The following is a 57,671-nucleotide window of genomic DNA, read 5'->3' on the forward strand; positions in this document are numbered from 1 at the left end:
TGCAACCTACTGTAGCATGCCTCTGCTCTTTTTAAAAAGTCGAGCGAAATGCGGATGTAAAATTTTACATTAAGGCACTTTTTGAGGAAACTCCTCAATCCAAGGCAGCTTTTATGCAACGCTAGTGCTGTACGGTCCGCAAACCTCTAAAAGTTCCCTTGTTACCTGGAATAGCGACAATACGGTCCGCAAACCTCTAAAGTACCCTCATCGAACCTGACGTTGTGGGGCGGAGTCGCGCTTATCATCCATGCGGAGAGCGACGTTCGTCCGCTCCGCTCGCCGACTCGGACAAACGTCCAAACTTGTCCTTATGGCTTGGAATAACTTGCTGTATATTCCCTCAGGAGGTGCGGCCGTGCTTCAAATAAACGGTATCGTCGGCGGAAAATCGCCAATATCGCTAGGTGCCGGAAAGAGCATCGATGTGCAGACGATCGTGATCGATGTGCCTAAAGGCAAAAAGCTGGTGCTGAAAAGCTTAAATTTCCTGTTGTCCAACGACGCGTTTGTCTTCAAAATCGAAGCTTTGCCCTCGACCGGAACGTTTACCGTGAGGGGCGGGGCGGGCGACTTGACGCCTAATAAGGTGCTGTTCAACAACACGACCGGCGACGGAGTCCGGATCTTCCTCAATATTTCCGTCCGCAATAGCGCGCGGAATGCGCGGACGCTGGACCGCACCTCCAGCTGGCTGCTCAAGCTGGCCCGCGTCTAGCGTATCCGCAGCAAGCTTGATCCTGCGTTTTAACGGTATCCCCTTCCGTCAGGACCACCTCTTTAAAATGGATGGCCGCCCGTCTTCCGGAACTGCCGAGACTCGAATTATCGCGTTTCCTGATTAGAGGGGATATCGTTAAAACGGGGCACTGCGGCTACGACGGCGATATCGCCTTGAGCGTGACTGCGGTAAGAACTAGCGGGAGAAAAGGCGCTGCAAAAGAGATTAGCCTTAACTTTAACTTCATTCTTAGGATGTAACGAACGAAGCTTACATCAAAAATGAAAAAAAGGAAAGCCGAGACGCCTCCAATCATGAAAAATAGCATAGATGGAAACACAAAGCCCAAACAAAGCCCAAACAAGACATGAAGCAAACCGGATACTAATACCGCGGTCGAGCCTTTGAATTTAAACCTAACTGCCGCTATCTCAAGTAGCGAAGAAACCAGAATGCCATAGATAAAGATGACGGGCGTCGCGAACATCGCAATCATGATGAAGAAAAGAATATAATCCCCAACTCCATTCCAAATGGATCTTTCAAAAATGATATTAGGCAAGGACAGCCAAAGGGAAATGGCCCACGAAGCATAATAAGCGGCGATTAGCTTGCGAAAAAACATCTGCCCTACGTTTGACCGAATCAAGATATCCCTCCTCCATGCATCCCTACTATCATTTCTTCGATTGTATCGAGAAGTTTATACGGGGAGCAGTACTAAGTTTCTTAGGACCTACTGGGACGATTACAGCGGCGAAATATTAGGAAATAAAAACGTCCGTAATTTTGTTTCGTCAAACAACAAAAACGCCAAGCCCGCGGGGGCTTGGCGTTCATTGCGTCTCTCTTGTTTGCTGTTACTTTTGCAGCAAATTGTACACCGACTGCGCGGCTTCGGCGCGGGTCGTTACGCCTTGCGGCGCGAACTGTCCTGCGCCCCGGCCGGACAGCAGGCCGAGCGACGAGGCTTCGGCCACGTACGGCGCCGCCCAGGCCGCGATGCGGTCCGCGTCGGCGAAGCTTGCGCCTGCGCCGGCCGCTGCCGCGGTGCCGTGCAGATAGCGGTACGCCTTCACGATCATCGTCGCCATCTCCTGGCGGGTGATCGCGCCGCTCGGGTCGAACGTGCCGTCGCCGCGGCCCGTCACGATGCCGGCTTCCGCCGCCAGCGCGATCGGCTTCGCGTACCAGGCGCCTGCCGACACGTCGGCGAAGGATTGCGTACCTTCGTCCGTCAGCTTCAGCGCGCCTGCCAGCAGCTGCGTGAACTCGGCGCGCGTGATCGTGCGGCTTGGCTCGAACGTCGTCTCGCTCGTACCGCCGACGATCTGCTTGGCCGCCAGCTCCTTGATTACGTCGATCGCCCAGTGCGAAGCCGGAACGTCGGCGAAGTTCTTGGCGACTTCAAGCACCGCATACTTGCTGAAGTGTTGAATCTGCGCGACATAAGCGCCGTCCACGAACTTGCTGTCGACATACTGGCGCTGGCCGTTGCCCGTCAGGTAGAAGATGCCGCCGAGCTTCGGATTCGTGACGCCATCCGCCTTCAGCGTCAGCGCGATCGGCGCGTCGAACGTCGTCACGGCCGTGCTGGCATCGCCAACGACGACGGTTAGCGTGAACTCGATAACGTCGCCTGCCAGCTTTACTGCAGTCGCGTCGGTTGAGACGCCGACCGCTTGCGCAGCCTCAGCAGCGTCGACTGCCTTAAACGATACTTGCACCTGCGCATCGCCGAGGCGATCCGCCGGGATCGCAGCCGCCAGCTGCTTCACTACGGCTGCCGGCAGGTTCAACGACAAGCCGTCAGCTTTAAGCGCCAGGCTCTTGCCTTCCGCCTTGCCGAGCAAGCTTGCCGGCAGCTGCGCCGTCTTCGTGCCGGCAGGCAGCGTCACGGATGCACCCGCGTCGCCCATCGTCAGCATCTTATCCGTTACTTTCAACTTGCCTTCGGCATCCGGTTGATTCGTCTCTGTAACCGGCGTCGTCACCGGCGGAATATACGGCGGCACATAGATCGGCGCGATCGTCAGGCTCGCCGCCACCGTTGCCGTGCGTTCTTCCGCATCCGTCGCCGTGATCGTCAGCGGGAATGTGCCGCTGCTCGTCGGCGTACCCGAGATGCGCAGTGTCGCTGGATCGAACGTCAATCCCGTCGGCAATCCGCTTACGCTCCAGACGTACGGCTCCGTGCCGCCCGTAGCCGTCAGCGACAGCACCTGATCGTACGCGCTGCCTTCATTGCCCGATACGATCGCGCTGCCCGCAGCCGGCGATACGATTTTCAAATCTTCCGGCTCGGGATCGCCCGGATCTCCCGGATCGCCTGGATCTGTCGGATCGACCGGATCCGACGGCGAGACGGTCAGAGATGCCGTCATTTCCCGGGAAACATTGGCGGAATCCGTCACGCGAATGACGACTTCGTACGGGCTGTCGACATCCGTGCCCGCAGCCGGAACGCCGCTAATCTTCTGCGCTCCAGCATCCAGCGCCAGCCCTTCCGGCAATCCCGTCACCGTCCAGGTGTAAGGCTCCGTGCCGCCATAAGCCGCCAGCTGCACGCTGTATGCCGCGCCAACCTTGGCGGACGGGATCGCATCCCCGCTTGCCGGCTGTCCGATGCCAAGCGCCTGGCCGACCGTGAGCGTATTCGTTACCGATACCGTCTCACCGTTCGCATCCTTCACCGATATCGTGACCGTATACGGACTTGCGGCTACTGCCCACTCCGCAACAGAACCGGTTATTTTCCCGGTGGCAGCGTCGAAGCGCAATCCCTCCGGCAGTCCGGATACCGACCACGAATAAGGAGCAGACCCGCCCGCAGCTTCAAGCGCTAGCGCCAAGTCGTAAGCGACGTCGGGCCGTGCGGCCGGAAGCGTCGCGCCCTCAACCGGCTTCGCGATCGCCAGCGGGTCAACGGGCGCGCTGCCCGGACCGAAGACGTTAAGCTCGTTAATCGTCCATCTCCAAAAGCCGTCGTAGCCCGTCTGCGTCACTCTAATATAACGCGCGTCTTGCGCAGTCCAGCTCACCCTGAGCAGTTGGGCGCTGCCGGTCCCCGTCGCGGCTGTCGTCCAGTGCTCGCCGTCGGCGGACAGCTCCACGCGGTATCCTCTCGCATAGTCGAACGCCGCGTTCGCGCCCGCATCCAGCCAGATGCCGGTCGTGCGGTTCGTTTTCCCCATATCGAGCAAGTACCACTCCCCGCCGACCTGCCCGGCCTCGGTGGACCATTGCCGCCCGGTATCGCCGTCGAAGGAAAATTCAGGCGCGGCGCCGAAGGCCGTCGACGAAGCGGTCGCATGCCAGCCCGCGCGCTCCAGCTGCACATCCTCCGGCCCTGAAGCCGGGACGCTTGCCGGATCCTTGAATGCCTCTCCGGTCGCGGTCAGCCGATCCGCGAGATCGTACAGCGACGTGTAAGCGCAGCCTTGATCGTGCGCGCAGTTGTCTCCGAACCAGGCGTAGCGCTCGACAAAAGGCAGCGATTCCAGCATCGGCAGCAGCTGCGCGACGAACGACGACGCGAGCGCCTGGGTCGGCGTACGATAAGTCGTACCGAACGGAATGGCGCCGATCTCCGTGATCCAGACCGGTTTGTTGTACTTGTCGTGAATGGCCGTAAGCGTGCTTTTCAGCTTGGCGACCGCTTCCGGATCGGTAAAGTCCGGATAAAAATGCAGCGCGATAAAGTCGACGGGATAGCCGGCCGCGGACGTCTGCGTCATGAAGTCGTCCAGCCAGCCCTTGCCTGCCGCGTAAGAATTGTCGTACGTATACGCGACGGCCGGGCTGCCGAGCCGCAGTCCCGTTTCCATCAACCGCGGCCACAGCTTAATCGCGTCGGCTACGCTTGTGTTGGACTGCTCCGCCAGCTCGGGTTCGTTGTACCCCAGCACGCTGTCGTACCTTCCCGCCGCCTTCCCTTCCTTCAGCTTCGCGATCGTATCGTCCGTTACCGCGCCAGGTCCCCACAGCATCGGAACGTAGTCCATGCCGGTCAGGCTGCCCGTGTAGTCGATCGCCCAATTGTAGGTCCAGCCCGCGCCGACATCCGCCAGCTTGGCAGGATCGGTCGATAAATACTTGATCGCAGCGACGCCTTTCTTGCCGGCGATCGGCTGCGGCAGCGGATCGCCCCCGATCACCGTGACGACGGAGTCCGCCGAATAGCCGCCATCGCTTGTCGTCGCTGTAATCGTGGCGCGCCCCGTCCGAAGAGCCGTGACTCTGCCCGCGTTATCCACCACGGCGATGGCCTGATCGCTGGAATGCCAGCTTACCGTCCGATCGCTAGCGTCCGCCGGACTGACGGTTGCCTTCAGTACGACGGACTGCCGTTCCTTCAGATCGAACGCTGCCGGCTCCACTGCGACGCCGGCCGCAGGCGTCTCCGCCCCGCTAACGTAAACGTTAATCTCGTTAATCGACCACCAGTTCGAGGACGCCGTCCCCGTCTGAACGACGCGAATGTATCGGGCTGCGTGCCGTTCGACAGTCGCATCGATCGTCTCCGATCCGGTCCCGGAAGCGATGTCGGTCCAAGCCGAGCCGTCGTCCGACGTCTGGATACGGTAGCCGCGTCCATAATCGCCGCCCGACTCGATCTTCACGCGATCGAAGGCGCGGGCCGCCCCCATATCGATTTGAAACCACTGGTCCCCCGACGGCAGTTGCGCTTCCCGGTTCGCCCAGCGCGTGCCGGCGCTGCCGTCGATCGCGTTCGCCGCAGCCGAGTCCCCGCCGGCATCCTTGTATGCCGATGCGATCCAGCCTGCGCGATCCAGCGCCGTCCAGACGACGCTGCCGTCTCCGCCCGCATACTCGGCGACGGTCTGGCGGACGCCGCCCTGCGTAGCCGCCGTGCCCGTCCGGTTGACGACATGGCTGATCTCGCCGTTGCCCGCCAGCAGCACGGATGTCGCATGATGGATTTTAACGCCAGGCACGTCCGGCACCTCGATCGCGCTGTCCAGCTTCACGACGGCATCCCTGAAATAGGAGTAAACGCCGAGGCCCCACGCTTCGTGGTCTTGGACGCCGTCCGCCACCTTATAGGAAGCGTAGCCGTTCACCTTTCCGCCGCCGCTCATCCACGACGCCTGATCGGGCACTTCGTACGGAATTTCCGATTGGTAAAAATAGAGCCGTCCGCGTTCGCCGTTCCAGAGCGTCTGATAGGCATTGTGGTGCTCGTTGAACAAGCCGTAGACGGTGACGTCCTCGCCGTTCACGACGAGTCCGTTCATCGAATCGTTCGTCCGCCAGCCGCCGGCGCTCGCGCCGTGATCCGCGCGCCAGATCCAGAAGTGATCGCCGATGACATCGTCGCTGTTGATGACCAGATTCGCGTCCGTCTTGCCCACGTGCGCGCCGCCGACACGGAAGAACAGGTCGTGCAGCGAGATCGGATTCGCAACGTGGTCCCGGCTCGCGCCATCGGGTCCGACCTGGAGCAGCTCCGGAGAACCGGCGGCGCCCGCGTCGAACAGCAGGCTGGAGACGACGATGCCGTCTTCGTCCGCCACGGTCATCGCGGCTTTGCCGTCGGCCGGAATCAGGGTGGCGAAGCCGAGCCCCATGACGATCGTATTCGGATGGCTGACGCGAATCGTATCGGACAGATGGTAGATGCCAGGCGTAAACAGCACGTTCATGCCTTCGCTTAGCGCGGCGTTGATGCTGTCCGCGTCGGAGCCGTCCGGGCTCGCGATATAAAAGCGGTCGATCGAAACCGAGGCGCCCGGCGTCGAACCGTTTTGCCAGCTCACCCCTTGGCTGTCCTTGGATACCGAGGGGATAAACACCTGGTAAGCCCCTTTATCGTCGATATAAAGGTACGGCTTTTCCCGCATGACCGGCGTCTTGTCGACGACCGTATACGGATCCGCCGGGAAGGTGCCGGCAGGCGGCTTCTCGTCTCCGACGAACACCATGTTCCAGACGCCGTTGGACCAGCTGCCGTACGCGTTGTTGCGCGAAAACCACTGCTGCTGCGATGCCGGCACGATCATGCCGTCGATCTTGGAGTCCGCCAGAAAGCCGCCGCTCGCGAGTCCCGCATTCCACCACGGGTCGAAGTCGAACAGCTCGAGCTGGCCTCTGACATGCACGCGCCGCATCGGGGCGGCTTGCGCGACCGCCCATTGCGCGGACGAGCCGGCAGGCGGCGTGATGCTGAAGTTCTCGGCGGAACGCCAAAAGTTGACCAAGGCGTTGCCGTCGTTCCAGTCGGCGTTCGCGTTCACGGCGCCGCGGATATCAACGTCGTCGGGATTCTGCCCAAGGCCGGACACCTGCGTATAGAAGCCGACCTTGACGTTGACGCCTTCATACACGCCCGGCTTGAAAAGCATGGCATGACGCCCGCTGCCGAATTCGCTCCGCTCCTGCTCGGCGAAGATCGCGTCGGCCGTCGCGTTGATCGCGGCCCCGCCCATGGACGGATCGAAGATATGCACGTACGGCCCGAACGGACTGTCTCCCGGAATGCCGGACACCGCGCCGGACAAGCCCGATTCGGCGCCTCCGACGAGGGCGGATATTTTGTAAAAGTAGGTGTGGCCCGGCTCGACGTTCTTATCCGAATAAGTCGTTCCGGCTGCATCGCCGGTTCCGATCCGCTCGAACGCAGCGCCAGGGCCATCCGCGCGGTAGACACGGTAGGCGCCGGCACCGGCGGCCTCGGACCAACTCAGCTCGCAGGACTGCGCCGTACATTGGACAGCGAGACCGGACTCGCCGGGATAGGACTTCTCGCTATCGTACAGCCGCACCTCCGCGACCGTCCACGGCGAAGCGTTGCTGCCTGTCTGCCAGACGTTGACCAGCCTGGCCGTTGTCCGCGGCACCTTGATCACGGTCACGCCGGACTGGCCCGTCACCGTCGCCAGCGCCGCCGACCAGTTCGCATCCGACTGAATCGTGTATTCCCTGCCGTAGTTCGGGGAATCGCCGGTGTCGATCGCGATCGAGTCGAACGCGGTCTGCTGCTGTATGTCGATCTGGAGGACAAGCCCCCAGGGGGATTGGTTTTTGGCGCTCGTCCAGGTCGTCGACGGATCGCCGTCGAACACGGCCGCCGAGATGGCGTTCAGATCGGGCGCGCCGTCGTCAAGCGTGGTCGTTATCTTCCAGCCTGCGGGATCGAGCGCAACCGAAGGCAACCCTGCCGACGGGGTTGCGGCTGCGGCTTGATTGCCCGGCGCGGCGAGCGCTAGCGACAGCGTCAGGATTAGCGCCAGGAGGGCGCTTAAGAAAGCGCCGCCCCGTTTTCTCAAATACAATCTTCTATTCATCTGGACTCTCCCTTTTTCCGTCGTTCGTTTTAGCTATAAGCATTAAATTCGTGAACCGACCAATAATTCGCCGGCGCGGTGCCGGTCTGCACAACCTTGATATACCGGGCGGTTACCGGGGCAAAGTCGATCGTAATGACCGGTCCTGTCCCCGTGCCGCTGGCGATGGCGCTGCCCCAGCTCGTGCCGTTGCTCGAGACGAACACCTGGTAGCCGCGCGCATAGTCGCTGCTGCCGTTTGCGTCCAAGACGATCCGGCTGAAGGTGCGCGAGCCCGTCATGTCGACGACAAAGTATTGGCCCGACGCTTGCGCCTGCCCCGTCGTCCAGCGCGTCGCCGGATTGTTGTCGAACATGTTGGACGTCGCTTCGATGCCTGCCGGACTCGCTGTCGCCGTCCAGCCGAATCGGAAGAGCGGCGTCTTGGGCAGCGCCTTGTAGGTCGTGCCGATCGCGGTCAGATTGTTGCTCGCGTCGTAAAGCGTCGTGTAGGCGCAGCCGGCGTCGTTGGAGCAATTGTCGTCGAACCAGGCGTACCGCTCCACGAACGGCAGGCCTTCCAGCATCGCGACCGCCTCGGTCATGAACTTCTGGGCGCCCGCCGTCGTTGGCGCTGCCGACAGCTGGCCGGCGTCGATCGCGCCGAGCTCGGTGATCCAGATCGGCTTGTGATACAGGTTGTAGAGGTTCGTGAGCGAAATGCGCAGGTTCTCGGCCGCGTTCGGATGCATGAAGTCCGGATAGTAATGCACCGCGATAAAGTCGACATGGTAGCCGTTCGCCGCGGTCTGGCTCATGAAATTCTCAAGCCAGGTCTGCCCGTACGCGTACGTCTCGGCGGACATGGCGACCGCGGGACTGCCGAGGCGAAGGCCCGTGCTCATCAATGTCGGCCAGAGCGCCACGGCGGACTCGACCGACATGTTCGCCTGCTCGTACAGGTCGGGCTCGTTGAAGGCGAGCAGCGCCTTGAACTTGCCTGCGGCTTTGCCCTGGGCGATCGTGGTCAGCGTGGACGACGTGACCGCGCCCGGACCCCAGATCTGCGGCACGTACTCGATCGAGGTCCCGTTGGTGCCGGGGAAGTCGATCGACCAATTGTACGTCCAGCCGACGCCGATGTTGGTCAGCTTCGCGAAGTCGGCCTGCGACTGGCCGCTGGCCAGGTACTTTGACGAGCCGACGCCCTTCTTGACGGTTGCGGTAGCGGGGACCGGCGTTGTGATGGCCGCGGCCGTCGGGCTGAACGCGGACACGTTGCCGGCCGCATCCTTTGCGCGGATCGCATAGCTATAAGAGGTCGATGCGGTCAGCGCTGTGTTGCTGTACGAGGTCCCCGTCGTGCTTGCGATCTTGGTGCCGTAGCGATAGACGTCGTAGCCGGTGACGCCGACGTTGTCCGAGGCGGCGGGCCAGCTAAGATTGATCTGCGCGCCCGAAGCCGCCGTAGCGGTCAGGCTTGCCGGCGCCGTCGGCGCCTGCGTATCCGCGGCGAGCGCGCCCGAAGGCCATGCGTTCCAAGCCAGCAATGCGACGAGCAGCGCCCATAATGAAGCCGAAAGGCCATGTTTAGATCCAATTCTCACGAGTCTTCCTCCTCTGTGATCGTTCTGTGCCTGCAAGCCTAACTGTATGCGCTTCCATGCAGCGAGACAATCGCCCCATTTTTTGGCTGAACCTGCTGATTTTTTAGGTAGTGTCGCTCCTGCATCGCCCTTTAGTCACATCTCGATCACTGCAACCGCAACATTTGCTCCTACACCGCTCACGCGGCACACTCTGCTCACTGCAACCGCAAAACTTGCTCCTACACAGCACCCTCAGCACATCTCGCCCGTTGCAACCGCAATATTTGCTCCTACACAGCTCCCACGGCACCTTTCACCCGCTGTAACCGCAACATTTGCTCCTACACCGCTCACGCGGCACACTCTGCTCACTGCAACCGCAAAACTTGCTCCTGCACCTCTCCCACGGCACTTCCCACTCACTGCAACCGCAAAACTTGCTCCTACACCGCCCTCGCGACACATCCCACCCGCTGCAACCGCAAAATCCTCTGTTCTTTCGCAGCCAGACGAAACTCCAAAGTCTATTAAATCCCTCCTCCCCAAAAAAATCAGACGACCGGCCAAAAAAATGGGACGCTTACCGGCCGGCGTGCAACCCCTTACACTGTGAAGCACGGGGCAACACGGTCCCGACGACGCTATAAGCCATGGGGGCTTCCCCGACCGGCACGCTGCCGGCGGGCGAAGAAAATAAAGGAGGATCCTTTCACATGCTCAAGTCTCAAAAGAAATCGCTCGCGGTACTGTCCGGTACGCTGCTGACCGCCGCGATGCTGTCCGCTTGCGGAAGCAACAACAATAACGGCGCCGCCTCGGCGAGCCCATCTGCATCCGCAGCCGAGCCATCCGCAACTGCATCCGCGTCCGCTTCAGCGCCGGCATCGTCCGCTGCGGCCAGTCCGTCGGCAAGCGCGGAGAGCGATCGCTACGAAAAGCCGGTGACGCTCAAGCTGCTCATCGACAACCAGACTTCCACCGAAGGCATCAAGGCGATCACCGACGAGATCGAGAAGCGCTACAACATCAAGACCGAGTTCGACCTGCGCCCCGGCGGCGGAGAAGGCGACAACCTCGTCAAGACGAAGCTCGCGACGGGCGACATGGACGATCTCAACTTTTACAACGCGGGCTCGCTCTTCAAGTCCCTCCAGCCGGAAAAGTACTTCCTCGATCTCACGGACGAGCCGTTTATGGACAATGTGGTCGACTCCTTCAAGCCGACGGTCAGCGTGAACGGCCGCGTCTACGCCGGTCCGAGCGGTTCCTCCCAAGCAGGCGCCTGGCTGTATAACAAGAAGGTGTACGCCGAGCTGGGACTGTCCGTACCTAAAACCTGGGACGAGCTTAAGGCGAACAACGAGAAGATCAAAGCCGCGGGCAAAACGGCCGTCATCGGCTCCTACAAAGACAGCTGGACGTCGCAGCTCATCCTGCTGGCCGACCAGTTCAACGTGCAGGCGACCGCGCCGACGTTTGCGGACGACTTCACGGCGGGCACAGCCAAGTTCGCCACGACGCCGGCCGCGCTGCGCAGCTTCGAGAAGCTGGCCGAGATGAAGCCATACCTCAACAAAGACTACCTTTCCACCACCTACGACCAGGCGCTCAAAATGCTCGTCGACGGCACGGGCGTCCAGTATCCGATGCTGACGTTCGCGCTCTCAAACATTTTCGCCACGTATCCAGACAAGATCGACGAGATCGGCGTCTTCGCCCAGCCCGGCGACAGCGCGGACAGCAACGGCCTGACCGTATGGATGCCGGCCGCCATCTCGATCTACAAGGACGGCAAAAACGTGGAAGCCGCCAAAAAGTGGCTCGCATTCTTCGACACGCCTGAGGCAATGGCACTTATGGCTGCCAAGGCGAAGCCGGAAGGCCCTTATGTCATCAAAGGCGCCGCGCTGCCCGAGGACGCGTACGGCGGCGTCAAGGATATGCTGCCTTACTTCGACAGCAACAACAACGCGCCTGCGCTTGAATTCCTGTCGCCGCTCAAGGGCCCGAACCTGCCGCAAATCACGGTCGAAGCCGGCTCCGGCATGAAGTCGCCCGAAGACAGCGCGAAGGCGTACGACAAAGACGTCGAAAAGCAAGCCAAACAGCTCGGACTGGCAGGCTGGTAAATAAAGCGGAAGCAGCCCTTAAGCAGCCCAAAGCAGCTTCTTAAACAAACAGCCCGTAAGCATTCAGCCTTTAGCAAGCACCCCATCGATCGGCCCTGCGATATCGCCGCAGGGCCGATTTATGAATCCGATAGGAGCGAGAGAGAATGACCAAAGCATCCAGGCGATTTTATTCCTACGCATTCCTGCTGCCCGCCGGCATCGTCTACTTCATCTTTTTCCTGCTGCCGACGCTCATGTCTTTTTTCTTCAGCATGACGCGCTGGGACCTGGTCGATTGGGAATTCATCGGCTTCGACAACTACGCGACCTTCTTTTCCGAATCGTCGCTGAATATCGGCTTCCGCAACACGCTCATCTACGCCGTCGTCACCTGCGCGCTAAAGGTCGTCTTCGGCCTGCTGCTCGGCGTGGCGCTGACTTCTTCGCTGCGGGTCAAGAGCTATCTGCGGTCGGTCGTCTTCTTCCCCACCCTGCTCTCGACGATCGCGGTCGGCATCGCCTTCAGCAGCATGATGCATCCGACGCAGGGGCTGATCAACCGCAGCCTGTCGGCTGTGGGCATCGCGGGTCCCGATTGGCTGGGCGACACCGGCATTGCTTTGCTGTCCGTCGCGCTGGTGGACGTGTGGAAAGGCGTCGGCATGGCGACGGTCATTTTTATCGCCGGCATCATGTCGATTCCCGAGGAGTACTACGAGGCGCTGCAGATCGACGGGGGCACTTCCTTTTCCAAATTCCGCTATATCACGATTCCGCTGACCGCGCCCGCCATGAACTCCGTCATCATCCTCGCCTTTATCGGCGGACTGCGCTCGTTCGACCTCGTCTGGGCGATGACCAAGGGCGGTCCCGGCTTCAGCACCGACCTGATCGCCTCCATCATCTACAAGCAATACCAGGGCGGCTTCTACGGCCTCGCGACCGCGGGCAACGTCATCCTGTTCATCGGCGTCTCGCTGCTGGCGTTTCCGCTGTTCCGATTCCTGAATAAGAGAGAGGTGGACCTATGAGCCGCTCCGCCCGCCGCATCGCGCTCGAAGCGCTGGCCGTCCTGCTGTCCGTCGTCGTTTTCTGGGTCCCCTTCTACTTCGTCATCATCAACTCTTTTAAAAATCGCACCGAATCCTCGTTGCTCGATATCCGCTGGCCTGGCGCGTTCGAGATTTACAACAACTACAAGACCGTGCTCACCGCCCAAGACGGCATGGTAACGCGGGCTTTCCTGAACAGCGCCGTAATCACGCTGCTGTCGATCGCCGTGCTCGTCGTCGTCTGCGCCATGGCCGGCTACGTCATGCAGCGCAGGACGGACCGGTGGTCGGGCACGATCAGTTTCCTGGTGCTGGCCGGACTCATGATTCCGCCCGCCATCGTGCCGACGATCTGGGTGCTCGACGCCATCCATCTGTTCAAAACGATGAGCGGCATCGTGCTGATCGAGGTTGCGCTCGGCATCTCGTTCGCGACGATCCTGTACAAGGGCTTCATGGCCACCATCCCGCGCGAGATCGACGAAGCCGCGATCGTGGACGGCTGCGGCAGCCTGCGGCTGTTTTTCCGCATGATCTTCCCGCTCCTCGCGCCGGTCACCTCCACCGTGGTCGTCCTCTCCGCCGTCGGTATCTACAACGATTTCGTGAACCCGCTCTACTTCTTCCCCGGCGCGCGCAACGCGACGATCCAACTCACGCTCTACAACTTCACGAGCCTGTACAACACATCATGGAACCTGCTCTTCGCCGACATCATCCTGATCTCCATCCCGCCGCTCGTCCTGTTTATTTTCTTCAACAAGAAGATTGTAGCGGGCATGACGGCAGGGGCGGTTAAGGGTTGAAAAAGTAACCTGGTTGGAGGCGAGCAAGCGAGGATGGCTGGGAGGGTTCGGCTCGGACCCAGGGTCCGCTATTTATCCGTAATCGCCCGTTTTTTCGACTTCACGGACTCAGCATCCGCTATTCGGCGCTTACGGTAACCTTTGGGCTCGGTTTTTCAAGAATAACAGCCTCTCGGTCCGGAACATCCGCCTTATGTATGCAAAACCAAAAATAGCGGCAGCTGAGTCCGCTCACGCACAGCGTAAGAAAATAAAAACAGCGACAGACAAGAACGCGAAAGTGAGCGTCCTAGACTGTCGCTGTTTCTAATGAACTAACGTTCACCGTTAGATTAATTGTTTCGAGCAATATTACGAATTATTAGTTCAGGTGATTTTGACGTCGAGTACCAATTAAAATGAGTATGACCAGCATACGATGTTGCCAAAAGCTCGCAGGAATGGGTCAGCAATTCAAGTCCTAACCTTGAAGCATTTAGGAGGGTAAGGTCTTGACCCACATCTATTCTTAATTGCTTTTCATATTTCCAACTTTCCCATGTATCCCAAAACACATCAATTTCTCTATTTTCAACAGCTAGCTCATATTTCCTGATCGGCTTATGGCGATTAAGGGCTGATTTTACTTCCTTACTAAGTTTTCGGTTTAATGGTGTGACAGCACCATTAAAAATAAAAAGATCAGCATTTTCGGGACTTCCGCGTCGAAAATAAAGCACATCATTAGTGTCATGACAATGTTTAATGAGAGCTGATAGCAAAAACATCTCTGAGGAATCTTTTGCGTCAATAAGCAGAAAATGCCCCATCTCCTCTGTCACAACCACCCCGATCTCTTGTTGGTGCAGATGCACGACGTTAAAATCGTATGATCCTTCTTTAAGATGATATCGATTTAAATTCAAATGATTACGCCTCCGTTATATGGTCTCTAGGATACCAAAATCGGAGTAACATTGAAGTATCCTGCCAGTTAGTTGACCAACCTTCAGGATCTCATCGGCAGGCTGTGTATTTGAACTAATGTTCCTTGTTAGCGCAATCTTCTTAATATGTTTTTACCGTCAAAATCAAAAACAACCGGTTTACCTCTAACATTTGGAACCCACCCTAAATCAAGCGCCTGAGTAATAAAATACTCAACATCTCGGGGTCTGATAATTTTCAAGTTCAGATGCTCTGTATTTGGGAAGTTTACCCACGCACTGTCGATATCTGATTTAATGTAAACCTCAAGACGATTCCCACGGCTAACTTCATGTTCAACGATTAAGATAATGTAACCGCTATCTGGAGAAACGGTCCAAATATAACTATCGTCTCTAACTGTTATTCTTCTTGAGCTCTTTTTGTTTATTGTCATTTACTTTGTCCTTATTCATAGTATCATCTCGGCAAGATGTGACTCCGTGAGCATGATAGAATGAAAGGTATTGTCTTTAAATGTTATACCTTCCACCTTCGCTCCTGAGAAATCCGCACCCTCTAAGGAGTTACCTACAAAGACCGCTTTGTTCAGAATACAATCAGTAAAAATACATGTCTTCAGATTTGAATTAGTAAACTTCGTGTTTTCAAATTTGGAATCTGAAAAGTCAACGGAGAATAAGCACTCCTCAAAAGTTAAACCTGATAAGTCAAACCCCTTAAAAGCACCTTGCTCGACACAAATTCTGTTGAAAACGCGCTGCCCTTCTTTGAGCATATTGATAAACTCCGTTTCAGTAACATAGCTGTCCATTTTTTCCTCCGAACTCCGTTTTTGTTAAGTAAACTTCTATAAAAGCTCCACTCTATCCTGCCCATAACTTCAATTCTCGCCCGTATATCCTCGAGAACCGCCTGAAGTGCGGGTATGTTTCCATGGATGTCGGATAATACCGCGATTCTCTCCAATGACCGGTCCCCCCTTCTCTAAGCATGGTTTAACGCGAATTTTTACCTGCCAACTAAAATCAATCTCTCTGCACGATATAATTGATACTGCTCAAAAACGGATGAGTCGGCAAACAGATCCAAATAATATTGTCCGCCAAACTCGATTATTATGTCTCTTGTTACAAAGCGACTGATATTTGAGATTGGTGCATTCATTAAATGTTCTTTCAAAATAGATATAAAATCTGTTTCTTTGCGTTCATTAACACCAACCAGGATATCGGTTCTATCCCGTAATCTCCAAGAACATTCCACGTTTACGCTTCCATCTACAAGCTTTACATTTACTAATTCGAGTCCAATAGCAGTTATATCTATTACTTTTTTTCCAAGAAATCCGTAAAATCAATGCTAGTCATTCTGTCCGAAAAGTTCATCTGACTCACCTCATCATAACATTGATTTTACCAAAGTTTAGGTATTGGCGAATCAAACTAAGTGACCTGAAATGTGTCTACTGGGTTAGCTCGCTCTGATCAGCAGAGAATCCAACTGTACAATCTACACAACAAAAGGCGACCGTCTCTCAGTCGCCTTCCTCTAAACATTTAACGCTCGCTCCGCAACTGCTTATCCAGCGCCACCTGCAAATCAGCCATGTACATGGCCGGCGTGTAGTTCGCGCTGGACACCAGCAGCTGCGCATTGTTCCAGGCGGTCGCCTGCGTCTCCGCGTTAAAAAACGCCTCGAACCACAACGTGCCGTTTTTGACGCCGTCGATCTTGCTCTGCGCCAGTTGAGTCAGCGGCGGCAGCGTCTGCGGCAGACGATCCGTCTTGAATCCGGTGATGATGCCCATCTCGCTCATCGCCTTGTTGCCGTAATCCGAGAACACCGACTTCATCCACTGCTTCATCTCGTTGTCGTAGCCCGCTGCGGAGAAGGAAGTCGTGAGCCCCGCGTTGAGCAGCCAATCCCCTTCGCCGCCCGCTCCACCAGGCACGAGCGGGATATTGAACAAGCCGATCCGGTCTTCGCCGATGCGGTTCTGCTTCGGGTCGTTGAAGTCCCGCAGACTCCAGCTCCCCGTATAGTAGATTGCGGCACGGCCCTGCAGGAATGTCGCAGTCGCTTCGTCCAGATCGGTTGTGTTCACGTGGTCGCCGAAGTAACCCTGCAGCGCCATGCGCTGGACGACGTCGGCTGCCTCGACAAATCCCGGATCGGTCAGTCTTAGCTCACCCCGACTTACACGCGCCATTGCGTCGAAACCGTATTTGCGCACGACGTACCCGTTGATCAACCGCGTGAGCGTCCACTTCTGGGAGCCTGCCACGGCAAAGGGCTGCACGCCCGCCTGCTGGAGCGTCTCCGCCGCTTGAAGAAGCTCGTCCCAGGTTTGGGGCACCTGAATGCCGTTTTCTTCGAACAGCGACTTATTATACCAGAAGCCCTCAATGTTAATCTCGAGCGGCAGCGCGTACAGCCCCTTTCCGCCCGTCATCGACTTCAGCAGCTTGACGGCGGTCGGATTCAGCTCGTCGCCAAGCCCCAGCTCTCCGAACGCCTGCTCGATATCGAGCACGAATCCATGCTCGGAGAGCTGCTGCAGCGGCTTGCCCGATTCGTAGGTGAACAGCTCCGGGAGGTCGTTGCTTGCCGCCAGCAGCTGGACCCGCTGGAGCAAGTCGGATGTGTTGACGTTCTCGAATTCGTACCGGACCGAAGGGTGCTCCCGCTCGTAGTCCCGGGCCAGCTCGCTGACGATGCGAGGTTGCTGCGACTCCAGGTTGGAGGAGACGTAGCGGATGACGCGGGTCGGATCGGTCACGACCGGACGGTCCGAGGCGTAAGACGATACGCCGACGCATGCGGGCAGCAGGAGCAGCACGAGTAAAAACAGCGGCAGCTTCAAGCGTGGCCAGGGTCTACGCGAACGCCCCAGAAGCGGCGGCTTCCACAGAAGCCGACGTCGAACCGATCGGCTCACCGTAGGTGGCTTCAGCAGCAGCCGGTTCCCGCTCGATCCCCGCCGAGGTCGCTCACGTTTCCCTTTCAGGCGTCCGTCACCTTGTTCAGCCATGCTCCGCCTCCTTCCGCGCCGGCGCGCCAGGATCGTCCCGGTATTGGCCGGGCGTCATGCCGACGTGCTTTTTGAACAGCTCCGTGAAGTGCCTGTAGTTGTAATAACCGACCGCCTCGCTCGCCTCGTTGACCTTCCTGCCCTCGCGCAGGAGCAGCTTCGCCTCCTCAAGCCGCAGCCGCGTGACGTGCTTGATATAGGAAGCGCCTGTCTTTTCCTTGAACAACAGGCTGAAATACGTGGTGTTCATGCCCACGTGATCCGCGACCTCCTGCAGCGTCAGATCGCGGCGGAAATGCCGCTTGATAAAGTCGAGCGCCTTGGCCACCGCGCTGTGCTGGGACGCCGACCGCTCCTCGGCGGTTTTGGCGAAGGCCATCTCCAGCTGCTCGCGAAGCCAGCGAAACATCTCGTCCCGCGTCTGCATGCCGGCCAGCTCCCGGTGAGACACCGCTGCTACCGTCATCACGCCTCGCTGCGCGCCTGGCACCGTTTCCCGCCCCGAACGGCGGCCGACGTACGCCAGCTTCAGGATCTCCTGCTCCGCAAGCTCCGGGTCGAGTCGCTCCTGCTCCATCCACCTGCTAAAGGCGTCCAGGTCCCGGAGCAGCCCTTCCTTGTCCCCCGTCCGGATATCGAACAATATCGCCTCTTCGCGATCCGTCAGCCCTTCGGGGAAGACGCCGCTCTCCGCGACGTCCGCGTAGCGGGTCAAGCCCCGCTCCTCCATAAAGCGGGCGAACCGCAGCGCGCGCAGCGCCTCGGTCCGGCTGCGGACGGCGTCGGCGACGCCGCTATAAGTCCCTCCTGCTCCGACCGCGTCCGGCAGCTCCGACATGCGGCAGCGCACGTCATCCCAGCCTGCTTGGTCCGGGCATGCGAAATGAAAAACGGCCGCAAGACGCTCGTCCCCATCGGCCACGACAACCGTTCGGCTCGCGCCGAGCGGCGCAAGCGCCTCTTCCCGCGCCGCCTTCGGCACCTCGCCCGCGATCACGGTGACGGCGGCTACCCTGTCCGCCTCGTCCTCGCCGATGCAGGCGCGCCAACGCGGGAGCGCCTCCCCACCCCGCCGGAGCAGCGCAAGCGTCGCCTGCTCGAGCAGCGCCTCCCGGCTCGCGTCGGCGGCACGCCGCAGCGCGGCCAGCTCCTCCCGCCCGCCGATCCGCTCGCGTGTCCGCCTCAGCGCCTCGTCCACTTTTTCCAGCGTAATCGGCTTCTCCAGGTAATCGACCACCCCGAGCTTCATCGCGGTCCGCACGTACTCGTATTCGTTAAACCCGCTGAACACGATGCAGACCGTCTCCGGCGCTTCCTCCATCACAAGCTCGATCAGACGCAGACCGTCGAGGCCAGGCATCCGAATGTCCGTCATCACGATGTCGGGCCGCAGCTCGCGGATGAGCGCCCAAGCCGACTTGCCGTCCTCGGCCGTGCCGACGAGCGACATGCCGTACTCGGACCATTCGATCATCGAGCGCAAGCCCTCCAGGACGATGTATTCATCGTCGCAGATCACGACGCGCAGCATGCCTCATCCCTCCTTGATGTCCAGCGGGCGAAACCGGATCTCGATCGACGTGCCTTCGTCCGGCGCAGTTCTCACCGTCAGAACGCTGTCGGGGCCGTAAAAAAGCGCGAGCCTCTCCCGGACGTTGCCGAGACCGTAGCCGCCGTGCGTCTGTTCCTGCGACGCCATCCCGACGCCGTCGTCCTCCACCGTGAAGATCGCCATGCCGTCCTGCAGCTTGCCCGTCAGGCGCACCTCGCCTTCCCCGATCTTGGGCTCGAGGCCGTGGTAAATGGCATTTTCCACGAGCGGCTGCAGCAGAAGCTTCAGAATCTCCAGGCTCATGAGCGCCGGCTCGACCTCCGTCACGTAGCGAAACCGCCCTTTGTACCGCAGATTCTGAATCGTCATGTAGTGCTCGATGTGCCTCAGCTCCTTGAAGACGGGGATCGTCTCTTTGCCCTTGTTGAGGCTCAGCTTGAAGCTCTCGGACAGCGCGACGGCCATGCTGGCGATCTCCTTGTTCTTGGCGATGACGGCCATCCAGTAGATCGAATCGAGCGTGTTGTATAAAAAGTGCGGCTTGATCTGCGCCTGGAGCGAGCGAAGCTCGGCCTCCCGCTCCTTGAGCTTCGAGTGGACGAGCCGTTCGCTGAGCTGCACGTTTTCGGAGGAAATTCGCCGGAACGTCTCGCCGATCGCGCCGACCTCGTCCTCGTCGAAGGCCGTCCTTTGCGCCTGCTCTCCGTTTCCCTTCGACCAGTCGATCATCATCTTCTTCAGCTGCAGCAAGGGCCGGGTAATGCTGCCCGAGACGAACAGCGACAGCAGCAGCGCGATCAGGCCGATAAAAGCCGCGAACCAGGCGGTTGCCAGGCCGATCCGAGTGGAATCCTGCAGCAGCCGGCTCGCCTTGACGACGTGCAGGAACGTCCAGCCGGTCGTGTCGTTGCGGTAGCCGATCGTCAGGTAGCCCATCCGATGAAGCGCGCGGAACGCCTCCTCTTCCCCGTTCGCGTCCCCGAACCGCTGCACGAGCGCCGGATCCTGCGCATAAACGACGCTGACGGGGCTTCCCGCCGGATCTAGCACGAGAAAGCCGCTGTCCTGATTGTCATTCATCGCCTGGGCGAACATCGACTTTTTCAGATTAATGACGAGCAGCCCGATCGTCTCGTAGTCGGACGGGTCACGCAGTACTTTTACGCTGGAAAAAGAGCCGCTGCTTGGAGAGGCCTGGAGAACGTTGTTGGCGAAAAAGAGCTCCCGGCCCTTCGCCGCCAGCGCCTCGCGATACCAAGCGCTGCCCGAGATGCCGAGCCTGCCCTGCGGACTCGCATAGATGCCTGCATTGGCATCGGTGCTGCCGTAGCAGACGGCGTGGAAGCCGCGGTCGAACAGGCAGATCGAATCGATGTGACGCGTGTCGATCAGGTTCGAGACGACTACGTTTTGCAGCCGGTTCGCGGCGCGCACGTCGAGAATCCGCCCGCCGTCCTCGCCGACGGCCTTAAGGTCCGCGCGCACCTGGTCGTTAGCCAGGATGAGGCGGTGCATATTCACGACGTTGCGCAGCAGCAGATCCGCCACCTCGCTGGCCGTCTTGAGGTTGTGCTCGTTATTGTCCATATGATTGCGAACGATCGTGTTTTTGGAAATGTTGTAGGAAATATAGCCGAGCAAAATGAGGGGCGGCACCGACAGCATGACCATCGCCAGCAGGATCCGCAGACGGAGCTTGCGCGGCCTCAAGCGTCGCAGTGCATGCCGCATATGGGCTAACATCCAATCGACCGCCTTTTACGTATCATCGTCGAATGCGGACGGGCCGCCGAGTCTTCTTCAATTGTAAACGAATTCATAGAAAATCGGACATCCGAATTTTTTAGGGGCGGACGTCCGATTTTTTCTGGTGAGATGGCGGCGAAGCGCGGGGGCAACGCCGGGGAATAGAGGACATGCGGGCCGGGGTGGCGGGGAGTTACACGGTTCTTCCGGGCAATTCGGTGTTGTGGGCCGGATTGGCGAGGGAGTTAGCCGGGTTTTCCGGGTAACTCAGCGACTTGAGCCCGTTTGGCGAGGAGTTAGCCGGTTTTTCCGGGCAACTCGGCGACTTGAGCCCGGTTGGCGGGGAGTTAGCCGGTTTTTCCGGGCAACTCGGCGACTTGAGCCCGTTTGGCGGGGAGTTAGCCGGGTTTTCCGGGTAACTCAGCGACTTGAGCCCGTTTGGCGAGGAGTTAGCCGGTTTTTCCGGGCAACTCGGCGACTTGAGCCCGTTTGGCGAGGAGTTAGCCGGTTTTTCCGGGTAACTCGGCGACTTGAGCCCGTTTGGCGGGGAGTTAGCCGGTTTTTCCGGGTAACTCGGCGACTTGAGCCCGGTTCGTGGAGAGTTTCCCGTCTTTTTCGGCTAACTCGGTCACGTGGGCAGGCTTGGCGAGGGAGTTAGCCGGGTTTTCCGGCTATCTCGGCCAACACAACTCCTCCGGCCCGCGCCCTGTCCACTCACACTTCGGCTTCGACGTCGAACGCTTCCCTCGTCGCTTGCAGCCCTTTAGCTGCCGCTTCGTCGGCGGTCAGCCCGCCGAAGTCGGCGACGAACAGCTCCAGAGACAAGTAGCCGTCGTACCCGATCCGATGCAAAATTTTTGCTGCATCCCGCAGCGGAGCGATTCCCTCGCCCGGAAACACGCGGTCCCCGTCGCCTATCGCGTCCCAGCCGGGGGCAGCCGGATAGTCGTTGGCGTGGCAAATGCCGATCTCGGCGCCCGTCAGCGCGTCCAGCTCGGCGATCGCGCTGCCGCCCGTGTACATATGGAACGGGTCGAGCAGCAGCTTGCCGTCCGACACGCCGCTCCGGCGTAGGATGTCGCGGGCTTCGGCCAGCCTCGACAGCTTCGGCGCCCGTCCCCAGAACTCCAGGTACGGCTCGATGCCGACGCTCCGCCCCAGCTCGACGAGGCGTGCGAACCTCGCGGCCAGCTCATCCGCGGATACGCGCCCGACTTCGCCGAAAGGAGGGGCGGCCACCGCGCCGCAGCCCAGCTCTGCCAGCAGCCGCATCTCCAGCTCCGCCTGCGCAAAGGCCGCTTCCCGTTCGTCTTCGTCCTCGTCTGCCCATCTAAAAAAGGCGATCGCGTTGGGAAATGCGAGTCCGCTCTCTTCCAGGCAAGACCTCAGCGCGGCGATCGTCCCGCCGCCTGCCAGGTAAGATTTGATCTGAGGCACCCACAGCTCGATACCCTCATAACCCGCCCGCGCCGCAACGGCAATTTGCTCCGGCACTTCAAGCTCATACGGGAAAAGCGTCGATGCATTCAACGCCGCTTTAAATGGAAACATGATTGGACTTCCTCCCTTTTATCCCCTGGCCTCGTCGGAGATCCGGATCGTCCTTCGCTCCTCGCTGCTGCGCAGGGCAAGCTCGATCAGCCGGATCGCGTCGCAGGCTTGCTCGGCCTTGACCGCGAGATCGGCACCTGTAGTCAGATGCTCGTAAATATTCCGATAGTAATCCTGGTAGGCGCCAGGCAGCGTCTCGACAAGGCCTTCGACGCGGAGGCTTCCGACATGCGCGTTCAGCCTGCCCCAATGAGCCGAAGGTTCCCTGCCCCAGTCGGAAGCGCCGGGACTAGCGCCGCCGATAAGCGCCGCTTCCTGCGGGTCCGTTCCGTACTTCACGTACGAGCCTGCCGTCCCGTACATCGCGTATCGCGGCCTCGGCTCGCGTGCGTACCGCGAGGAACCAAGCAGCACGCGCAGACCGTCGGGATAAGACAACTCGACTTCGAAAGAATCCGGCGCCGCGGCGCCCTCCCGCAATGCGCGGACCTCTCCCCGGATGGCTTCCGGCATGCCGAACAGGCAAAGCGCCTGGTCCAGCAGATGCACGCCCAAGTCGTAGAACACGCCGGTGCCCGGACCGCCTCCCTCCCGCCAATTGCCGGGGACGAAGACCGGATCGTAGCCGTCCCAGCGCAGCTCGCAAGCGATCGGACGGCCAAGCAGCCCTTGTCCGAGCAGCGACCGGATCGTGAGGAAGTCGCCGTCCCATCTGCGATTGTGAAAAACGCTCAGCATCCGATCCTGCGCCTTCGCCAGCGCGATAAGCGCGTCGGCCTCGGACGCCGTTGGCGTGATCGGTTTTTCGACGACATGCTTGCCCGCCGACAACGCTTCGCGCGCAAAGCGGACATGGTCCGTGCTGGGCGTCGCGATGACGATCAGGTCGATCGTCGGGTCGTCGTAAAGGTCGGCGGCTTCCTTCGCGACGCGGATCCAGGGGTACCGCTCTCTGGATCGCTCCCCAGTGCGCTCCACGACCGCGCGAAGCGCAAGCCCCGGCACGGAAGCGACGACCGGCGCATGAAAGGTGCGGCCCGCATAGCCGTAGCCGATCAGGCCGACGCCGATCTCGCTGCGCTCGGCCTCTCCTCGTTCGACGCGCCCCTCGCTCCCTTCGCCCCGCCCGCTATCCCCATTTGCCCTGCTCATTTTCGTACCGCGCCCATCCGCTGCAGATTGCGATAGCTCGTCTCGATGCATTCAAAAACAGGTCTCCGGCAATGATCCTGCTCGACGACAAGCCATTCGGTACCCGCTTCTTCGGCCGCCTTCAAAATATCGCCGAAGTCGAGGATACCCTCGCCCACCTCCGCGAAGAACCGCTCCTCTCCCGGCTCCATGTCCTTGACGTGAAGCAGCGGACAGCGCCCGCGAAGGCCGCGCAAATACGCAGCCGGATCGACGCCGCCCTTTTGGGCCCAATAGACGTCCAGCTCCATCTTAACCAGCTCCGGATCGGTCTCTCGCAGAAGCAGGTCCAGCGCCGTCTCTTCGCCGAACCGGACGAACTCCCAGTCGTGGTTGTGATACAAAAATTGCAGCCCGCGCGCGCGGCAGGCTTCGCCGATCCGGTTGAAGAGCGCGGCGCTCTCTAGCACCTCCTCGCGCGTGTCGAATCGATGCGACAGCACGGCATACTTGGCGTCGAACAGCTTGAGGAAATCCGCAAGCGCGTCCAGTCCGTCCGTCAGCTGCTCCAGCCCGGCATGGGCGCTGATCACCTGCAGGCCAATCCGGTCGAATCGCGCCTTCATGTCGGCGATCGCGATCCCTGCGGGGGGCGGGCCGATCTCGACTGCGGCATAGCCGATCCGCGCGACGCGCTCGAAGGCGCCGAGGTAATCGCGATCGAGCTCGTCCCGAATCGTAAACGGTTGCAAAGCAACGGGGAATGCCATATGATTCACGTCCTTATCGATGAAATTGGATCATTGCAAAGTCAAACAGCAGCATAGAGATAACGTTTCCTATCGATCCAGCGCGCCGTACTTCAGTCCCAACGGCAGCGGCTCCGGCTGCTCGCACTTCGCCTCGACGGCAACGTGGCGTTCCTCGCGCGACGAATCGAAAATGCCGAGCGTAACGTCCAGCGCATGCCGCGCCAACCGGCCGCTCGCCCGGTGCGGCCTGCCCGACCGGATCGCATAGGCCATGTCTGCAAGCCCGACGCCCCGGCTGTTGTCCGCGAAGCCGTGGGAGAACGGCAGCTCGCTCGTCTGTCCGTTCGACTGCAGCAGTCGGATCGGACCATCGAAGTTGTTCGGGTCAGGGACGTACAAAATGCCCTCGGTGCCGTAGATCTCCAGCCGCGGCGAATAGCCGAAGCTTTCCTTGCCAGCTTGCAGGGTAGCAATCGCGCCGCTCTCGAAGTCGAGCGTGGCCGAGGCGTGCATCGGCGCTTCGATGGGCACCGTCTCGCCGAAGCGCGGCGAGTGCGGATTCGCGACGGTCAAGCTGCGATTCACTTGTCCGACGGACCCGCTCACCTTGCGCACAGGGCCCAGCAGGTGGATCATCGCCGTGATATAATACGGAGCCATGTCGAACAGCGGATCCCAGCCGAGCTTCAGGAGATTCGGGAGGTTCGGGTGCATGCCGTCGAAAACGTTGCCCATCAGGATCTGGCCGCTCGCCGCATAAGGCGTGCCGATCCAGCCTTCGTCGATCAGCTTGCGGCAGGTTTGAAGGCCCGCGCCGAGGAACGTATCCGGCGCGCTGCCGACGCGAAGCCCCTTCGCTACCGCCGTGCTGAGCACCAGATCCGCGTCTTCCCGGTTCAAGGCGAACGGCTTTTCCGCGTACACGTGCTTGCCGGCTTCGAGAATCTGCAAGTTGACGGCCGTATGCGCATGAGGCGCGGTCAGATTGACGACAATCTCGATAGAGGGATCCGCGAGCAGCTCCTCGACCGAACATGCCTTGGGAACGCCGAATTCGTCCGCCCTGCGCCGGGCCAGCTCCGGCACCAGGTCCGCGACGGCCGCTACCTCTAAGACGCCGAACATCTTGGTACAATTGTTTAAATAGATCGCGCTGATCGCGCCGCAGCCGATGAAGCCGATTTTGGTTTTTTCCATATCTCATCACCTTCCAAATCCATTAGTAACACCGGCTGGAATCGAAGTCAACGGCAGAACGGCGCGAATGTCCAAGATACAAAATTAGTCTATTTTTTATCGAAATCGCGTCCATTTCAAGCGCTTTCACAGCGGGCTATAATGGGTCCTGTCAGCTGCGGGACGCCGCACCGCGACACCGATTAAGCGCTTACACATAAAGGGAGGATCCGATTGTCCATGCAGAAAAAACGCGTCATTCCCCTAATCGCCGCCGCGATGCTCGCTACGCTCGCAGCCGGCTGTTCCAACTCCAACAACGGCGGCAATGCGGCCAGTCCTGCAACCTCCGGTTCAGCCTCATCCCCGTCATCCGCATCGGCTTCGACACCTGCCGGCGCCGCATCGGACAATGCCGGCAAGACGCTCACCATCATGATGAGCTCCGGCGACTACGGTCCCGATACGCTGAAGACGACGATGCAGGCAGCCGCCGACCAGCTCGGCGTGAAGATCAAGTATGACATTTTCCCCGACGACCAGATGCTGAACATCGTCAACACGAAGCTCGCTACGGGCAACGCCGGCGATATAATCATCCATAACTTTGGGATGACGGACGTATCGGCGAAGGATCTCGCGCCTCTCCAGGGCGACTGGGTCGACAAGATCACCGACACGACCAAGCCGCTCACCGTCAACGACAAGGGCGAGGTGCTAAAGGCGCCGCTCGGCGGCGAGTCCAACATGGGCCTCCTTTACAACAAGAAGGTGCTCCAGGACGCAGGCGTAACGCTCCCGATCAAAAACTACGACGACTTTATCGCCGCCGCGGAGAAAATCAAGGCCAAGGGCGTCACGCCCGTCTATATCTCCAATAAGGAAGTATGGACCGCCCAGATTCTGCTGCTGACGACGATGACCGCGCCGCTCGTGAACGACGAGTCGTTCGTCGACAAGAAGATCGCGAACGAGGCCAAGCCGTCCGACAATCCTAAGCTCGCCAAGCTGTTCGACAACGTTCTCTCGCTTAAGGAGAAGAAGCTGATCAACGACGACTACATGTCCGCCACCGACGCGATGGCCCAGGAGGCGCTCGTGAACGGCAAAGCCGCCTTCTACGCGCAGATGAGCTCCACCTACGCAGCGCTATCCCAGAACTATCCGGACAAGGTCGGCGATATCGGCATGACCTATACGCCGCTGTGGGACGACGAAAAAGACGGCTACGTGCTGTACGGTCAATCGTCCACTTATATGTCGGTCAGCGCGGCCAGCGAAAACCTGGATCTGGCCAAGCAATTCGTGAGCGCCGTGCTCTCGCAGCCGGTGCTGACCAAGTACTACGAGCTGTCTCCGGGCTCCGCGCCCTACAAGGACCTCGGCTACGATCTTAAAATGAGCCCGTTCAACGAAGAGATGAACGGGTATGCCGAGAGCCTGCCGCGTCTGGCGGATTTCACCGCGCAGCGCTTCGGCGGCGCGCCGAAGCTCGATCCGTTCTATGGCCGCTTCAACGAGCAGATTCAAGGTCTGTTCGCAGGCAAGCCGGTCAAGGATACGCTCGACGCCTGGTACAAGGCTTATGCCGACGACGCCAAGGCGCGCAGGCTGGCCGGATTCTGAGGAAGCCCGTCTGACGATGCCTGTCTGACGATGCCGAGCCTTCGGCGCCGATCGGCCGCTCGAACGGCCGGACCCGGCAGAGTCGCGTCCGGCTGTCCGGAGCAGGCCGCGGGCAGCCGCCTTCGCGTTCGCGCGCCAGGCGGGCTGCGGCCGGCGTTCTCGCCCCACGCTCACAATCCACGAACGAAGAAGGTAATTGCCATGAGATCCCGCAGCATGTCCCGCTACTATTCCGCCTGGTTCGTCATGCCGGCCTTTATTCTTTTCCTCGTCTTTTTTATTTTGCCGAACATCGCCAGCTTCGTCCTCGGCTTCACGGACTGGTCGCTTTTTTATTTCGACGACATCCGGTTCAACGGGCTCGACAACTTCACGCGACTGTTCACGGAGGCCAACTTCCTCACGGCCGTCAAAAACACGTTTTACTTCGCCATCCTCACCGTCATCGTCAAAAACGTGCTGGGCTTCCTGCTGGCGCTGCTCGTGCACAAGCCCTCGCGCTACAATAATTATTTGCGCTCCGTCATCTTCCTGCCGATCACGATCAGTTCGATCGTCGTCGCCATTGTGTTCGTCGCCATCTATAACCCGTCGAACGGCATTCTGAACGAAGGACTGCGGGCCGTCGGCCTCGGCGGCTTGGCCAATGACTGGCTGTTCGATCCGAAAATCGCCATGACCTCGATCTCCGCGATGGAGGTATGGCAGTGGACCGGGTTCAACATGTGTATCTTCATCGCCGGCCTGCAGTCGATCTCCAAGGAATACTACGAGGCCGCGAGCATCGACGGCGCCTCGAAGCTGAAGCAGACGCTTCACATTACGCTGCCGCTGCTCATGCAATCGATCAACATCACCGTTATTTTCAGCATCATCTCGGGTCTCAAGGTGTTCGCTCAAGTCTACGGCACGACGAACGGCGGCCCGGCGGACGCGACGCAGGTGCTCGGCACATTCCTGTACAAGAGCTTCGGCCAGGGCTATCTGGGCTATTCCTCCGCCGTCGGTCTCGTGACGACCGCGATCATCATGATTCTCACGCTGGGCATTCTCGCGTTTCTCCGCAAAAGGGAAGTGGAATATTGATGGACGTCTACTGGAAAAAAGCATCGAGAAAAACGTTCTATTACCTGGTGACGTTCCTGTTCAGCCTGGTGTACATCGTGCCGATGTGGATGGTCGTCGTTAACTCGCTCAAGGATGCCAAGGAGGCGAATCTGTTCGGCGTCTCGCTGCCTGCCTCCCTGAAGTTCGATAACTACAGGACCGTCTTCGAGAGCGCGAACGTCGGACGCGCCTTCGCGAACGGAATGATTCTGTCGGTAGGCTCGGTCGTCCTCATTCTGGTGTTAGCCTCGCTGGCCTCCTTTGCCATCGCCCGCTCGCGCCGCCGTTCGTTGCAAATCTACTACTATATATTTATCGTGGGGCTCATCGTCCCCGTAGCGTTCATCCCGACGTACCTCGTGCTCGACAAGCTTTATTTGCTGAACACGTATACCGGTCTCGTGCTCGTATCCGCCACCTTCGGCCTGCCGATGTCCATCTTCCTGTACGCCGGATTTATCCGCACCATTCCGTCCGAGCTCGACGAGGCGGGCATCATCGACGGCTGCCGTCCGCTCGCGCTTTTTTTCAGGATTATTTTCCCGCTGCTTAAGCCCGTCACGATGACGTTATTGATCTTTAACTTCGTCGGCTCGTGGAACGATATCCAGATCCCGCTGTTTTTCGCAAACGGCGACAAGTGGGGGCTTCCGCTGACGGTTTACAACTTTTACGGCTCCTACCTGCAATCCTGGAATCTGATCTTCGCCGATATCCTTATGACGGTGTTTCCGCTCCTCCTCCTTTACATTCTGGCGCAGCGGCATATAATTTCAGGTATGACGGCCGGCGCGGTCAAAGGCTAGGAAGGCTTTCGAGGCACGCGCCAGGCTCGCATCTTGGACAGGAGGCGGCAGCTTGCGGTTTTTCAGACATCTATCGTTCGCCAAACGCCTCTTCATCATCTTCGCATCCTTAAGCTGCTTCGTCATTTTCGTCTCTACCGTCGCTTATTATTACTATGCCTCCAAAGAGAACAACCGCAGCTCTATGCGCTACTTCAGCAAGACGGTCGAGAATACGGCCCGGCAGCTGGACGAGCTGGTCTCCGGCATGGACGTCGTTTCTTCTCAGGTCATCGCGAACAAAAGCATTCAACAGGCTTTTTTCGATATCGGTCCGGACCCGGACGGGACGAGCAATTATTTCGAGCAAAATCTCGCAGGGCGCAGCCTCGTTCAAGGCGCGCTCTGGACCTACAATTCTCCGCGGGAAACCGTGGAGAATATTAACGTTTTCGCGGCGCCGTCGACCTTCGTGGGGCTGATGAGCCTGCCGCCCGTGTCGTTGATTCGCCGGGAAGCGGCTTCTTCGTACTGGGACGTAGGCGACGCCAAGTTCAAGCTGCTGCCGCCGCACCGCGATCCCTGGGGCGTACTGATCGGGAACGAGCCGGTCGTCTCTCTCATCCGGCCGCTCACGCTGACGTACTTCAATTTTGAAAACGTCGCCACGATCGAGGTGCAGCAGAGCTACGAGAAAATACGGGAAATCTGCGACTGGGACCGGGACAAAAGCGGCATGCGGCTGTTCGTCGTGGACGATAACAATAACATCGTCTATCCCTATGCCGATCCGTATACCGATTCGGACCGCGCGCTGACGGCCGAGGTGAGGACCGCGCTGTCGGCGTCCGACGAAGGGGCGCTGAGCAAGATTCGGGTCGCGGAATACGACGAGCCGCTAATCGCCGCCTCGCACCGGCTTGCGAATGCGAAGTGGCGCGTGCTCCTCATTCAGCCGGAATCCGCCTATCTGTCGTCCGTCAACCGGATGCTGTTCATCCTGATCGCGACCGGCATCGCGTTCACTGCGATTATCTCCGTCATCGTGTACTTTATCACCCGGTTCGTCACCCGTCCGCTCGTGCGTCTGCGCCGGTCGGTCCAGCACGTCTCCTTGGAGAATAAACTGACCAAGAGCGCCTCGACCAAGATCGACGAGATCGAGCAGCTTGAAGCGTCCTTCTACGAGATTATCGAGGAGATCAAGCAATCGGCGAATCTGCTGGTCAAATCCAAGGAGAGCCAGCTTCGACTGAAAATCTCGGAGCTCCAATCGAAGATCAATCCGCATTTCCTCTACAACTCGCTCATGGCCATCAGTTCGGCGGGGCAGGAAGCCCGCAGCCTCAAAGTCCAGACGATGTGCTACCAGCTCGGCGAGCTGTTCCGTTACAGCAGCGGCGACGGCGAAGAGACGACGGCGGCGGACGAGCTTCAGATCGTCTCCACGTATCTGGCGTTCATGAAGATGCGCTACGAAGAGCTGCTGTCCTACGAGATCGAGGAGTCCGGAGCGACGGACCGCGTGCGCATCCCCAGGCTGCTGATCCAGCCGCTCATCGAGAATTCGTTCACGCACGGCTTTCTCGGCATCGTCCCGCCCTTCAAGCTTCGCGTTCTAAGCGTCGCCGACGATCGCGAGTGGCGCGCCGAGATTCAGGACAACGGCAGCGGACTCAGCCCCGAGGCCATCGCCAGAATCCGCGGCAAAATGCGCGAGGTGGACGATATTCTCGAATCGAACGAAGGCTACGATCGCCTGCGCACGGACGATATGGCGCTGATTAACCTTTACATTCGTCTGAAAACGACTTATGGCAAAAATGCTGAGCTCCATGTCGGCAACGATCCCACGCTCGGAGGCGCGCTGATGCGAATCCGCGTTATCCTTTAACGTCGAGGTGAAGACATGACGATCCGAACATTTATCGCGGAGGACGAGCCGCTCACGCTGAGAAGCATCAGACAGTCGATCGAGCAAACGAACGAAGCCTACTGCGTCGTCGGACAAGCGACCGACGGCCAGTCTGCGCTCAAGCTGATCCGCGAAATGGCGCCCGACGTCGTCTTCACGGATATTCGCATGCCGCTCGTCGACGGCCTGGGTCTCATCCGCCAGTTGAAGGCGGAAGGCTGCCGTTCCGTCTTCGTGCTGCTGAGCGGCTACAAAGAGTTCGAATACGCCAAAGAGGCGATCACCCTCGGCGTCGAAGAATATCTGATCAAGCCGGTCAATCCCGCGCAGCTGGAGAGCGTGTTGGCGCAGGTCCAGTCGAAGCTCGACAGCGCGCGCCGGGTACGGCAGCTTGACTATCTCGAACACAGGCGCGACGAGCCGCCACCTGCCGGACTGTTCGATCCGAGCCGTTCGTACTGGATGGTTGGCTTATGCGTAGGCGCATACCGGCGCAATCCGCTCGAGCCGGTCATCGGCGCGGACCGGCTGGCGGACCTCGACAAATGGGTCGCCTCGCTGTCAGGGACTCGCCCCTACTGGCTCTTGAACGGCAAGTGTCCGAATGAAAAAATCGTGGTTTGGGAAGCGGATTCCTCCTTCCCGATTGCAGAGCTCGCCGAAGGCCTGGCTGCCAAAATCGTCCGTTTCGCAGAGCGGGACGTGCCGGCTACGCTTTTCTACGGAACGGCGCCAGAGAAGGCAAGCGCGCTGCCGGTGCGTATCGCGGCGTTGGAGCGGGAAATACGCGAGCGGCTCGTATTCGGGGAGTCCGTCGTCGCCGGCATCGACTGGAATGCCGGGCCCGCGGCGCAGGAAGTGCTGCCGGAAGCATTCACGGAGGATCTGCGTCTGCTCAAAACGCTCGCCGCCAAGGACAAGGAGCAGGAGGTCCGGCTGCTGTTCAAGACGATGCTCCGCACCTGCCGCGAGCGGCGTCTGACGCAGCCGCTGCTCCTGAGGCTGCTGCGCCAGGTGTGCCAGATCCTGATCCAGCGTTCGGGGCTGGAGATCGAGCCGCGGGACGCAGCGGAAGATCTGATCGCGTCCTCGGCTGGCTACGAGGAATTGGGAAGGCAGCTCGAGGCCTTCAGCAGCGAGGTCGCGCATCCCTCGTCGGAGGTTAGCGGCCTCGACAAAGGCAGCGAGCGGATTTTGGACGACATCCAAGCGTACATGGACGCGAATTTTCATACGGAGCTCTCGATCCAGGGCATCGCCGCGAGCTTTGGCTTCAACTACTCGTACCTGTGCTCCCTGTTCAAGAAGTACAAGCATCGCACGCCTAACGAATATATCATTGAAAAGCGGATCGAGAAGGCGAAGCAGCTGCTGCGTACGACGGATCTGTCGATCAAGTCCGTCGCTTCCTTCGTCGGCTATGAAGACCAGTACTACTTCAGCCGTATCTTCAAGACGGTCGCGGGCGTTACGCCCTCGGGCTACCGGAAGGCGGCAGAGACATAATGGCGTGGTGGCGCGAGACTGCGGAGAGGGGGACGGACGACGATGGATGAACGCCGGCTCGACGAGCTGCTGCGCGGCTACGACGAGGTCGAACGCATTCAAAGAAGCACGGGGCGCCACTTCAGCGAGCTGGACGGCTCGGAGCTGCGCATGGAGACGGACGGCGTCCCGCGGATGGTCTCCGCTCCCTTTTTCGCAGGCGGCTCGGTGTCGATCTACAAGCATCACCGGTTCGCGGAGATGGCGCCGCACAAGCATGAATTCCTCGAGCTGAATTACATGTACGCGGGCAGCTGCCGCCAGCATGTCGCGGGACGCCCGCTCACGCTGCGCGCGGGAGAACTCTGCCTGCTCGGCCGGGACGCGACGCATCGGATCGACGAGCTGGGCGACGAAGATATTCTGATCAACATTTTGATTCAAAAAGAGGCGCTGTCCGCATTCTACGGTCAGCGTCTGCGCGGCGGCGGTCTCGTCGAACGGTTCATCGGGCGCGAGCTGTCGGACAACCGGACGCATGAACGCTTCATCGTGTTTCGCACGGCGGAGCGCGACCGTCTGCGGGCGCTCGTCCTGAACATGCTGCGCGAGTACTACGGCCGCGACGAATACGCGCTGGACATGCTGCATCACTACGTGCCGCTGCTGTTCCTCGAGCTGATGCGCGTACGCGGCGAAGACATGCAGTACGACCCCGAGCAGACGCCGGGTGACGGGGAGATTGCGGGAGCGCTCTCTTACCTGAGCGAGCATTACCGCGACTGCACGCTTGGCGAGCTCGCGGCGCGGTACGGCTACTCGCCCGATTACCTGGGACGCCTGCTGAAGCGCCATACCGGCTGCACGTTCGGCGAGCTTGCCCAGACCTATCGCCTCAACCGGGCCGCCGAGCTCCTGCGGACGACAGCGCTCGACGCCGCAGAGATCGCGCGGCAGTGCGGCTACGAGAGCCACGGCTTTTTTTACCGCAAGTTCAAATCGCGCTTCGGCATGACGCCGAGCGCGTATAGACGGGCCCAGACGTAAAAAGCGCCGATGCCCAGCGGGATCGGCGCTTTTTCTCGTTTTTTCGCATGCACGGCTTGGACTAGCAAAACCTCTCTTCGCCGCATTTTAACGATATCCCCCTCGATCAGGAAGGACCGTCAGTGTCTGCTTTTGACAAGGCGCCTGACCGAAGGGGATACTGTTAGAACGTAAAGATGGCTGCTTTGGACGCGGTCCTGACCGAGGGGGATACTGTTAAAACGTAAATAGGCTGCGTTGAACGCGGCCCTGATCAAAGGGGATACGAAACTTGACTCGCGCGGAACGTCTGGCAACGGCCCATCCGATAACCGTTCGGAATGGTCGGCTTGTCGTCCGTCTGTCGTCCGCCCGTCGTCCGCCCGCGTCGTTCCTCCGCCGTAAAGCCTGCAAATATACATCTTTTTGCACCCATGTCGATCCTTTCGAGAAGAAAAGATGCAAAAACGCAGGCATTTTCCTCCGTCAGCCCGCTTTCCGGCTTGCGCAATGAATTTGCCTGCACATTTGCAGGTATTTCATCACGTGCCGCTACCCGGCAGAAAATACATGTACAAATGCAGGCTTTTTGACACGCCAAGCATTCGAAAAGCGCCGGCCCTACAGCCCGAACTTGCGGATCAGATAGGTCGGCGTGCAGCTCCACGCGTGGCAATAGCTGTTAATAAGGTGGCTGCCGTACGGCGAGAAGCTCTTGTCCTGCGGATCGTACAGCTCCCAGAACGTGTCCGCGCCCTCCTCGAGCATGCCGCCCCAGTACCGCTTGAGCATCGCGACCGCCTCGTCCCGGCAGCCCGTCAGGAGCAGCGCCTCGACGACATGGTGGTACATGTACGGCGTGGTCGGTCCGATGTCCGGCGACTCGGCGAGCAGCCGCAGCATGAGCGCCCGGTTGTCCTCGGTCGGCAGCACCTCTGCCAGCGCCAGCCAGGCCTGCGACGCCCAGGATACCTGCCGGTCCGCGCCGCTGACGAAGAATCCAAGCTCCGCGTCCCACAGCCGCGCGAGCGTCGCGGCTTCGACCTCGGCGAGCCGCGCCGTCAGCCCAGCCGCCGAATCGCAGCCCAACCGCTCGGCCATGGCGATCGCGCGCCTCAGCGTGTAGATCAGCACGCCTTGCGCGGGCGCCTGCTTGTTGAGCGACTGGTGCCAGTCAATGAACGCCCACCAGGTCTCCTCGTCCCGCAGCACGCCGGTCTCGTCCAGCCGCTCAAGCCCAAGCTCCACCTGCCGGCGAGCAAGCGGCCATAGCTCGCGCAGCGTCTCTTCGTCTCCCGTAGCCTCCACGTAATCGTACAGGGTCGCGGCGAAAAACAGCGAGTAGTCGTACAAGTACGTATCGTCCGCGATCAAGTCCGGCTCAATGAACAGGTTCGCCGTTACCCGCCCCAGTTCGTCAGGCACGGCCGCGAACAGGTAAAGACAGCGTTTGACCAGATCGTCGCTCCGGAAAGTCTCGTAGTTCGCCAGCGCCTGCAGCCTCAGATCGCCAAGCCAAAGCCTGCGGTCCCGCTTGGGGCCGTCCTCGAACACATCCTGCATGCAGTCCTGCAGCGTCTTGACGCTCACGCGGTCGATCTCCCGGATCACGGAATCGGGATGCGCCAGCTCGATCGCCGCGGACGTATCGGCCGACGTGACGGTACGAACCGCGATGTCGCTGAATGAGACGCGGTACTTTTGAGAGGTGTCGAGCACCTCCAGCTTCAGATAACGGAAGCTGTATCTCCGCGGCAGCGAGAGCCGCGCCGGCAGCACGTCGACGAGCAGGATTTCTTCCTGCAGCCAGGAGCTGCTGATCCAGCCGTTGTAAGAGGAGAACGGCTCAGCCATCTCCACCGGCATCTCGCCGAACGTCAGCCTCAGCTTCAGCGGCGCGTCCGGCGGACTGCCGACCGGGCGGACGTCGAGCGAGACGTAGCCGACCCGATGGTCGCCGAAGTCCAGCACAACCTCGTCTCCCTTTTTAAACGCCCGCTTCGCCAGCGATTCGAGAGACGCCGCCTCGAGCGCCCGCCAGCCATGCATGGCTTCGGCGTCCGCGACGACCTCGACGATACGCGCCGCACCGACCGTCTCTTCGAGCAAAACCGGCTTCAGCGCCTCCGCCTTGCGGACGAACGCTTCGTTGCGCACGATCGCGGCCTGCGCGGCTTGCATTTTAATCGTATCCGCCATCCTCAAGCACCTCTCCCTTGTAACATCTGTCTCCTACTCTAGCAGTCCCGTACGCCCCAGCCATAGAACCGAATCCCGCATAAAATGATCCGATTCCGTCGCGTTATGCCGGTCTCCGCGATCAGGCGATCCCGCAATCCGGCGAACCCGCGGCCCATCAGTCTGCCAGTCTGCGGGTCCATCGATCCACTATCCCTTCGCGCTCCCTCGCAATCCGTTACCTACCGGCCTTCCGCCGCGCGATCGGCTTCCAGCTGCCGCTGCAGCTCGCCCAGATAATCCTTAGGCGAATAACCCGCGCTTGTAACGAGCAACTGTGCGTTGTCCCATGCTAGCAGCTGCGCCTTGGTGCTGAAGCGGGCCTCGAACCACAGCGCTCCCTTTTTCACCTCGCCGATCTTGCTCTGGACCATTCTCGTGAGCGGCGGCGCATCCTCGGGCACGTCCTTTACGTTAAATCCCGTCACCATGCCGAGCTCGGACATGGCGCGGTCCCCGTAACGCTCGAACACGAACTTCATCCAATCGCCCACCTCGGGCGTATACGAAGATTTGGAAAAGGAAGTGGTCAGGCCGGCGTTCACCGGATATTCGTCGAGCGAGCCCAGGCCGTCCTGCACGAGCGGGATGCTGAAAAAACCGACGTTGTCCGCTCCGATCTTGTTCTGCGTCCGGTCGTTAAAGGCGCGCAGCTGCCAGCTGCCCATGTAGAACATAGCTGCCTTGCCCTGCAGGAACAGGTTGACCGACGTGCCCATGTCGATCGTGTTCACGCGGGAGCCGAAGTATCCCTGGAGCCCCATCCGCTGCACGACATCGGCCGCCTCGACGAAGCCGGGATCGGCGAGCGACAGCTCTCCCTTATCCACTTCTTCCATCGCGTCGACGCCGAGCTTGCGGATCGCGTAGGCGTTGATCAGGCGCGTGATCGGCCACTTCTCCTTGCCGGCCACGGCGAACGGCTGGATGCCCTCGCGCTTGAACGTCTCTGCCGCCGCCAGCATCTCGTTCCAGGTCCTTGGCTCAGGCAAGCCGTATTTTGCGAAAAGGGTCTTGTTGTACCAGAAGCCTTCGATGTTCATCTCGAGCGGCAGCGCATACAAGCCTTTTCCTTCCGCGTACGCCTTGAGCAGTTCGACGGCCGCGGGATTCAGGCTGTCCGCCATGCCGAGCTCCGCGAACGTCCGCTCCAGATCGAGCGTGGCGTTGCTGTCGATGAGATCGAGCAGCGGCTTGCCAGATTGATAGCTGAACAGCACGGGCAGATCGTTGCTCGCCGCGAGCAGCTGCACGCGCTGGTTCAGGTCGCTCTCCGACACGTTCTCGAACTTGTACCGGACCGACGGATGCTCGCTTTGATATTCCCGGGCGAGCTCGCTGATGATTCTGGAGCTGCCTTCGTTTTCTTTGTTGGAGGACAGATACAAAATCGTCGTCGTATCGTCCGCCGGAACGAGGGCCGGCGCCGGGGCGCCGTCGCAGGACGCCAGCATGAGCGCGGAGAGCGCCGGCAGGGCGAGGCGGAGAGCCGGCAGCCGGAATAAACGGCCGCGTTCCGGCTGCCGCAAGCCGCTCATCGCCCTCTCCCGGTCGACCGGTACTGTCCGGGCGTCATGCCGGTCTGCTTTTTGAACACTTCGGCAAAGTGACGCGCATGATAGTACCCCACCCGCTCGCTGATTTCCTGGGTCGGGATGCCTTCCTCTAGCAGCGTCTTCGCCTTTTCCATGCGCAGCTTGGTCAAATATTTGATATAGGAGAGGCCCATCTGCTCCTTGAAAAGCAGGCTGAAATACGCGGCGTTCATCTCGACATGCGCCGCGACTTCCTGCTGGGTCAGATCCCTGCCATAGTGAAGCTCCATGTAGGCAAGCGCCTTCTCCACCGCGGAATGCTTGGTCCGCTGCCGCACGCCGCGTATCCAGTCCGCGATCCGCTCGATCTCCGCCCGCAGCCAGGCGGCCTGCGCCGACCTTGTCTCGAGATTTCTCAGCGCGAGCTGAGGCGGCTCGCCGGCGCGATCGAGCTCGGAAGCGTCGCCTCCCGTTTCTTTGGCCGCTTCGACGGCATGCAGCAGCAGCTTGAGCAGCTCGAGCTCCGCGACTTCCGGGTCGACCTTTCCCTGCTTGAACGACGCCAGATAGCCGTCCAGCTTCAGCAGCAGGCCTTCCTTATCCCCGAGCCGCAGGTCGAAGAGAATGCCCTCCTCCAGATCGGACAGCTCGGGCGCGGGAGCGTGGCCGTCGCCCAGATCCTCGTACCGGGTCCAGCCGGTTCCCTCGAGATATTTGCCGTAGCGGAGCGCCCGTAGCGCCTCGCGATAGCTGGCGGCAGCATCGCCGGGCTCGGCGTGCGTCGCCCCGGAGCCGACGGCGGACCCTCCCCAAGCCTGCAGAGCGCTGGTCCAATCGCTGACGATCTCGCCCAGATGGAAAATAGCGTGCAAATATTCGGCGCCGTATCGAACCGGCACCACGCGGCAGCCCGGCCCCTCCGGCAGCTCGAACGCCGAATCCGCGCTGGCGACGACCGTGACGCCCCGCACGACCTCCGCTTCCGGGCCAAACTGCACCTTCCACGCGTCTTCGGCATCTCGTCCGTAGAGAAGCAGATCGAGCGTCGCCTTTTCCAGCAGCCCCTCCTGCCATCTCCGCTTCAGGCTCGACATCTCGCTTCGCTCGCCGATGCGCGCAACCGCCTTTTCGATGCCTTCCCGAATCTTCGAGATCGTGATCGGCTTCTCCAGATAGTCCACCACGCCGAGCTTGATCGCGCGCTTGACGTAGTCGAACTCGTTGTAGCCGCTGAACACGATGCACATCGTATCCGGCGCTTCCTCCTGGATGTGTTCGATCAGTTGAAGCCCGTCCATGCCCGGCATGCGGATGTCGGTCATGACGATATCGGGCCGCAGCGTCCTGAACATCTCCAGCGCGGACAGCCCGTCCTTGGCCGTCCCCGCCAGCTCGACGCCGTGCTCGCGCCAGTCGATCAGACGTTCCAGCCCCTTCAGCACGATAAATTCGTCATCGAACACGACCGCCTTCAGCATGACTACTCCTCCTTGTATAACTTGTGCGGAAAGCGCAGCTCGATCGACGTGCCTTCGCCCGGCCGGCTGCGGATCGAAAACGAGCTTGTCGGTCCGTAATAGATTTCCAGGCGTTCCCGCACGTTGCGCATGCCGTACCCTTCCTCCGTCTTCCGGATATCCGCCATGCCGACCCCGTCGTCGGTCACCGTGAACGACAGGAACTCCCCGTCCTTAACCCCCGTCAACCGCACCGTCCCCTCGCCGACCTTGGGCTCGAGTCCGTGATAGATGGCGTTCTCGACGAGCGGCTGGAGCATGAGCTTCATAATCTCGTAGCTCATGATGTCCGGATCGACCTTTTCCTCGTATTTGAACCGGTTGTCGTAGCGGAGGTTCTGGATGATCATGTAGTGCTCGATATGCTTGAGCTCCTTGTAGACCGGGATCGTCTCCTTGCCTTTATTAAGGCTCAGCTTGAAGCTCTCGGACAGCGACAGCGCCATCTGGGCGATATCGTGCTTCTCCTCGAGCATCGACATCCAGTAGATCGAATCGAGCGTATTGTATAAAAAATGCGGCTTGATCTGCGCTTGCAGCGAACGCAGCTCGGCTTCCCGCTCCTTGAGCTGCGCCTGCAGTAGCCGCTCGCTCAGCACCTGATAGTCCGCCGTTACCCGCTGGAACGTCTGCCCGATGACGCCGACCTCGTCCGCGAGAAACGCCTCGCCCGCCTCTGGCGCAGAATGGCCCTTGGCCCAGTCGCCGATCATTTTTTTCAGCTGCAGCAGCGGCTTGGTGATCGTACCCGACACAAAATAAGATACCGCGAGCGCGATGCCGGCCATCAGCGCGGCCAGCAGTCCCGTCGTCAGCGTGATGCGCTGGGATTGCTGAAGCAGCGTCTTGGCCTCGACGAAGTGGACGAACATCCAGCCGCTCGTCGCGTTCCGGTACTGGCTGTACAGGTAGCCGGCCTTGCGCATGTTCGCGAACATCGCATCCAGGCTGCCGCCGATGCCGACGCCGGACGTGAGCGCCGGACGCAGGTCGTAGACGACGACCGGATTCGTCTCCCGCGTATCGAGTACAAGAAACCCGCTCTCGTCGCTCTCGTTGACCGTCTGCTCGAAAATCGACTTGCGGATGTTAATGACGAGCAAGCCGATCTTGTCCCCGCTCAGCCGGTTCGGATCGCGCAGCAGCTTGACGCTGGAAAACGCATTGCCGTAAGGCGATTCCTCGAGCACGTTGTAGCCGAAAAACACTTCCTTGCCCTTGGCCTGCTCGGCCTGCGCGTACCAGTCCGTGCGCTCGATCAGTCCGCGCGTCTCCTCGGAGCCGTACTTCCCGGCCTGCTCCGAGCGTCCGTAACAGACGGACCGGAAATTGCGGTCGAACAGGCAGATCGAATCGATATTCTGGATGTCGAACAGATTGGATACGACGATATTTTGCAGCAGGTTGGCCGTGCGGACGTCGATGACGCCCTGCCCGTCCGCCTTCGCCTCGCCGCTCCGGTACAGCTCCTGCCGAAGCTGGTCGTTGGACAGAATGATGCGGTTCATATTAATAATGTTGCGCATGAGCAGATCGGCGACTTCGCTGGACGTCTTGAGGTGGTCCGCGTTAGCCTGTATATGGTTTTGCACGAGCATGTCCTTGGAAATGTTCAGAGAAACGTAGCCCAGCACGAACAGCGGCGGAAGCGACACCAAAATCATGGCCGCCAAAAATCGGCTTCGGATCCGGGGAGGCCTGAGTTTAAGCAAAAAACGGCGGAGTCTCGTTATCATGGCAAGCATCCTTTACGGGCATCGCAGGTGTATTGTAAGCGGAACCAATCTTTCAGTGCGCCCGGCTTGCCGCGCATTAGCGAATAGCGAATGAAGGTGCGGCTGCACGACCCGTTTCCTTTCATTGTAACCAATCGCGCACGCAATATTAAGGTACGGATTTTTTAGGAAAGCTCCGCGTTTTTAAGGAGGCGGGCGGGTATCATCCGACTGTGTGCCGTCACAGATCCGGAAACTCTCGAATTCCGCTCCGCGCCGCTGCTTAACCGCCGCCGATTCGTCTTTCATCGACGCCGTCCCCGCCGCCCCGCCTCCGACCCGCGCTTCATCGCCGCCACCACCGCCGCTGCCCCGCCGATCCTCCTCCGACCCTCCGACCCTCCGACCCGCCTCCGCCCCTCCGATCCGCCTCCGACCCGCCGCCCCTCCGATCCGCCTCCGACCCGCCGCCCCTCCGATCCGCCTCCGATCGAATAGTGGCTAAAAGGCTTTTATTTTTCCTCATCGATTCACGTCAAAGTAAATAAGTGTCAGAAGGCAGTTAATTCCTGCGAGAGAGGCGTTTCTGCCCATAATTCAGGGCATTAACTGCCTTTCAGCAACTAACTTGCTCGTTTTGCGATTGCGGCACGGAATTAGCTGCCTTTTAACAACTAGCGCCTCCCTACGATCGCCCCGTCACCTCGTCACCTCGTCACCTCGTCACCTCTGTCACCTCTGTCACCTCTGTCACCTCTGTCACCTCTGTCACCTCTGTCACCTCTGTCACCTCTGTCACCTCTGTCACCTCCGTCACCTCCGTCACCTCCGTCACCTCCCCCAACTCTGCCACGTCCCCGTCCCTGCTCCGCCCCCTCTCGCTGCCTCCCCCGCTGCGCAGAAAAAACGCCAAGCCCGGGGGGCTTGGCGTTCATTGCGCCTTTCTAGCACACTGTTACTTTTGCAGCAAATTGTACACCGACTGCGCGGCTTCGGCGCGGGTCGTTACGCCTTGCGGCGCGAACTGTCCTGCGCCCCGGCCCGACAGCAGGCCCAGCGACGAGGCTTCGGCCACGTACGGCGCCGCCCAAGCGGCGATGCGGTCCGCGTCGGCGAAGCTTGCGCCTGCGCCGGCTGCTGCCGCGGTGCCGTGCAGGTAGCGGTACGCCTTCACGATCATCGTCGCCATCTCCTGGCGGGTGATCGCGCCGCTCGGATCGAACGTGCCGTCGCCGCGGCCCGTCACGATGCCGGCTTCAGCCGCCAGCGCGATCGGCTTCGCGTACCAGACGCCTGCCGACACGTCGGCGAAGGACTGCTTGCCTTCGTCCGTCAGCTTCAGCGCGCCTGCCAGCAGCTGCGTGAACTCGGCGCGCGTGATCGTGCGGCTTGGCTCGAACGTCGTCTCGCTCGTACCGCCGACGATCTGCTTGGCCGCCAGCTCCTTGATCACTTCGATCGCCCAGTGCGAAGCCGGGACGTCGGCGAAGTTCTTGGCGACTTCAAGCACCGCATACTTGCTAAAGTGTTGAATCTGCGCGACATAAGCGCCATCCACATACTTGCTGTCGACATACTGGCGCTGTCCGTTGCCCGCCAGGTAGAAAATGCCGCCGAGCTTCGGATTCGTGACGCCATCCGCCTGCAGCGTCAGCGTGATCGGCGCGTCGAACGTCGTCACGGCCGTGCTGGCATCGCCAACGACGACGGTTAGCGTGAACTCGATAACGTCGCCTGCAAGGCGTACGTTCGTCGCATCGGTCGATGCTCCAACGGCCTGCGCCGCCTCAGCAGCGTCAACTGCCTTAAACGATACTTGCACCTGCGCATCGCCGAGGCGATCCGCCGGGATTGCGGCCGCAAGCTGCTTCACTACGGCTGCCGGCAGGTTCAGCGACAAGCCGTCAGCTTTAAGCGCCAGGCTCTTGCCATCCGCCTTGCCGAGCAAGCTCGCAGGCAGCTGCGCCGTCTTCGTGCCTGCAGGCAGCGTCACGGATGCACCCGCGTCGCCCACCGTCAGCATCGTATCGGTCACCTTCAACTTGCCTTCGGCATCAGGCTGATTCGTCTCCGTAACCGGCGTCGTCACCGGCGGCACATACGGCGGCACATAGATCGGCGCGATGGTGAGGCTCGCCGCTACCGTTGCCGTGCGTTCTTCCGCATCCGTCGCCGTGATCGACAGCGGGAACGTACCGCTGCTCGTCGGCGTACCGGAGATGCGGAGTGTCGCAGGATCGAACGTTAAGCCTGTCGGCAATCCGCTTACGCTCCAGACGTACGGCTCCGTGCCGCCCGTGGCCGTCAGCGTCAGTACCTGATCGTACGCGCTGCCTTCATTGCCCGATACGATCGCGCTGCCCGCAGCAGGCGACGTAATCGCGAGCTCCTCCACCCCCGGATCGACCGGATCCGACGGCGAGACGGTCAGAGACGCCGTCATTTCCCGGGAAACATTGGCGGAATCCGTCACGCGAATGACGACTTCGTACGGGCTCTCGGCATCCGTGCCCGCAGCCGGAACGCCGCTAATCTTCTGCGCTCCAGCATCCAGCACCAGCCCTTCCGGCAATCCCGTCACCGTCCAGGCGTAAGGCTCCGTGCCGCCATAAGCCGCCAGCTGCACGCTGTATGCCGCGCCAACCTTGGCTGCCGGTACGGCTCCGCCTTCCGGCGCGCCGATGCCCAGCACGTCGCCGATGGCCAGCGTATTCGTGACCGATACCTTCTCGTCGTTCGCGTCCGTCGCCGAGATCGTCACCGTATACGGACTGCTATCTACTGCGCCGTCCGCCACGGTGCCCGTGATCTTGCCCGTCGCAGCGTCGAAGCTCAGTCCCTCCGGCAGTCCCGTCACGCTCCACGTATAAGGAGCGGTGCCGCCGCTTGCTTCGAGCGCCAGCGTCTGATCGTACGCCACGCCCGGCTTCGCGGCCGGCAGTGCCGCGCCGTCCACCGGCTTGGCGATGTTCACGGCCGTTTGCGTCACCTGCAGGGAATCGATGCGCAGGTCGGCGGCTTCGAATACGACGTACACCGTATGCGTACCCGCAGGCGCCGCCGCTACGGCAGCCTCGACTTTCACATAACCAAGTTCATTGACCGTCTGATCGGCGGCCGTCGGCATGACATAAGTCGTCTTGCCCGTGACCGGCACGGCGATCGTCGCGAACGGCTCGGCCGTCGGCGAGTCCGCCCGCAGCGTAATGTTGCCGCCCGCTCCGTTCGTGCCTACGCTTGCTTCGATTTTTTTGGCGCCCGTGAAGTCCGTCTTCGGCAGCGCGACCCAGGAGCCTGCGCCCTTAGACATGACCGCGTAGTATTCGCCCGCGATATTGTCTGCGCGAAGGCTCTCGACGGTGTTCGCCTTCGAAGCCTCGCGGTAAGCGACCGCATAAGAATCATAAGCATGGTCGAACACGTTAAATGCCGTCTTGGCATCCAGCGTCGCGAGCGAGTCGCCGGAGATCGCGATGTCTTTGGTCGACCGGATATCCTTGGAGGAGCGGCCGATCATGAACGTGTAGGCGCCGTCTTCGACGATATAATCGCCCTTGTTCACGTCCCAGATCGCCAGGTCCTTCGGATCGACGCTGAGCGTGACGATTTTGTGCTCGCCCTGGGTCAGCTCGACCTTATCATAGGCGACCAGCTTTTTGGCTGGCACTTCTGCGCCGTAGGCGGAACCGTTTTTCCGCGCGTACAGCTGCACGACCTCGGAGGTCGTGATCGAGCCTTCGTTGGTAAGCTCGACGGATACGTTGAACTTCTGATTCGCCGCCGCAGCGCTCGGCGCGGTGAATTCCTTGTACGTGAAGTCGCCGTAGGAGAGGCCGTAGCCGAATTCGTAAGTAATCGGCGCATTCGTGAACATATAAGTGAGCTTGGCTTCGACCGGATCGGCGTTGAACATGTCGGACACGAAACGGGGATCGAGCTGGTCGACGCCCGAGATCGCCGTGTTGCCTTCCGGAATCGAATACTTGTCGATCGCCGGCAGCGCGGACATATCCGCGTACCAGGTCGCGGACAGGCGGCCGGTCGGCGCGTAGTCGCCGAACAGAACGTCCGTCAGACCTTGCGCTTCGAACTCGCCGGAGTATGGCTGCGTGATGACGGCCGATACGTTCGGATCCTTCTGGATCTCTTCCATGATGACCGGCGAGCTCGCGAGGAGCACGACGATCGTCTTCTTGTTTTTGGCCGCGAACGCCGCCGCGACATTGTGCGCGATCTTGTAATCGTCGGCGCCGAGGTACAGGTCGGCACGGTCGGAGCCTTCGCCGCCGCTGTTGTTCGGATGCGCGCCGACGAATACGAGCGCGTAGTCCTGCGTGTTGGCCATCGCCGCGATATCCGCGCCCATGCCCGCTTCCTGCACGACCGTCTTGTCGAACTTCGCGCTATTGTCCCGCGCGTTGAAGTTGGCGATCGTGCCGATCGTCGAAGCCCCGGTCGCTACGGCGCCGTCCGCGCCGGTCGTCAGCAGGCGTCCGCCGAACAGGCCCGTCTGAATCGCCAGGCCGCCCGAGACGATCGATACGGAGCTGCCGCCGTTCGGTTCGAAGCGGAGCTTGGCCGGCACGGTGCTGTTGATGCCCGTAGAGGCCAGCGTCGTCCAGTCCGGATTGGTGAGCAGCAGGTTTGCCGTAGCGGTGTTGCCCACGCCCGTGCTGTTCGCGGTCGGCGCCGTCACCCAGAGGCCGTTGGCCTTGGACTTCAAGCTGACTGCGTTCTGGCCCCAATCGTAGTAATCGAACAGCTGCGCATCGGTCAGCGCGTTCGCGGCGCCCGCGAAGCTCGCGTTCAGCTGCGCGCCTGCGCCCGTGCTTGCGGTGACATACTTGCCGTTCGCGGCCGACTTGAGCGCGACGACCGCGCTGCCGGTCGAGAACTTCACGTTGCCCGCGCCGATCGTATTCAGGATCGAATACAGCGGCGTCTTGCCCGCGTTCGCGAGCGCCGCCGGCGTCGCCGCGGCGTAGCCGGGACGCATACGCATGTCGGCGTACGCGCCGATGACGGCAGCCTTCTTGCTCTTGGCCAGCGGAAGCGCTTCGTCCGTGTTCTTGAGCAGGACGACCGATTCTCTCGCGGCTTGCAGCGCCACCTCCTGGTGGGCGGCCGTGCTGAAGTCGGTGAGCGTCGTTGCCACGTCCTTCGCCTGACTCGCGAACGGATAGTTGATCGGCACGCCGCTTGCGTCGACTTCATTAAAGATGCCCAGGCGGGCCAGCTGGTTCACGATCGGACGGCCGGCTTCCTCCACGTCCTGGAGCGTGATGCCGTACAGCCCTTCCTTGACGGCGTTCGCCAAGGTGACGACGTCCGTCTTGTCCGTGCCCGAAGCGCGCACCGACTCGGAATGCGCCAGCACCATCAGCGCGAGCGCGTGCTTGCGGTCGAGCGTATACTGCGCGTCGAACCCGTTGCTGAAGCTTGTGTTGAACAGATGATTCTCGCCGTTGAAGTCCGGCGACGAATACATGCCGTAGCGTGCGAGCTGGCTGCCCAGAATCATGTAGGGCGAGATGATGTTCGGCACGCCGTTCGTGCGGCCGAAGGACGTCATGACGCCGGCGACCGAGCCCGACTCCAGCCCCTTGAACGCCGACGGAATCTGGTATTCGTAGATGGCCCGCGCGCCGGCGTTCGTGCTCGACGTCTGGCGGAACCACTCCGCGTTATACAAGGAAAAGTGCTTGGTGCCGACGACCGCGCGCTGCCAGAACCCGTCCTGGCTCGCCTCCTGGTCGGTGCCGGCAAGGCCGGAAGCCATGTTGTCGATCAAGGTTGCCGACAGGTAAGGATCCTCGCCGTAGCCTTCGGGCGTCCGCCCGTTGAGCGGATTGACGCGAACGTCGGAGAGCGCGGTAAAGGCGATCGAACGCGACGTGTTGGAACCGTTATGGATGTTGGCCGTTCCCTGCTTGACGTTCAGCTGGCTGATTTTCTCGCTGCCCATGACCTTGCCGACCTGCGAGACGAGCGCTTTGTTCCAGGTCTGCCCGAGGCCGACGAGCGCGGGGAAGTCCGTCGATACGCCGTATACGTTGTCCGCAGCCGCGAGCCCGCCCGGGACGATCTTGCCCTTGTGCCCGCTGTTGTCCGCGGCGTCCATAACGAACGTATAGTTGTCCCGGATGCCCGTCGCGTACAGTGCCGCGCCCTCGAGCCCGATGTAGTCATAGTACGTATCCACGAAGGCGTCGAGATGGCTCGGATTTCCGTCGAACAGCGGCATGCCGTCGAATGTGCCGCCCGTCTGCGTTTTAAAGGAAATTGCGCCTCCCGGCTCTGCCGCCGAAGCCGCCGGTGCATGCGCGCCCAGCGCCAGTCCCGCCGACAGCACGCCGGCCATCAGCGCGGATACGCTCTTTTTGCCCGTGCGGACGATTGTCTTGTTCATTTGCACACCTGCCGTTTCTATCAAATATGGATCGATCGTCTCCTGCCCGCCGCATTCGGGCCCGCCCGCCCGCTCGCCATCACTCCTCCGTGCCGGCGCAGGATCGCCGATGTCATGTTTCATTGTAAGCGGTTGCTTCCCGCGTCATAAGTGCGCCAAATTTTAGTTTTAGTCCTCATTTTTAAGACAAAAAAATTCCGTCTCCCCGAGGAGAAACGGAACAGATGCTGCGGCAGCCGCAAGCCGGCTTATCGCGACGCATCGTCCAGCGCGGCTTGCAATTCGCTCATATAGGCGGCCGGCGTATAGCTCGCGTCCGCGAGCAGCAGCTGCGCGCCGTTCCATGCCAGCAGTTGGGTCCGCGCATCGAAGCGCGCCTCGAACCAGAGCGAGGTCCGCGACATGCCGTCCAGCTTCTCTTGCACCATCCGGGTGAGCGGCGGCATGGCCGACCTTGCCGTATCCGAATTGAAGCCCGTGATCATGCCCAGTTCGTTCATCGCCCGATCGCCGTAACGCGCAAACGCGTACTGAATAAAATCGCCCAGTCCGTCATCGAACGATTCGCGCGAGAAGGAGGTCGTCACGCCTGCGTTCACGGGATATTCATCCAGGGCGCCCTGGCCGCCCGGTACGAGCGGAATGCTGAAAAAACCGATGTCTTCCGGCGCGATCCGTCCTTCGGCGGCCGTGTTCAGATCTCTGACCGACCAGCTTCCCGTGTAAATCATCGCGGCTTGACCTTGCGTGAACGCGCGGAAGGCCGATCCGAAATCGATCTTGTTCGCATCCTGCCCGAAGTATCCCGCCTGGCCCATCCGCTGCACGGCGTCCGCCGCTTCGACGAAGCCCGGATCCGTCAGCTTCAGCTCGCCCTTGTAGACGCGCTCCATCGCGTCCGCGCCCAGCTTGCGAATGGCGTAAGCGTTGATCAACCGCGTGATCGGCCATTTGCCCTTGCCGGCGACGGCGAAGGGCTGAATCCCTCCATTTTTAAATACGCTGGCGGCCCTCACCATGTCGTCCCAGGTTTGCGGCTCGTCCAGATGATAACGGGCGAACAGCCGCTTGTTGTACCAGAAGCCCTCGATGTTCAGCTCGAGCGGCAGCGCGTACAAGCCCGCGCCGTCCGCCATCCGCTCCAGCAAGTCGACCGCGACCGGGTTGAGCTTGTCCGCGATGCCCAGCCGGTCGAACGTGCCTTGCAGCTCTAGGACCGCGCCGCTGCGAATCATGTCCAGAAGCGGCTCGCCGGACTGAAAGGAGAACATTTGCGGAAGATCGTTGCTCGCGGCAAGGAGCTGGACCTTTTGCGTCAGATCGTTATTCTGCACGCTTTCGATCGTGAAGCGGAAGTCCGGATGCGTCTTCGCGTATTCCTGCGCGAGCTCGCTGATGATGCGGGTGCTGCCGGATTTCTCGTTGCCCGCGGTCATGTAAAGCACCGGCACCGGCTTCACGGAGCTGGACGGCGTCGCCTCCGCGCTCAGGTCCTGCTTCGCGCAGCCGGTCAGCGCCGCCGCCAGCAAAGCCGGGAGAAGCCCGATCAGCCAGACGCGAAGGACGCGGCCGCTCGATCTGTTCGATCTGTTTGATCTGTTTGATCTGTTCGATCTGTTCGATCTATTTAATCTGTTCGATCTATTTAATCTGTTCGTCAACGGTCTACCTTCGTTCTGTGGAAGTGGCGGACGGCAAAAAGACTCCGTCCGGAGTCTTTTCATCATAGCCGATATCCGGCCGCAGGCATAGCGAACCGGCGGGGGACGCTCCCCGCGCCTGTCCGCCGCGTTCAACCCTTGACCGCGCCGACGGTCATGCCGCCGACGAAGTATTTCTGCAGCGCGAGGAACGCGAGCAGCAGCGGCAGCGCGCACAGGATGCAGGCCGCGAACAGCACGTTCCACTGCGCCGGATTCTGCTGGTCGCCGAGGAAGCCGAGCATGGCGACCGGAAGCGGCGCCGCCAGCGTTTTCGTGATAAACACCATGTTGAAGAAGTAATCGTTCCAGATCCAGACGCCCTGCGTGATGACGACCGAGACGGTCACCGGCAGCAGCAGCGGGAACACGATCTGCCAGTATCTGCGGAACATCCCCGCGCCGTCGATATGCGCCGCCTCCTCCAGCTCCTCGGGCACGCCGCTGCGGATGAAGCCGGTGTACAGGAACGTGGAAAAAGGCAGGCTGCACGTGATGAACATGAGAATCGGCGTGTATTGGTTCATCGGAATGCCGACGGACTTGATCATCTGAATGATCGGGATGAGCACCATCTGGCCGGGCACGACGAGGCCGGACAGGAAGAACAAGTACAGGAACTTGCTCGTCCGGCTGCGGATGCGCGCCATCGGATAGGCGGCCATCGCGGCCAGCAGCACCACGAAAATAACCGAAACGCCGGTCAGCACGAAGCTGTTCCACAGCGCGGTCGGGAAGTGCATGCGCGTGAAGGCGGAGCGGAAGCTCTGGAACGTGAATTCGTTGAACCAATTGAGCGGGTCTGTCATATTCTTCGGCGACCGCAGCGAGCTGGACAGCACGATCAACAGCGGCACCAGGTTGAGAAAGACGAGCGCGAGCAGCGCAATATGGGTGAACGAACGCTTGGCTAGCGAGGCGGAGGTCATGCGGAGATCTCCCTTCTGTTCAGCGTGAAGACGAACGCGGCGGTGATGACGATGATCAGCGCGAACGAAAGAATGCCGAGCGCCGACGCCTTGCCGAACAGCTGGTCGGTGAACGCCATCTTGTACATCGCGTAGATCAACGTATTGGTCGACGTGCCCGGACCGCCGTTGGTCATGACGAACGGATAGTCGAACGCCTTCAGCCCGTTAATGACGCTAAGCGTTACGTTAATCGTGACGGAAGTTGCGAGCAGCGGAATCTTGATGAAGCGCACGAGCTTCCAGCGTCCGGCGCCGTCGATTTTTCCCGCTTCGATCAGGTCCATCGGCACCGTCTGCAGGCCGGCCAGGAAGATGATCGTGCTCGTGCCGATGTTTTTCCAAATATCGACCGCAATGATGGAATAGAGCGCCTTGTCGTAGCTGCCGAGGAAGTTCGTATCGATTCCGTTGATTCCGATCTTATGGAGAAAAGAGGCAATCAGTCCCTCTTCCGGCATGTACACGTAGCTCCATATGAAGCCGACGACGATCGCGCTGAACAGCGTCGGGATGTAAAATGCCGAACGATACAGACCTTTGGCTCGAATATTCGCATTCAGCAGGAACGCTATCGCAAGCGCGACGATGTTGCCCAGGATGACGGTGACGAACGTGTAAATAAGCGTGTTGCGGACGGACAAGCCGAGAATTTCCTCGTGGAACAGCGTTTTGAAGTTGGAGAGTCCGACGTAGTTGAACTTCTGGACATAGCCGTTGTAATCGGTGATGCTGTACTGGAACAGCTTGAGAATCGGAAAAATCCAGAACAAGCAGTAGAAAAGGAGGGCCGGGAGCACGAACCAATACATCGTCTTTTTCATCACGGCACTGTTCATGATGCTTCTTTCCTTTCGGCGTGAATTGCATCAAGGGGGAACCTCGCTCCCCCTTGATCTCGCAGGCGATCAGCCTTTATAAAGCTCTTTGTACTTGTCCTGCATCGCCTTGGTGACGTCCTCGGCCGTCGTTTTCTTGCCGCCGATGATCTCCGCGAACTTGGACTGCATGACGTCGCTGACGCCTGCCGGCCACATTTGGTTGGAGAAGTAGAACGCATGGCCCGTGCTCTGGATCTCGGTCAGCACGTCCTTGAAGATCTCGTTCTTGAGCGTCACGCCGTTAAACACGCTGATGGACGGATTGGACGCGATCCACGCCTGGAACAGCGGGGACTGGCCGTCGTACAGATACTCGAAAATTTGCTTCGCGACGTCCAGATGCTTGGACTTGGCGTTCAGCGCGTACCCGGCTGCCGTCGCCGCGGAAGCGTAGACCGGCTGGCCCGCGTCGTTGCCCGGGAGGGAGAAGAAGCCGCGATCGAAGCTCGCCGCGCCTTGCGCGGTGAGGCCCGGCAGATCCCAGGTGCCCGTGAAGATCATGGCCGCCTTGCCGTCGACGAACTGCTGCATCGCTTGCGCGCTGGCCATGCCGAGCGAGTTTTTAGACACGTAGCCCTTGTCGTACAGCTCCTTGTACTGGTTGACCGTCTTGACCCACTTGGCGTCGGTCAACTGCGTCTCGCCGGTCTGCAGCTTCTTGTCGAAGTCCGGATCGGACGGGTAGACGGAGTTGGCGGCGAGCTGGTACATGCCGAACTGGATGACCCACGGATCCTTGTCGCCCATGACGATCGGCGTGACGCCGGAAGCCTTGAGCTTCTCGGAGGCGGCGACGAAGCTGTCCCAGTCCTTGGGCACTTCCGTGATGCCCGCCTTCGCGAACAGATCCTTGTTGTAGTAGGTGCCGAGGATGTCCATGCCCTTGGCGACGGCGTACGGCTTGCCCTCGTAGCTCATGTCGTTCATGGCGGCCTTGCTTACGTTGTTCCAGAAGCTGAGGTCGGACAGGTCGGCCGCGTAGCCGGCCTTCGCTACCTCGATCGCGCCCATGTTCGCCATGTTCGGGAAGACGAGGAAGATGTCCGGGCCTTCGCCCGTCGCGAGCTTCGACTTGACGGTCGTGTAGTACTGCTCGTCGGGCAGCTTCTGTACCTCGAGCGTGACGTTCGGGAACTTTTCCTTGACGAGCTTCGGCAGCGTGTCGAGCTCGAAGTCGGCGCCGTCGGCGGCCTTGGAGCCGGAGACGAGCATGCTGAGCGTGACCGGCTCGGCGCTTGGCGTGCTTGCGGACGGACTGGCCGACGCGGATGCGGACGCCGATGCCGATGGGCTGGCGGCGGACGAGCTCGCGGCGGACGGCGATGCCGTATTATTGTTATTGCTGCCGCACGCGGCGAGCGCGACGGTGAACAGCGACGCCACGGCGACGCCGGCGACTTGGGATTTCAATGATTTCATGCTTGACTCCCCCTCATGGTCTTGCAGCTTGTTAGCCGCTTACATTTTTCATTGTAAGGGCCGCCGCCCGCCGCCATAAGCGCGTCATTTTTTAGTTTGATTCCTCATTTTTAAGAGCGGAGCGAGGGGGCGGCCTTTGACGACCTCATGCCATTTCTCACGGTTCCGCACCAAACCTCGACCCCCGTCGCTGACCAAGGATCCTCTATTTGCGCCAGAAACGACGTAAGCGGAGGTTTACCGGACACAAGGGACGCTATTGCGTGCAAATTCCTACTTTCGCACATGAACGTCACTGGCGCAGGGAGCTCGCCACTCTCCCGCGGACACAGAGTTGGGGAGTTACCGGACACAGATGACGCTATTTACGTCGTTAACGGTGTTTTGGAGCGTTACCGGACACAGGGGACGCTATTGCGTGCAAAACCGGTTTTTCGTGCCTCCTTCGGAAGAAATAGCGGAAACACGGTCCGGAAGACCGCCAATATTCGCTTCATGCGCTTAAATAACGCCCCCATGGTCCGTAAAACCGTTCCCCCATCTGCATCTCCGTCCAGTCCACGCAAGCTACCTGCCAAACGCATCGCTTCCCGCCCCGAACCAGCCAAATCACAAAAAAAAAGACCGAAGCGTCACCGCCTGGTCCCAACGCAAATATAAACGCGCTCCCTACACATAATAGCTGCGAACGACAATGTCCTGATCGTAGTTGCCGAAGCCCTTGCCGTAGAGCGTGAGGCCGCCCCGGCCCCGCCCGGTATCCTCCGCGGCGATCCGCAGCGTCCAGTTCATCGCGCTCGTCTCGATATCGCGCAGGCCGACGCCGGATATTTTCTGGCCGTCGATGTAGGTGCCCTTCTCCTTGATGCGAAGCACCTTCATCAAGCCGTATTGATTGACGTCCGAGTGCCACCATTCCGGCGTCAGCCGTCCCCGTCGATCGCCAAAGTCGCCGGGGCTCGTCCACACCCCTACGGTCTTGCCGCCCAGATCGAAGCGGATGTCCGACGGCCAATTCTCGTTCACGCGCGGCGCCTCCGAACCGATCTCGAGCGAGATCTCGATCTCGTGCAGCCGCTGGTCTTTGTACAAATAGTTCGGCAGCTTGTACTCGACCCAGCCCTTGGCCATCCACAGGATGCCCGCGTTCACCCGCTCCGGCTCCATGAAGCAGACCGGATTGTCGAACTGGCCGACGACCTTCTCCGTCGTCGCGATGCCGCAGGTCGGCCAAGCCTCGTAATCGGTATATTGGCCGATCGGCAGGGACAGCTCGTGGCAGCTTAACGAGGCGGGGGCGTCCGGAGACAGCTTGATCTGCATGAACTCGGTTTTCACATAACAGAGCTTGTACGTCCCGCCGTCCATCCGCTTCATCTTGCTGCCGACGATGCCGGCTTCTTCGAGCTTGCGAATGTGTCCGCTGACGACCGCGTTGCTCAGGAACAGCTCTTCCGCCAGCTCCTTCACATGCCGTTCTCGCTCGTAAAGCTTGTCGATGATCTTTAACCGGACTTCGCTGGCCAGCGCCTCGTAGATGCGGAGCGCGTTCGAATCGGTAGAGAGTAACACTTGCTCACCATCCATATAGGATTTTGTTTTATGTTAATCCTGTAATTAATTATTGTCTGTCAAAACCTATTATGTTACGAATAATATAGGATTTCAATGTTTTATTGAATTTTGTTTAAACTTAATCCTTAGGAGGTCAACTTCATGACAATACGCTCTCATATGCTGATCGACAAGCACTTCACGCTATCCGCAGTAGATCCTAGGATGTACGGTTCCTTTATCGAACACTTGGGGCGCGCCGTATACGGCGGCATCTACGAGCCCGGTCACCCGACTGCGGACGAGAACGGATTCCGCCGCGACGCGCTGGAGGCGATCCGAGCGCTTCAGGTTCCGATCGTGCGCTATCCCGGCGGCAACTTCGTGTCCGGCTACAATTGGGAGGACGGCGTGGGACCCAAGTCGGAGCGCAAGCAAAAGCTGGAGCTGGCTTGGTGGACGACCGAGACGAACGCCGTCGGCACGAACGAATTCGCGGATTGGGCCAAGCTGGCCGGCACGGAAGTAATGATGGCCATTAACCTCGGCACGCGCGGCCCCGACGCCGCGAGAAATCTCGTCGAATACTGCAATCACCCTTCCGGCTCCTACTACAGCGACATGCGCATTTCCCACGGCTACCGCGAGCCCCATCGCTTCAAGACGTGGTGTCTGGGCAACGAGATGGACGGGCCCTGGCAGATCGGCGCGAAAACCGCGGTCGAGTACGGACGTATTGCCAACGAGACGGGAAAAGTGATGCGCTGGGTCGATCCGACGATCGAGCTGGTCGCCTGCGGCAGCTCCTCCAGAGGCATGCCGACTTTCGCCGAATGGGAAGCGACCGTCCTGGATCTCGCCTACGATCAGGTCGACTACCTTTCGCTGCATGCTTATTACAACAATAACGCGGGCGATACGGCCAACTTCCTGGCCAGCTCGCTCGATCTCGACCAGTTCATCGGGGGCGTAGCTTCGATTGCCGATTACGTCCAGGCGAAAAAGCGCAGCAAGAAAAAAATCATGCTGTCGCTCGACGAATGGAACGTCTGGCACTCGATCGGCACAAGCCGCGCGAGCGAACGCTGGCAGATCGCGCCGCCGGAGTTTGAGGACGCGTACACCTTCGAAGACGCGCTCGCCGTCGGATGCTACCTGATCACGATGCTGAAGCACGCCGACCGGGTGAAAATGGGCTGCCTCGCCCAACTGATCAATACGATTGCTCCGATCATGACGGAGACGGGCGGCTCGCTCTGGCTGCAGACGACGTACTACCCGTTCCTTCATGCTTCGAATTACGGCAGGGGCACGGTGCTGCAATCGGTGGTCGATTCTCCGAAGTACGACGCCAGGGACTTCACCGACGTTCCTTACCTGGAATCGGTCAGCGTGTTCGACGAAGAGCAAGGCCTCCTGACGATTTTCGCGGTGAACCGTCACCTCGAAGAATCGATGGCGCTCGACGTCGACGTCCGCAGCTTCGGCGAAGCGCATCTGCTGGAGCATATCGTACTGGAAAGCGACGATCTGAAGGCCATCAACACCAAGAACAATCCGAACCGGGTCGTCCCTCGCACCGGCGGCGAATCCAAGATCGATGCTGGACGCGTGCAAGCCGTACTCGGCCGCGCTTCCTGGAACGTCATTCGGATCGCCACGACGAAGGGCTGATTGCTAGGAAAACCAAAAAGACCGGAAACGGCTGCAGGGACTTGAGTCCCTTGCCGTTTCCGGTCTTTTCTTTATGGCTGACAGATAGCCGGCTAAGGTGTGTCGGTTGTCTGGGCGGAGGGAGAGTGCCCGTTGCACGGTTTTTCCGTGCAACGCCGCTCCCAGGCAACTGATCCGCCGAGTTACACGGTTTTTCCGTGCAACGCCGCTTCCAGGCAACTGATCCGGCCGAGTTACACGGTTTTTCCGTGCAACGCCGCTCCCTCGCAACTGCTCAGGCCGAGTTACACGGTTTTTCCGTGCAACGCCGTTCCCGAGCCACTGATCCGGCCGAGTTACACGGTTTTTCCTTGTAACTGGCTCCCCCGAGTGGCGGTTCGGATCGGGTCAAGCTTCCCTCAGCTACGCCTCCCTACCGTCCCAGCAGCACGTCCTCCCGCTCGCGGAAATAGGCGGCCGTCTGCAGGACCATGCGGTCCAGCAGCGCCTTGTCCGGCTTGCCGTACATGGCCGGATACGGATCGCCGCCCGGCCCGAGCGGCTCCGGGGTGACGTAGCGGCCGTCGCGGTTGAAGCCGAGCAGGTACAGCGCCATGATGACGGTGTCCACGTCCAGCGAGCCGTCGCCGAGCGCGCCGCGGTTGCTGTCGGCCATGTGCAAATTAAGCAGCCGGTCGCCGGCCGCCAGCAGCGCCTCGCCGATATGCGACTCTTCGGATTGCATATGATACACGTCCGCATTGATATGCTGCACGCCGGGATGATTCACATCCTTAATATAAGCTTCGGCGTCCGCGATCGTATGAACGTAGCTCGTCTCGGCGGAACGGATCGGCTCGATGGCCGCCTTGATGCCGTGCGAGACGAACAGGTCGGCGACGAGCCGGAGCGTCTCGGCGCTGCGCGCGAGCTCCATCGCATCGTAAGGCGCCGGTCTGCCGACCGCGCCCGGCACGACGAGGACGTAGGAGCCGCCGACCGATGCGACAAACTCGATCTCCCGCTTCAGGTAGTCGATGGCGGCCTGGCGCTGGAAGGCGCGGTTGCTGGACAGGTCGTTGTCAGCGGAAAAAATGCCGCAAATGCCCGCGACCTTGATGCCGTGCGCGCCCAAAATGCGCAGCGTTTCCTCCTTGCGGTAACCGAGGTCCGGTCCGTAATGGTTGCCGTGCAGCTCGATGTAGCCGATGCCTGCCCGCTGCAGCCGTTCGGCCGTGTCCGCGAGCGTCTCCATGCCGAAGCCCCAGTTGCTCCAGGACAGGTTCAACCGCCGCTCGAGCCGCTTCGGATCATTTTTTTTCAGCGCCTCGAACGCCTCGCGGATCTTCTCGTTCTTCACTTCATAGACTTGTCTGGACATCGTTTTCTGCTCTCCTTTATGTCGCGGCGCCCGGATCAGGGCATCTCCGGATGGTTCGGTCCAAAGTGCTTCAGGAACACCATAGGCTCCCACTTGCTCCGATTGACGATCGCGACGCCCTCGCGGGCCGCCGCCTCGCCGACGAAAAACTCGTCTCCGCTCATCTGTCCGAACCGCAGCATGACGGCCGCCTCGGCGTCATGAACGCCGAAGGTGCCGTGGCCTTGTAGCAGTATCGTACCATACGCAGCGGGATCCTGGACGACGACCATCTGACCCGGCTGCACGGTCAATTCCTTGGCGCCAAAGTATTCGTTGCCGTACGTAATCCACTTCTCCGTATGGCGTTCGTCCGAATGCGCGCACGCGATCGGCGGGCGGAAGTAGTTTTTCTTGTAATGCGGGTCCACGTTTTTCTCCCAGTCCATCAGTCCGAGAATGTAGTCGATGTTGCGCTTCTCCGGCTCGGGGCAGTTTTCCGTCAGAAATTCGTACGGATACACCTCGCCCCACACGACGTTCTCGTGGACGGAATTGACGTCGCTGTTCCACTGCGGCTCGTACGTCAGATACGAGCCCGGCGCATGCACGACGCCCGGCGGCGTATACCAGCCGGTGCCAAGCTCGAGCCGATAGGCCCGGGACAGCTCGGTGATCCGGTTGTCGCCCGCTTCGAACTGCAGCAGGCGCTCGCGCACCTGATCGATCGTCACGTCGGGATCGTACCCGAAGTACGTGGCGGGGAAGACGCCCGGATGATTGTTAAGCTGCGGCGGAAAATAGTACGCTTCGGGCTTGCCCATCCGGCCTACCAGCTGGGCGGAAGCTTCGTCCAGGTGCAAATGGTGGAACAGCGGCGTCTCATAGTCGAAAAACTTGGAATACATCGGCCACGTGCCGTACTTGGCGTGCAGCGCCTCTCCGATGACGAGGGGGCCGAGCGCTTCGACCGCGTCGCGGAACAGAAACTTGTCGCTCGCGTCGTCATTGACCGCCACGTAGCTCATGCCCTCGTCCGGCCTCGCCAGCGGCCCGTTCATCGCGGGAATGACCGAGGAAAACCATCGTTCCTTAATGGAGCCCCGCGCGGCCCCGTATGCGTAATAGTCGTCGGGATGAAGCCGCAGCCGCTTGCCTGCCTGTGCGAAACGGCGCGGCACGAACACGGGAGCGAGCCTGAAGATGCCTTTGCCCCGCTCGTACGTCTCCCGGATTTTAGCCAGGTCGGCCATCTAAAAAAACTCCCTTTCTTCCTGCGAATCTTGCGCATTCAAATGAGTGAACCGAATCTCCGGCAGCGATCGCCCCTCTTCTTCGCCTCC

Annotated in this window: 39 protein-coding genes and 1 pseudogene (1 of these 40 running past the window's edge); 11 read left to right on the forward strand and 29 right to left on the reverse strand. The window is 60.3% G+C overall.

The features are described 5' to 3' along the window. Positions 1–358: 358 nt before the first annotated feature. On the forward strand, positions 359–718 hold the full coding sequence (locus tag ACFOTD_RS22035) for a hypothetical protein (protein ID WP_378122092.1): 360 nt from the start codon (positions 359–361) through the stop codon (positions 716–718). 157 nt (positions 719–875) lie between these two features. On the opposite strand, the gene ACFOTD_RS22040 is transcribed toward ACFOTD_RS22035, so the two are convergent. The 3 genes from ACFOTD_RS22040 to ACFOTD_RS22050 form a co-directional block, all read right to left on the reverse strand. Further along, positions 876–1,370, reverse strand: coding sequence for a hypothetical protein (locus tag ACFOTD_RS22040; protein WP_378122093.1), 495 nt, complete (start codon positions 1,368–1,370; stop codon positions 876–878). Between the two features lie 211 nt (positions 1,371–1,581). Beyond that, positions 1,582–8,028, reverse strand: coding sequence for a glycosyl hydrolase (locus ACFOTD_RS22045; RefSeq protein WP_378122094.1), 6,447 nt, complete (start codon positions 8,026–8,028; stop codon positions 1,582–1,584). A 29-nt stretch (positions 8,029–8,057) separates the two neighbouring features. Beyond that, positions 8,058–9,614 (reverse strand): glycosyl hydrolase, encoded by a 1,557-nt coding sequence (locus ACFOTD_RS22050; RefSeq protein ID WP_378122095.1) that lies wholly within the window; start codon positions 9,612–9,614, stop codon positions 8,058–8,060. A 695-nt stretch (positions 9,615–10,309) separates the two neighbouring features. Between ACFOTD_RS22050 and ACFOTD_RS22055 the strand changes: the two genes are divergently transcribed. The 3 genes from ACFOTD_RS22055 (at position 10,310) to ACFOTD_RS22065 (ending at position 13,565) form a co-directional block, all read left to right on the forward strand. Further along, positions 10,310–11,725, forward strand: coding sequence for an ABC transporter substrate-binding protein (locus ACFOTD_RS22055; protein ID WP_378122096.1), 1,416 nt, complete (start codon positions 10,310–10,312; stop codon positions 11,723–11,725). A 146-nt stretch (positions 11,726–11,871) separates the two neighbouring features. Next, positions 11,872–12,738, forward strand: a complete 867-nt coding sequence (locus tag ACFOTD_RS22060; protein WP_378122097.1) for a carbohydrate ABC transporter permease — start codon at positions 11,872–11,874, stop codon at positions 12,736–12,738. Beyond that, positions 12,735–13,565, forward strand: a complete 831-nt coding sequence (locus ACFOTD_RS22065; RefSeq protein ID WP_378122098.1) for a carbohydrate ABC transporter permease — start codon at positions 12,735–12,737, stop codon at positions 13,563–13,565. Before ACFOTD_RS22060 ends, ACFOTD_RS22065 begins: the two co-directional genes overlap by 4 nt. Positions 13,566–13,897: 332 nt before the next feature. Here ACFOTD_RS22065 and ACFOTD_RS22070 read toward each other — a convergent pair whose 3' ends face one another. The 12 genes and pseudogenes from ACFOTD_RS22070 to ACFOTD_RS22125 all read right to left on the reverse strand — a co-directional run bounded on the left by ACFOTD_RS22070 (position 13,898) and on the right by ACFOTD_RS22125 (position 25,456). Next, complete coding sequence (locus ACFOTD_RS22070; protein WP_378122099.1) at positions 13,898–14,470, reverse strand: hypothetical protein; 573 nt, start codon at positions 14,468–14,470, stop codon at positions 13,898–13,900. Between the two features lie 128 nt (positions 14,471–14,598). Next, entirely contained in the window at positions 14,599–14,928 is a 330-nt protein-coding gene (locus ACFOTD_RS22075; protein ID WP_378122100.1) for a hypothetical protein, read from the reverse strand. Between the two features lie 15 nt (positions 14,929–14,943). Further along, a complete protein-coding gene (locus ACFOTD_RS22080) occupies positions 14,944–15,306 on the reverse strand; it encodes a pentapeptide repeat-containing protein (RefSeq protein WP_378122101.1) in 363 nt (120 codons plus the stop codon). A gap of 74 nt (positions 15,307–15,380) precedes the next feature. Further along, positions 15,381–15,461 (reverse strand): annotated as a pseudogene (locus ACFOTD_RS22085) (metallophosphoesterase family protein); the annotation flags it as partial. 42 nt (positions 15,462–15,503) lie between these two features. Beyond that, a complete protein-coding gene (locus tag ACFOTD_RS22090) occupies positions 15,504–15,758 on the reverse strand; it encodes a hypothetical protein (RefSeq protein WP_378122102.1) in 255 nt (84 codons plus the stop codon). A 293-nt stretch (positions 15,759–16,051) separates the two neighbouring features. Continuing rightward, the gene (locus ACFOTD_RS22095) at positions 16,052–17,527 is read right to left on the reverse strand and encodes an ABC transporter substrate-binding protein (protein ID WP_378122103.1); all 1,476 of its coding nucleotides are present in this window, start codon (positions 17,525–17,527) and stop codon (positions 16,052–16,054) included. Next, entirely contained in the window at positions 17,520–19,058 is a 1,539-nt protein-coding gene (locus ACFOTD_RS22100; protein WP_378122104.1) for a response regulator, read from the reverse strand. The genes ACFOTD_RS22095 and ACFOTD_RS22100 overlap by 8 nt, the downstream gene beginning before the upstream one ends. A 3-nt stretch (positions 19,059–19,061) precedes the next feature. Then, the gene (locus ACFOTD_RS22105) at positions 19,062–20,810 is read right to left on the reverse strand and encodes a sensor histidine kinase (protein WP_378122105.1); all 1,749 of its coding nucleotides are present in this window, start codon (positions 20,808–20,810) and stop codon (positions 19,062–19,064) included. 729 nt (positions 20,811–21,539) lie between these two features. Further along, on the reverse strand, positions 21,540–22,376 hold the full coding sequence (locus ACFOTD_RS22110) for a sugar phosphate isomerase/epimerase family protein (RefSeq protein WP_378122106.1): 837 nt from the start codon (positions 22,374–22,376) through the stop codon (positions 21,540–21,542). Positions 22,377–22,394: 18 nt separating this feature from the next. Next, positions 22,395–23,528, reverse strand: coding sequence for an oxidoreductase (locus tag ACFOTD_RS22115; RefSeq protein WP_378122107.1), 1,134 nt, complete (start codon positions 23,526–23,528; stop codon positions 22,395–22,397). Then, on the reverse strand, positions 23,525–24,277 hold the full coding sequence (locus tag ACFOTD_RS22120; protein WP_378122108.1) for a sugar phosphate isomerase/epimerase family protein: 753 nt from the start codon (positions 24,275–24,277) through the stop codon (positions 23,525–23,527). Before ACFOTD_RS22120 ends, ACFOTD_RS22115 begins: the two co-directional genes overlap by 4 nt. A gap of 69 nt (positions 24,278–24,346) precedes the next feature. Continuing rightward, positions 24,347–25,456, reverse strand: a complete 1,110-nt coding sequence (locus tag ACFOTD_RS22125; RefSeq protein ID WP_378122109.1) for a Gfo/Idh/MocA family protein — start codon at positions 25,454–25,456, stop codon at positions 24,347–24,349. Positions 25,457–25,675: 219 nt separating this feature from the next. Between ACFOTD_RS22125 and ACFOTD_RS22130 the strand changes: the two genes are divergently transcribed. The 6 genes from ACFOTD_RS22130 (at position 25,676) to ACFOTD_RS22155 (ending at position 33,400) form a co-directional block, all read left to right on the forward strand. Beyond that, positions 25,676–27,061 carry an ABC transporter substrate-binding protein gene (locus ACFOTD_RS22130; RefSeq protein WP_378122110.1) on the forward strand — a complete coding sequence of 462 codons (1,386 nt, stop codon included), beginning with the start codon at positions 25,676–25,678 and terminating at the stop codon, positions 27,059–27,061. A 201-nt stretch (positions 27,062–27,262) separates the two neighbouring features. Next, complete coding sequence (locus ACFOTD_RS22135) at positions 27,263–28,147, forward strand: carbohydrate ABC transporter permease (RefSeq protein WP_378122111.1); 885 nt, start codon at positions 27,263–27,265, stop codon at positions 28,145–28,147. Continuing rightward, positions 28,147–28,974 carry a carbohydrate ABC transporter permease gene (locus ACFOTD_RS22140; protein ID WP_378122173.1) on the forward strand — a complete coding sequence of 276 codons (828 nt, stop codon included), beginning with the start codon at positions 28,147–28,149 and terminating at the stop codon, positions 28,972–28,974. The genes ACFOTD_RS22135 and ACFOTD_RS22140 overlap by 1 nt, the downstream gene beginning before the upstream one ends. A 52-nt stretch (positions 28,975–29,026) precedes the next feature. Then, positions 29,027–30,847: a sensor histidine kinase gene (locus ACFOTD_RS22145; RefSeq protein ID WP_378122112.1), complete on the forward strand. Its 1,821-nt coding sequence runs from the start codon at positions 29,027–29,029 to the stop codon at positions 30,845–30,847. Positions 30,848–30,862: 15 nt separating this feature from the next. Next, positions 30,863–32,374 carry a response regulator transcription factor gene (locus ACFOTD_RS22150; protein WP_378122113.1) on the forward strand — a complete coding sequence of 504 codons (1,512 nt, stop codon included), beginning with the start codon at positions 30,863–30,865 and terminating at the stop codon, positions 32,372–32,374. 42 nt (positions 32,375–32,416) lie between these two features. After that, positions 32,417–33,400 (forward strand): AraC family transcriptional regulator, encoded by a 984-nt coding sequence (locus ACFOTD_RS22155; RefSeq protein ID WP_378122114.1) that lies wholly within the window; start codon positions 32,417–32,419, stop codon positions 33,398–33,400. 600 nt (positions 33,401–34,000) lie between these two features. Here the strand turns inward: ACFOTD_RS22155 and ACFOTD_RS22160 are convergent. The 11 genes from ACFOTD_RS22160 to ACFOTD_RS22210 form a co-directional block, all read right to left on the reverse strand. After that, positions 34,001–35,578, reverse strand: a complete 1,578-nt coding sequence (locus ACFOTD_RS22160; protein ID WP_378122115.1) for an alpha-L-rhamnosidase-related protein — start codon at positions 35,576–35,578, stop codon at positions 34,001–34,003. 221 nt (positions 35,579–35,799) lie between these two features. Next, on the reverse strand, positions 35,800–37,155 hold the full coding sequence (locus ACFOTD_RS22165) for an ABC transporter substrate-binding protein (RefSeq protein WP_378122116.1): 1,356 nt from the start codon (positions 37,153–37,155) through the stop codon (positions 35,800–35,802). Beyond that, positions 37,152–38,630, reverse strand: coding sequence for a response regulator (locus ACFOTD_RS22170; protein WP_378122117.1), 1,479 nt, complete (start codon positions 38,628–38,630; stop codon positions 37,152–37,154). Before ACFOTD_RS22170 ends, ACFOTD_RS22165 begins: the two co-directional genes overlap by 4 nt. 2 nt (positions 38,631–38,632) lie before the next feature. Beyond that, positions 38,633–40,333 (reverse strand): sensor histidine kinase, encoded by a 1,701-nt coding sequence (locus tag ACFOTD_RS22175; RefSeq protein WP_378122174.1) that lies wholly within the window; start codon positions 40,331–40,333, stop codon positions 38,633–38,635. 766 nt (positions 40,334–41,099) lie between these two features. Further along, positions 41,100–41,237, reverse strand: coding sequence for a hypothetical protein (locus ACFOTD_RS22180; protein ID WP_378122118.1), 138 nt, complete (start codon positions 41,235–41,237; stop codon positions 41,100–41,102). 102 nt (positions 41,238–41,339) lie between these two features. Then, positions 41,340–46,793, reverse strand: coding sequence for an S-layer homology domain-containing protein (locus ACFOTD_RS22185; protein ID WP_378122120.1), 5,454 nt, complete (start codon positions 46,791–46,793; stop codon positions 41,340–41,342). A 248-nt stretch (positions 46,794–47,041) separates the two neighbouring features. After that, entirely contained in the window at positions 47,042–48,322 is a 1,281-nt protein-coding gene (locus tag ACFOTD_RS22190) for an ABC transporter substrate-binding protein (protein WP_378122121.1), read from the reverse strand. Between the two features lie 263 nt (positions 48,323–48,585). Then, complete coding sequence (locus ACFOTD_RS22195; protein ID WP_378122122.1) at positions 48,586–49,422, reverse strand: carbohydrate ABC transporter permease; 837 nt, start codon at positions 49,420–49,422, stop codon at positions 48,586–48,588. Beyond that, positions 49,419–50,300 (reverse strand): carbohydrate ABC transporter permease, encoded by an 882-nt coding sequence (locus tag ACFOTD_RS22200; RefSeq protein WP_378122123.1) that lies wholly within the window; start codon positions 50,298–50,300, stop codon positions 49,419–49,421. Before ACFOTD_RS22200 ends, ACFOTD_RS22195 begins: the two co-directional genes overlap by 4 nt. A gap of 69 nt (positions 50,301–50,369) precedes the next feature. Continuing rightward, positions 50,370–51,761, reverse strand: a complete 1,392-nt coding sequence (locus ACFOTD_RS22205) for an ABC transporter substrate-binding protein (protein ID WP_378122124.1) — start codon at positions 51,759–51,761, stop codon at positions 50,370–50,372. A 669-nt stretch (positions 51,762–52,430) separates the two neighbouring features. Further along, positions 52,431–53,333, reverse strand: coding sequence for an ArsR/SmtB family transcription factor (locus ACFOTD_RS22210; protein WP_378122125.1), 903 nt, complete (start codon positions 53,331–53,333; stop codon positions 52,431–52,433). A gap of 144 nt (positions 53,334–53,477) precedes the next feature. Between ACFOTD_RS22210 and arfA the strand changes: the two genes are divergently transcribed. Beyond that, positions 53,478–54,989: an arabinosylfuranosidase ArfA gene (gene arfA, locus ACFOTD_RS22215; protein WP_378122126.1), complete on the forward strand. Its 1,512-nt coding sequence runs from the start codon at positions 53,478–53,480 to the stop codon at positions 54,987–54,989. 412 nt (positions 54,990–55,401) lie between these two features. On the opposite strand, the gene ACFOTD_RS22220 is transcribed toward arfA, so the two are convergent. The 3 genes in view from ACFOTD_RS22220 to ACFOTD_RS22230 are tightly spaced (at most 35 nt apart) and all read right to left on the reverse strand, a layout consistent with a single transcriptional unit that may run on beyond the window. Further along, positions 55,402–56,349 carry a sugar phosphate isomerase/epimerase family protein gene (locus ACFOTD_RS22220; RefSeq protein ID WP_378122127.1) on the reverse strand — a complete coding sequence of 316 codons (948 nt, stop codon included), beginning with the start codon at positions 56,347–56,349 and terminating at the stop codon, positions 55,402–55,404. 35 nt (positions 56,350–56,384) lie between these two features. Continuing rightward, complete coding sequence (locus ACFOTD_RS22225; RefSeq protein WP_378122128.1) at positions 56,385–57,581, reverse strand: hypothetical protein; 1,197 nt, start codon at positions 57,579–57,581, stop codon at positions 56,385–56,387. Then, positions 57,582–57,671 carry the end of a glycoside hydrolase family 2 protein gene (locus ACFOTD_RS22230; RefSeq protein WP_378122129.1) on the reverse strand. The gene runs 2,568 nt beyond the window's last position, so 90 of the gene's 2,658 nt are visible here — the last part of the coding sequence; its start codon lies off the right edge, out of view — the gene reads right to left on this strand; its stop codon occupies positions 57,582–57,584. It abuts the gene before it with no gap.

Source organism: Cohnella sp. GCM10012308, from assembly GCF_042649185.1.
Taxonomy (GTDB): Bacteria; Bacillota; Bacilli; order Paenibacillales; family Paenibacillaceae; genus Cohnella.

Bases quoted from the DNA above. Each gene is read 5' to 3' on its own strand.
- ACFOTD_RS22045 (WP_378122094.1), bottom strand. From the start codon at position 8,028: ATGAATAGAAGATTGTATTTGAGAAAACGGGGCGGCGCTTTCTTAAGC.
- ACFOTD_RS22055 (WP_378122096.1), top strand. From the start codon at position 10,310: ATGCTCAAGTCTCAAAAGAAATCGCTCGCGGTACTGTCCGGTACGCTG.
- ACFOTD_RS22060 (WP_378122097.1), top strand. From the start codon at position 11,872: ATGACCAAAGCATCCAGGCGATTTTATTCCTACGCATTCCTGCTGCCC.
- ACFOTD_RS22065 (WP_378122098.1), top strand. From the start codon at position 12,735: ATGAGCCGCTCCGCCCGCCGCATCGCGCTCGAAGCGCTGGCCGTCCTG.
- ACFOTD_RS22075 (WP_378122100.1), bottom strand. From the start codon at position 14,928: ATGACAATAAACAAAAAGAGCTCAAGAAGAATAACAGTTAGAGACGAT.
- ACFOTD_RS22080 (WP_378122101.1), bottom strand. From the start codon at position 15,306: ATGGACAGCTATGTTACTGAAACGGAGTTTATCAATATGCTCAAAGAA.
- ACFOTD_RS22095 (WP_378122103.1), bottom strand. From the start codon at position 17,527: ATGGCTGAACAAGGTGACGGACGCCTGAAAGGGAAACGTGAGCGACCT.
- ACFOTD_RS22100 (WP_378122104.1), bottom strand. From the start codon at position 19,058: ATGCTGCGCGTCGTGATCTGCGACGATGAATACATCGTCCTGGAGGGC.
- ACFOTD_RS22105 (WP_378122105.1), bottom strand. From the start codon at position 20,810: ATGCGGCATGCACTGCGACGCTTGAGGCCGCGCAAGCTCCGTCTGCGG.
- ACFOTD_RS22110 (WP_378122106.1), bottom strand. From the start codon at position 22,376: ATGTTTCCATTTAAAGCGGCGTTGAATGCATCGACGCTTTTCCCGTAT.
- ACFOTD_RS22115 (WP_378122107.1), bottom strand. From the start codon at position 23,528: ATGAGCAGGGCAAATGGGGATAGCGGGCGGGGCGAAGGGAGCGAGGGG.
- ACFOTD_RS22120 (WP_378122108.1), bottom strand. From the start codon at position 24,277: ATGGCATTCCCCGTTGCTTTGCAACCGTTTACGATTCGGGACGAGCTC.
- ACFOTD_RS22125 (WP_378122109.1), bottom strand. From the start codon at position 25,456: ATGGAAAAAACCAAAATCGGCTTCATCGGCTGCGGCGCGATCAGCGCG.
- ACFOTD_RS22130 (WP_378122110.1), top strand. From the start codon at position 25,676: ATGCAGAAAAAACGCGTCATTCCCCTAATCGCCGCCGCGATGCTCGCT.
- ACFOTD_RS22135 (WP_378122111.1), top strand. From the start codon at position 27,263: ATGAGATCCCGCAGCATGTCCCGCTACTATTCCGCCTGGTTCGTCATG.
- ACFOTD_RS22140 (WP_378122173.1), top strand. From the start codon at position 28,147: ATGGACGTCTACTGGAAAAAAGCATCGAGAAAAACGTTCTATTACCTG.
- ACFOTD_RS22150 (WP_378122113.1), top strand. From the start codon at position 30,863: ATGACGATCCGAACATTTATCGCGGAGGACGAGCCGCTCACGCTGAGA.
- ACFOTD_RS22155 (WP_378122114.1), top strand. From the start codon at position 32,417: ATGGATGAACGCCGGCTCGACGAGCTGCTGCGCGGCTACGACGAGGTC.
- ACFOTD_RS22160 (WP_378122115.1), bottom strand. From the start codon at position 35,578: ATGGCGGATACGATTAAAATGCAAGCCGCGCAGGCCGCGATCGTGCGC.
- ACFOTD_RS22165 (WP_378122116.1), bottom strand. From the start codon at position 37,155: ATGAGCGGCTTGCGGCAGCCGGAACGCGGCCGTTTATTCCGGCTGCCG.
- ACFOTD_RS22170 (WP_378122117.1), bottom strand. From the start codon at position 38,630: ATGCTGAAGGCGGTCGTGTTCGATGACGAATTTATCGTGCTGAAGGGG.
- ACFOTD_RS22175 (WP_378122174.1), bottom strand. From the start codon at position 40,333: ATGATTTTGGTGTCGCTTCCGCCGCTGTTCGTGCTGGGCTACGTTTCT.
- ACFOTD_RS22185 (WP_378122120.1), bottom strand. From the start codon at position 46,793: ATGAACAAGACAATCGTCCGCACGGGCAAAAAGAGCGTATCCGCGCTG.
- ACFOTD_RS22195 (WP_378122122.1), bottom strand. From the start codon at position 49,422: ATGACCTCCGCCTCGCTAGCCAAGCGTTCGTTCACCCATATTGCGCTG.
- ACFOTD_RS22200 (WP_378122123.1), bottom strand. From the start codon at position 50,300: ATGAACAGTGCCGTGATGAAAAAGACGATGTATTGGTTCGTGCTCCCG.
- ACFOTD_RS22205 (WP_378122124.1), bottom strand. From the start codon at position 51,761: ATGAAATCATTGAAATCCCAAGTCGCCGGCGTCGCCGTGGCGTCGCTG.
- arfA (WP_378122126.1), top strand. From the start codon at position 53,478: ATGACAATACGCTCTCATATGCTGATCGACAAGCACTTCACGCTATCC.
- ACFOTD_RS22220 (WP_378122127.1), bottom strand. From the start codon at position 56,349: ATGTCCAGACAAGTCTATGAAGTGAAGAACGAGAAGATCCGCGAGGCG.
- ACFOTD_RS22225 (WP_378122128.1), bottom strand. From the start codon at position 57,581: ATGGCCGACCTGGCTAAAATCCGGGAGACGTACGAGCGGGGCAAAGGC.